Below are 57671 nucleotides of genomic sequence, written 5' to 3'. Positions count from 1 at the left end.
ATTGCTTCCCCGCTATTTTCAAATATTTTCATAAAAATTGATTGCTGATCGTCAATTTTTTTCATTTCTGCACTAGATATTCCTAGACATAGACTATTTTCTTGAATAAAAAAGATGATAAATTCAACAATAAATATTGATAATAATTCTCCAGTTTGCCCTACACCTTGAATAGCAATTTTACCAAAATGTTTTTTATTCATATCAATATTTTTTTCATAATAAAAGTGCTTTGAATCAATTGTATTTTCTTCTTCGATTAATACTATTCTTTGAGAAGGATCAATTATTTCAAACCGATCAACTTTCATTTTTTCGGTAGAATCAATTATAAGACCTTGATCATCCCAAATAACAATGAAATATCCAGTAATATCATATATCAACTTAATTATTTTACGGATTATATCTCTACGCAGTTGAAAAGCCAAAACGATTCACCTATCCTTATATTTCGTACCATAAAAAGTTTAATTGTGACTACTTATAAAAATTCATCAATTTTTGATAGGTTTTCTATCTTATTATTTTATTCTACCATTTATTGAATAAATATGTACATTTTTAGACAAAATAATAATTTCATCTAAAAAGCAATAAATAATCAATCAAATTTCCTTCTACAACTTATCTTTTATCCATCAGTCTCCATTCTCTTGATCAGAGGTACATGCTTTATATCTTGTGCTCGTTTGCCCATAATACTAAAGGCCCATTGAATGGAAGGTCCTAATGTCAAAGCAATAATCACAGTACCAATTCCTACAGGCCCTCCTAAAAGATATCCAATAATAGCTACACTCGTTTCTATGACAGTCCTCACCTTCCATACCGGCCAACCTGTTTTGTCAATCGATCCCACCATAAAACTATCCCTAGGACCAGCACCAAATGCAGCAGAAAGATAAAAAAAACTAGCCCAGCCAATAACCACAACGCCTCCTAATAACATGGCTAATTGGGAGAACCAATGACTAGGAACCGTTAACCAACTACAGGTCATAAAAAAATCAATAAATAAACCAATAAAATACATGTTAGCAAGTGTACCCCATCCTGGTTTTACTCCTAAAAACCAGCTGGCAATAATAACAAGGACCCCTGTTAATTGAGATACTTGTCCTAAAGTCAAAGGAAGATAATTAATTAACCCTAAATGAAGGGCATCCCATGGACCAGTTCCTAAATTACTTTTGATTGTCATTACAATTCCAAAACCAAAAAGTAAAAGCCCCCAAAATAAAAAAATAATTTTTTTCATCTTTATATCTCCTCCTACCTAGCAATATCATCGACATCAAGAGACTCATTGGATACTAAATTAATTACAATACGATAAGGTAAATTTACCACTTGTTGAGGTGGTTTACTGATCCAACCCGTCTGCACGCCAATTTGGCGTGGTGAGTCATCTTGCCGTATTCGTATACGTCCATCTTGTACTTCAATCACTGCATATTCTTTTTGACCACCAATACGAAATTCCTCACTATAACCCTTTCGAAGAGTAACGGCCTTAACTAGCTTACTATCAACCCTAATTTCCGCAATGGTATCTCCTTGAGTAGGAAAAAGGAAAATGCTAAGACCAATACCAATGATCGAAAATAAAATAACGACACCAATTAACCATTTATCTGCAAGCGTCAGTCCAAAATTTTTCATAATACATCTCCTGCCTATTATATAACTAGCATTTCGTTATCCAATCACACATATCCTGCGCTTCCCTACGAATAAACAAGTATAAATAATATTTTCCAAACTTTTTAAAAAATAACAGGATTTTTAAAACTTTTTTTAATCCATACTATAATTAATCTGCTGATAAAGGTGGCTATATTATGACACATAAATATCGTCACAAACAAATCCAACGTTTTAAACAAAAATATAAAAACCTTGCTGCAGTAGTCGCTGCTGCAACTATATTATCAACCGCCATGTTACCAGGAATGCCCACTGCAACAGCCCATGCATCAGCCAGTGTAAATTCTGGAAATCCATCAGCTACCACTTCACAAGGGCTTGGAAAAGCAAGTCAATCAGCAGCTCAATTGAACTTTAATTCATCGGTGAAAGAAACAAAAAACGAAAGCAAAAACCAACAGCCAGCTCCAACTATTAATAAAAATTCTGAAGCTAATCAAAAAATAACTGAAAAAACTAATTCAGAAAGTAAGGCACCAGAACCAGTTAAGGAAATTAAGCCTGAACCAACTAAAGAAGTTAAACCTGGAAACAATCCAACAGAGCCAACTACAGAAGTTAAGCCGGAACCAACTAAAGAAGTTAAACCTGGAAACAATCCAACAGAGCCAACTACAGAAGTTAAGCCGGAACCAACTAAAGAAGTTAAACCTGAAAACAATCCAACAGAGCCAACTACAGAAGTTAAGCCGGAACCAACTGAAGAAGTTAAACCTGAAAACAATCCAACAGAGCCAACTACAGAAGTTAAGCCGGAACCAACTGAAGAAGTTAAACCTGAAAACAATCCAACAGAGCCAACTACAGAAGTTAAGCCGGAACCAACTGAAGAAGTTAAACCTGAAAACAATCCAACAGAGCCAACTACAGAAGTTAAGCCGGAACCAACTGAAGAAGCTAAACCTGAAAACAATCCAACAGAGCCAACTACGGAAGTTAAGCCTGAACCAACGGAAGAAGTTAAACCTTCCCCTCCTAGTGAATCTCCTATTGCAACAAAACCATCATCAGGTACTCCACCAACACAATATAAACAAGTACTCGATATCTCCGCAACTGCTTATGCTCCAGGTCCTCATGACAATGATCAATGGGGCAACAAGACTTATATCGGCAGCCAAGTTCGTCCTGGTATTATTGCCGTTGATCCTAAAGTCATTCCTCTCGGTTCACGTGTATATATCGAATATCCTGACGGTCATGGCGAGTATGCAATCGCAGAAGATACAGGCGGAGCCATTAAAGGTAATCGCGTTGATATTGCGAAATGGACTGTTAATGAAGCAAAAGACTTTGGTATTCAAAAAGTTAAAGTCTATGTTGTAAATACACCCGAAAAAGTCTAATAAAAATAAGCCGAAATCCTTATATTATACAAGGATTTCGGCTTACTGAATTACTTTTTAAAAGCATCATAAACTTGTTTATACTCTGGAGTTGGTAAGATTGCTTTATAAATATAAACGTGGATACCATTAGGATCATTAATCACAAAACTTCTTTCTCCCCATGGCTTATCTTGCATTTCTTGATAAATATGCAATCCTTCTGCTTTTAAACGGTCATATTCAGCATCAACATCATCAACTTCAAATGAAATAATTAAACCTTTACCATTAAAAAATTCCCCTTCTTCTCGTTGTGGTAAGGTAAAGCTGATACCGCTTGCTAAATCCCTTGCAATTAGCTCTATATACCAGTCACTTTCATACAATAATTGAAAATCAAAATGTTCCATATAAAAATTTTTAGACTCTTGCAGCTTATTGGTACTAATGGTTGCATCAACTCGTTTTATTTTCATAAAAACCCTCTCCTCTAACTAAATAGAAAAATTAATTCTTGTAAAATAATTAAAACCTTTTACAAGCATTATAAAAACGAAAAATCATTCTATATAAATTATATTACTTATTCAACGTTTTATACTAAAATCCTCCAAGAAATATAAGAAAAGACTTGGCTTGTGCTAAGTCCTCAGACGCAGGCAGAAGCCTTAGTCGTTCTTACTTGGAATCAAGAAAGTGTTATACTTTCTGATTCCGTTAGAAAAGACTTAGCTTACATCAAACCTAAGCTCTATCAGCGAGATCTAAAAGACGTTGACTCACTCGACGAAGTCCTTCTACCATCTGAGCAATACTTTGTGTTGACTTTGCCTGTTCTTGTAAAATACTGCTATTTTCTTTGGCACCATCGATAACCTTATTCACAGAACCTTTCAGTTTTTTTAATTGATTTTCGATGGCTGTAGCCGATTGGTTACTTTCACCAGAAAGTTTTCTCACTTCTTCGGCTACAACAGAAAATCCTCTGCCTTGTTCGCCTGCGCGGGCAGCCTCAATCGCTGCATTAAGACCAAGAAGGTTTGTTTGACTTGCAATTTTCCGAATCACTCCAAGTATTTCTGAAGTACTATTAATTCCATCAGCAGCTTCTTTCGTCATGGTCGCTGATTCAATATCAGCTGAAGCCAATTTTTGTGATGCGATGGTTAATTCTCCAGTAGCAATCGAAGTTTGTTCTATCGCATTAGACATTTCATTCACACAAATCCGTACTTCCCTTGCCGTTTCCTGCTCATGAAGTCTTCCAACAATCCAACCAGCAGCAAGTTGTGCGATCGGTTCAACAATTCTAATTTCTCCCGCAATACCGAAAGTACCAACAGTCATTTTTCCATCCTGAATAGCAAGGTTAACTCCTGCTTTCATTTTATTACCTGATCGAATGACTTCTTCATCAGTAACTACAATACGATGAATCCCTTCTTCTTGTATTTTTTTTGAGCCTGCATGTATAACTCCCAACCTACTCCGAGCAGAATCAGCAATGATGACTGCAGCAGTATCACAAACAATCGTATGGTAATTGGTCCTTTCATATATAAAGTCAACGATATCAGTAGCGATTTTCCCATCAATAATCATAAAAATCTCTCCTATATAAAACATTTCTTTATTCGATGACCAAGCCTTCTTTAACCCTATATTGAATTATTTCCTGTCTCAGCCAATAATTCCTGCACAAAGCGTCTTATGTTATAATTTTTTATTCATTTTCGATATCAAAAGACGCTCTTTATCCGAGTTGATAAACAGCGTCTTTTGCTTTATGCAATGACTAAATTTGAAATTTGCCTACGATCTCTTGAAGTTTTTGTGCCATTTCGGCAAGATGTTGGCTAGAAGAAGCAATCTCTTCCATAGAGGCTGCTTGCTCCTCCGTGGCGGCAGATACAGTCTCAGCTTCATCTGCGACTCTTTTACTCAAATCATTGATTACATCTACAGCTGAAACAATTTGTTGTCCGCCCTGATTCATCTGCTGCATCGAATTCGAAATATCAATCACTTGCTTTGAGACTTGTTCTACCATTTGCGCAATTTCACGAAATGCAATACCAGCAGTATTAACAGTCTCAGTTCCAAGGCTTACTTCACGGGTACCATCATTCATAGAAACAACAGCCTTTTCCGTATCCCCTTGTATTTCACCAATAAGATTAGCAATTTGTTTTGTAGCTTCCTGTGATTGCTCAGCTAATTTACGAACTTCTTCTGCAACTACCGCAAAACCACGTCCTTGTTCTCCTGCGCGCGCTGCTTCAATCGCCGCATTCAAAGCTAATAAATTAGTTTGACCTGCTATCCCTGAGATTGTATCTATAATCTGTCCAATTTCTTTTGACCTTTCACCTAAATTAGCAATAACCTTAGCAGAAGTATTAACAGTTTGTTCAATAAGGCCCATCTGATGAATGGCGCGTTCAATAGAAATCCCACTGTCTTTAGCTTTATCAACAACTTGTGAGGCCTTTGTGACAGCATGATTAGCACCATCAGACACCTGCTGTATTCCTGTTAACATTTTTTGTACTACATTCCCTGTATTTTCTACTCCATTCAGTTGGTCTTTAGCCCCGTGATGAATATGCATAATAGATCCAGCCACTTGATTTGTAGCTTGAGATGATTCCTGAGAACTCGCAGTCAACTCTTCTGAAGAAGCTGCTAACTGCTCCGAACTCGTATGAACTTGCATAATAAGCTCGCGTAAATTGTGTACCATTTTATTAAACCCTTGGGCGAGTATAGCAATTTCATCCTTCCCATTTACATTAGCCTGTACTGTAAGGTCTCCAGCAGCAACCATTTGAACTTCACGAGCCAATACTTCTAAAGGATTGGTAATTCGCTTCACAGTCGCAAAGGTAATTCCAATCACAATGAAAATTGCCACTACTGCAATAATAGAAAATAGCCATCTTAAATGAACAAGAGGTGTATACACAATATCTTCAGGTACACTAATTGCTAAAATCCATCCTGTCGACGGTACTTTTTTATAAACCATCAATAAATCTTTACCATCATAAGTGTATGTATTAAAACCTTCATTTTTTTGAAGCATTTCTTTAAATAGAGGAGATAAACTTTTTATTTTTTCTACTTCTAGAACATTTTTAGACACCATCTCCGCATCTGGATGAGCGAGTACAACACCTTTGGCATCCAGTAAATATGCATATCCAGCGCCCTGCAAATTAATTTTTTTTACATTCTCAACCAGTGTTTGTAACAACATATCTGCAGCGATAACTCCTCGAATTTGCCCTGAAGTTGTTTTAATCGGCAGTGCAACAGATACCGCCATTTGTTTCGTGACTAAATCTAAATAGGGTTCTGTAAAAATCAACTTACCTTGTTGTGTTGCATCTTTATACCATTCACGCACCCTAGGATCATAATCTGCAGGAGGTGTCCATCCACTTCCATCTACCATTTTACCTTGTACAGAACCAAAATAGACATCGGAGAATTCTTTATCCACAGTCCTATATCCAGCTACCATGGGTACTGTTATTTCCCCTTCACTAAATGTACTCTGTATTGTACCCGCCGTTATTTCAATCATTTTTCCTTTACTGAGCAACCATCCATCAAGTTTATTTACATGAGAGTCGATATTCGCCTTCATTTCTTGCTGAATGCCTTTAGTAACTTGTTCTTTCGTAAAAATATATCCAGCAAGTGATGACACCAAGAGAATCACTGCAGATAATAATGAAAAAATCAATGTTAATTTGACCTTTAAATTCATTTCCTTGTTCCCCTTTCAAAAATAGATCTCGATTGATTCATCTGCCACAATTCGACAAATAAATTCCTAATACCTCCTTCTGACAAGTATAGAATATAAAAATATGATTGACGATAACAAGCAGGGATAAGATAGATCTGCTATCTTATCCCTGCTCAATGAACAATCTCAATATCGTTTTCTTACTCTATTTGATTACTCTCTGACATTTTTATCTTGCTTCAAAGCACCTGGACCATCTTGTGCAACAGCAACTTCAGCTTCACCAAAAGTTTTCATATCATTGATTACATGTAAAGATGCATTGATTAAAGACATACCAAGAGCTGCTCCTGTTCCTTCACCTAAATGCATATCAAGATGTAAATATCCTGGTATCTCCATAAGATCTAAAGCCACTTTATGTGCTGGTTCTACTGCAAAATGGGATGCTACTAGATAGTCTTTCACTTGAGGAGCAATTTTCATAGCAATCAGAGCTGCTGCGCTCGTTGCAAGACCATCAAGTACAACAGCTACACCACCTGAAGCTGCGCCCAATATAACACCTACCAAACCGGCAATCTCAAAACCACCTATTTTACTCACTACATCAAGAGCATCTTGTGGATCTGGTTGATTAATCGCAAGAGCTGTGTTAAGAATATCAATCCTCTTACTAAGAAGTTCTGGAGTGATACCTGTACCAAGTCCTATAAGCTCATTTATCTTCTTCGAACTATAGCATGCAATGATTCCTACACTTGGAAGGGTATTACCAATTCCGATAGCACCTAATCCTAAAATTTGGCATCCTTTGTTTATTTGTTCTTGGGCAATGCGGATACCAGCAGAAATGGCAGCACTCCCTTCGTCTCGGGTCATCGCTGATCCTTGAGTGATGTTTTTTGTACCATAGGCAATTTTTTCATGACATAAATTCGGACAAACAGATAAATTCGCCTCTACTCCCATATCAACTAAAACAAGCTGTGCACCAACGTGTTCAGCAAATACATTGATCGCAGCCCCTCCATGACAAGAATTGATCATCATCTCTGCTGTCACCGTTTTAGAGTAAGTGCTTACTCCCTCATCATTGATACCATGATCTCCTGCCATGAGAATGATGCCTTTTTTTAACATTTTAGGTTTATGTTGACCAGTAATACCTGCCATTTGACGCGCAATATGCTCAAAAGAATGTAGACTACCAAGGGGTTTAGTCAGGTTATCTAATCGGAGTTGACATTTTGCCATTGCAGTTTCATCTAATGGTTTTATCAGAGATATTATATTTTCGAACATGAGTCTATCCTCCTACGATCATTATTATTGTTGAGACATCATCCTTGATACTCCAGCGTCTTCAAAATTTTTCATTTTTTTCAGCATTTTACTCCCTACTGTAAGCATATCCATCACCATGGATGCACCAATTGCTTCTCCTAAACAGACCCCCATATTAAGACATGCCTCTAGCTTCAAAACACCTAAGGCAATTACATGTGCTGGTTCACCCGACAAATGAGATGCAAACATATATTCTTTGCACATCGGTTCAATAGCATTGGCAATGAGTGCGGCTGCCGTAGTGTTAAGGCCATCAATCACGACCCCGCATCGATTTGCTGCACAACCAAGAACGACACCTGCTAACCCACCAATTTCAAAACCACCAACTTTTGCTAATACATCAATTCCATCTTTAGGGTTTGGTTGATTCATTTCTAGACCGCGACGAACAACATTAATTTTTACTTCCAGCCGACTATCTGATATTCCTGTCCCTCTTCCTGTCACTTGTTCTGGGGTCAGTCCTGTAAAAGCAGCCACAATGGCAGCACTTGAGGTGGTATTACCAATTCCCATTTCCCCAAGACTAAAACATGTATAACCTTGCTTAACTTTCTCATTTACAATTTCAATGCCTGCTTCAATAGCTTGTATAGCCTGAGCACGGGTCATAGCTGGACCTTGAGTAAAGTCTTGAGTACCATAGGCAACTTTCCGATGTAAAAGTCCTGGGACATGAGATAGATCACCAGCGATTCCCATATCTGCGACTACCATATCAGCACCACAAAAATTGGCAAAAGCATTTGCACTACCACCTTTTGAGATCAGATAATTCGCTGTCATTTGCAGTGTTGTCTCTATTGGATAGGCACTGATGCCTAGTGTAGCCACACCATGGTCTGCTGATGTGATTACCATACAATGCTTTGGCACATCAGGTTGAGTTTTCCCAATAATCCCTGCATATTGTCTTACCATATTTTCTAATCGTCCAAGACTTCCTTTGGGTTTTGTTAGATTATCTAATCTAGTTTGCACCTTGGACATGATATCTTTGTCTAGATCACTAATTTTCAGCAATGTTTCTTCTAATAAACTCATCTTAACCCTCCACTTTTCAAAGTAAACTTAATATTTCCCGGGAAAATGTTAAAAAGAAGGTTTTTAGGGATTATCAATCCAAAAAAACCTTCTTTTCCATGAAGATCATAAAACAGTATAAAGGTAGGTCTCCTGGCTCCCGAATCATCGACAACTTACACCTTCCCCTTAATGAGTGGTTTTGTAAGGTCTCTTCAGTACAGTGGCGGGCCCGCGCTTATGCATGTTTTACCATGCTCAGACTTCCCTATTATCCCCCAACTGGGGGCACCTTAACCGTATTGTATGCAATTGCAATTATTATATCAACCACTCATAGCATCGTCAAGCCAATAATGTGAAAAAAATAGCGATATCAATTCAATCAAACTTTATAAATAGCAATCATCAGCAAATTTTTCTCTTATTGCTAATATATCATCAAAGTTAGCAAAAAATAAGTCTACCAATACAGGGTCAAATTGCCCCCCTTTATTTTCTTGAAAATATTCGGTAATATCCTCTAAACTCCAAGCTTTTTTATAAACTCGATCACAAGCTAACGCATCAAATACATCTGCAATGGCTGTTATTCTTGCAAAAATATGAATCTCATCCCCTCGTAAACCATCGGGATATCCTGTTCCATCATAGCGTTCATGATGTTCTTTGGCAATAATAGCAGCAGCTCTTAACATTGTGAGTTCTGAGCCTTTCAACATATCGTGCCCAATCATTGAATGCATCTTTATAATATCAAACTCAGTCGCTGTCAATTTAGCCGGTTTATTTAAAATTCCATCGGATATACCTAGTTTTCCAAGATCATGCATGGGTGCTGCTAGGTGAAGCATATCCAATTCTTTTTCTGATAACCCATATTTTTCTCCTAATAATTTAGCGTATTCAGCTACCCGTCGTACGTGATTACCCGTTTCTTTTGATCGAGTTTCAGCTACCTCTGCTAATCGGAAAAACACTTCCCGTTGGGTATCATACATTTCTAAATGTAATTTCAAATTTTCGAAAGCTGAAGATACATTTAGACAAAAAATATCTAAAAGACGCCGATCAAGTTCACTGATTTTTTGATCGCCTTCCATATAAATTAAATAATCATGTTTATCCGCACTATTCCAATAGAGTATAAAATAATCATCAAAAAACATGCTTGCTTTTTCATGCAGTACATCATCGATTTTATTTTGTACATCCGCAGATAATTTTTCTTCAATATTGGTTTCAAAATCACCTGTAGCAGCTAAAATATTGAGTGATCCATCTTTCTTGCAAGTGGCAGCAAAGCTCGATACTCTTAAATATAAGCTACTTTTATTTAACTTCAACATAGCAATTAACTGCATCAATACACCTGTGGCAAAATTTTGCATCGATTGCATGCGGAAAATTTCAGGTGTAGATTCAATAATTCGCTCTAATCCACTTTTATTGCGCTCAATTGTAACTAAATCCCGATATGAACGCAAGGAAGAAATCAATGTTGTTAATAATTTCTGAGCTGTTAATTCTGTTTTTTCCTTATAGTCGTTAATATCATATTCTACAATAACCCGTGATTCTGGTGCCTCTCCTGGTTGTCCAGTACGTAATACAATCCGCACAACCTTATTATTCATCTCTTCACGAATATATTTTACTAGTTGCAGCCCAGCATCAGCTCTTTCCATGACTACATCTAAGATAATGAGCGCAATATCCGTATATTTGTGCAATTCCACCTTAGCTTCAGCAGCAGAATAAACGCTGATAAATTCTACTCTTTTCCCTTCAAAGATAAAACCATCTAGAACAAGTTTCGTAACAACATGTACCTCTGCCTCATCATCAACAATGAGTACTTTCCAAGTATCTTGCATACTATTTTCACTATGAACTACATCACTTTCTTCCATAAATAATAAAGTATCATCCATGAATATTCCCTCCTTGTTTCTGCATGACATCAGGAAGCTTTACTGTGAATACAGTACCTACGCCGAGCTTACTCATACACTCAATACTACCACCCATTTTAAAGACCACTAAATTATATACAATATGCATACCAAGTCCTGAGCCGCCTGTACCACGGCGAGTTGTAAAAAATGGTTCAAATACTTTTTTTTGAACTTCTGGTGGCATACCTTTTCCATCATCACTATATTGCAATAAAATACTTCCATCATCATGGGAAATATCAATTGTGATTGTCCCTATTTCATCTTCATCATATGCATGTACCAATGAGTTATTAAGCAAATTGGATATGATTTGCCATAAGGTGCCTGGATGCCAATACACTTTAATATCCGCAGGACAATTCAATATAACCTTATGTTTTGTTTTTTTTAATTGAGGTTTTAAACTTACTAACACGTCATTCATATATTCGCCTAACTCAAACTGTCGCCGTTCTTCAACCGATTGATCTACTGCTATTTTTTTAAAACTATGAACTAATTGTGCTGCTCGTTCTAAATTCGTAAAAATAATCTTAACGACTTTATTACTTGCATCCAAATAATTTTCTAAATCAGATTTTTTCATTTGCCCATTAGAAAATTTTTCATTTATTTGAGATGTTTTTACTTCCAAATGAGAAGTAGCTGTAATACTATTACCAATTGGTGTATTAATTTCATGAGCTACCCCTGCCACCAATTCACCTAAAGAAGCCATTTTTTCAAATTCGACTAGATGATTACGTGTTTGTTGTAAGTCAACTAATGTATTCGTTAATGCATCATTTGTGCTTTGCAATTCCTTGGTCCGCTCTAAGACCCGTGTCTCTAACTCTGCATTTAACTGAAGAATTTCTTTTTCTCCACGCTTACGACGGCGTATATTAATGGCCAATACGATAATCAAGGCTAATAAGGTAATAAATATAAGGATCAAAAACCATACTAAATTCTTATATGTATCATAAAAACTAGCAGGTTTATTCATAATCATACTGCCTCGTGGTATTTTACTTTCGTCAAGACCGACCTTTATCATATCATTATAATCAAACATATATTGATTAATACTTTCCGTAATTACAGGAATATTCGCTGAGGGTTCACCACCAACAATAATTCGATATACCAAATCAGCTGCCCTTTGTCCTTGCAGGTATCCACTTGTCATCATACCGCCAACAACACCGTGCCCAAGATAAAAATCCCATGTACCATAAATCGGTATATTAGTGTGAGCAGAAATTAAATCACTACTTTCTTCATAACTAAAAACAGCTTGTTCCTTATCAACATTAAAAGTCATCAGCAAAATTAATGTATCCTGATCAAGAATAGCAACTTGTTCCAAGACTTCCTTCATGCTCATATTTTGAAATAAGCTAAATTGTATATTGGGAGAAAAGTTAGGTATTATTTTTTCCAATAATAGTCTATTAGTTTCTCCTACTGCACTTTCATCATTAACAACCACAATGCGTTTGACTTGTGGATGTAACTGTAATGCAAGTTCTATGGTCTTTTTCATATCAACAACTTCAACTACACCTGTCACCCATGGATTCCCTTGAATTTGATCCTCTGAAAAAAAATTAACTCCACAAAAAACGATGGGCGTAGACGGAAATAATTCTTCTTGATGTTGCAGCGCAAACTGATACGCTACATCATCTGTCACAATAACTGCATCAAATTTCTTATGCTTATATTTATATGTATATAAATTATATAAATTTTCTAGGTATTCGTTGCCAATATTACGTTTGGTATCCATATAATCAAAATATAATATGATTTGTGGATATGGATCAAATACAGTTTTAATTCCTCTTTCCAGCATTTGCACCCAAGGCATATCTGCATGATAGGAGTTGAGGACTAAAATATTTTTTTTATCTTCTTCATGTAGGTAAGTCTGTTTACTCGAAGTGTAAGCAGAGTTGGAACGAACAGTATTGTTGAATGGAATAATGAGGATCAAGAATACAAACAAGCTTACAATAACGCGATATTTCATATCTATCTCTCCTACACAATACAAGATACGACTCATAACTTCCTACCATTTGTTTCTACACTCTTGCTCCTTAGTCCTGCCTTTCAAGATTCTTCAATTTCTTACTAAAAATTCAATTGCTTCGTCTTCAGGAATAGCTGGACTAAAAATATATCCTTGAATTCGATCACATTGAAATTGCTCTAAAAGACTAAGCTGTTCTTTCGTTTCCACCCCTTCGGCCACAATTGTCAATCCCAGTGTATGCCCCAAATTAATGATGGTCCCAAACACTTGTAGCTGAGTTTTATCTGTAATAATTTGATCAATAAAAGACTTATCAATTTTTAATACTCCTACTGGCAAACTTCTCAAATAAGTCAATGAAGAATAACCAGTACCAAAATCATCTAATGAAATTGTTATGCCAAGATCACGCAATTGATTGAGTTTAAGAATACTTTCTTCTAATGATTCAATCAGAACACTTTCAGTCATTTCAATCTCAATTTGTTCTGGCCCTATACCTGCTTCTTGGATATTTCTATAAATACTCTCAACAAAATCTTCGGCGAGCAGTTGTTTCGGTGATATATTCACAGCGACATGAATTCGATCTTTTCCCATATTTGCAAGTCTCCTAGCAAATTGACAAGCCTCACGAACTACCCACTGCCCAATTGGCAAAATCAATCCACTTTGTTCTGCCAATGGAATAAAACGAACGGGCGATACGAAGCCATGTTCCGAACTATTCCATCGAAGTAATGCCTCAAATCCAATAACATCATCGCCTGTAATATTCAGTTGTGGTTGATAAGCTAAAGATAGTTCCCCACGCTCTAGCCCACGACGTAATCCATTTGTGAGCATCATCTTTTCATAGGTTTCTTGAAAAAAGACTGGCTCATAAAACCGCCAACAGCTTCTACCAGCTCTTTTTGCCGCATACATAGCACTATCCGCTTTTTTGATAAGTTCTTCAACATTATCACTATCACCGGGATAAAGAGCAACTCCAATACTGACTGACATATGAAGGTGTTCCATAGCCACTTCATATTCTTGGCAAAGTACCTCAAGAATGTTATCGGCAATTTTAGCAATATTTTCTCGGTTCTCTTCACCGGACAAGACAATACTAAATTCATCACCACCACTCCGAGCGACAAATACATCGCGACCAACTGCAGTCATAATATGCTTGGCAACTGTATTAATAATACCATCACCACAAGAATGTCCAAAGCTATCGTTCACTGATTTAAGATCATCAATATCAACGAATAAAATTGCACCTGCGATTTCGCTGCCATGAGTCATCTTTAATTCTTTTGTCATATAGGACTGTAAACTCTCTCGATTAGGCAAACCCGTTAACGCATCATAAAAAGCCATCTGATGAATCTTCTTGTGGATATTTGTGCGTTCTATAGCCACAGAACCTAGATCGCAAAACTGTCGTAAAACCTTTACGTCTTCCGTCGTTATAAAATGTATCTCATTCCTCCAACTTGCGCAAAGAATCCCCTTTACCTGATCCTCGTGTTTTAAGGGAAGCATAATGACACTAGCAACATTCTCCAATCTCTGATCATCTAAGCGATTAGGATATTCTTTATAGTCATCCACTGCGACAATCTCACCAGTATGATAAACTCGTCTTACAATCTCGCTCTCAGCTAACACTAAGGACTTAATCCAATGTTCACAAATTCCACTCCCATAGTAAGTACAAAAACCCTTTCCAAGATCATCATACAAGGCAATGTAACCATCAGGTGCATTAACCAATTGAAGAGCTCCTTGTAGAATTGACTCTAAAAGGCCTTCAAACTCTTCAACCGGACGTGTCAATAAACTTGTCGTAGCTCGATATTGTCGTTCTCTTAATAAAAGATTTTCTTCTATTTTTTGTCTGAGTTTATTTTCATTACACAATTGTTCATTTGTATCTTCTAGGGTTTCATTCATTGCGATAATTTCTTCGTTCATGGCTGTCAATTCTTGATTGGCAGCTCCTAGTTCTCCTGTGCGTTCTTCAACTAACTCTTGTAAACGATCCCGATGTTGCTGCAATTCAGACACCATTTGGTTAAAATTAATCGCAAGTATACCAATTTCATTTAGTGAATCAACAGTCAAACGTATCGTTAAATCTCCTTCTTTTATTTTATTGGTAGCATTGACAATCTCAATCAATGGATTAGTCAATCGACGAGAAAAAAGCAAAGTGACTAGTCCCGCCAAAAAGGTAATCACGATTCCAATGACACCATTTTTAATCGTCGTATGATACAAAAAGACTAAAGCTGCACTTTTTTTCTGCACCACAATCAAGCTCCATGGGTCAGAATGCCCTGGTAATAAAATCGTACGATACGCACAGATGTATGTATCCCCATTAAGATCAGTATATTCTCCTACCCCAGTCTCGCCTTCCGTCACTTTATTAACGATCACCTGTAAAGAAGGAGGTACTGAAAAATCAATGTCTTGAGTTCGTTCATTATTTCGTTCATTGTGGACAATGTTACCATTTTCATCACGCAGTAATACACTAGCCTTCATATTTTTATAATTATAAAGATTCGCCACCTGTTGCCGATCAGGATGAGCAATCACGACCCCTTCACTATCTAGAAGATAAGCATAGCTACCCGCCCCCGAGCTATAATTTTCCACCATTTGTTGTATTTTTGATGTTTCAATATCAGCCATAAGAAGACCAACTAACTGACCATCTTTGTACACTCCATGATTGATAGTTGTAATCGGCGACTCAGAAAATAAAGAATAATAAGTTTTACTGATATAATCTTTTCTTTCTCGCATAAATTTTTTGAACCACCAACGTTCAGAGCGATTAGCTAACGTACCACTTGAACGAGCACTTTGATCACCATTGAGATGATGAATCGCCAAAAGTTGAAAAAAGGGATATTGACTAGCAATATTAACTAGTAATTGCCCTTGCTTCTCTTCATCAAAATTTTTTATATCAGGCGATTGGGCAATCATTGCGTTAATATTGTAGGCATTTTGCATAAACTGAGCAATATTATTTCCCAGACTCTCAGCCATCACTAAATTAGTTTGTTGCATTTTTTCTTCATAATCTTTGGCAACAAAATAATAACTCATCACCAGAGCTACGGTGAGAACAAGCACAATTAACGAGCAAATAATCAATGTCAGTTGGTGACGAATTGAGCGAGCCATATAATATCTCCTTTATCCACATGTTACTTTGAAAATTTCGATATTTCTACATCAATATCCTGCTATCGACATTGAATTAAATATTATAAATAACACCCCCTGTTTAGCTTCATAGTTGAAACTAAACAGGGGGTGTTGATCATTTAATTTACTTCTTAATTTTGTTTGCTTTCATGTTGTTGATGATGTTTCATCATGGGATGATCAATCATTTTTTTAACTTTCTCAGCAGCATGTTGCTTCATTTCATTAGCTTGTTCATTAGTCAATTTTCCTTCAGCTAATTCTTTGTCAATATGTTGACTCATCTGTTTGACCATGAGATTGACGATATCTTGTTGTGAAACATGATGTGCTGTTGCAATTTGTCCCAATGACTTACCACTGTCTATTTCTTGCTTAAAAGTTGGCTCATCAATTTTGAGCAACTTTAAAAGTTCTTGTTGATCTTGTTTGTTATGCATAGGTTCTCTATGACATCCATTTTTATCACCATGTTTTTTATCAAATCCCATATGTTTTCCATCAACCATCTCTTGGGCTTTTTCTGCAGCATGGTTTTTCATCTCTTTAGCCTGGTCTTCAGTCAATCGACCTTCTGCCACGCCTTTATCCAAATGCTGATTCATATGTTTTAAAACCAAGTCAACAATTTCTTGTCGCGAAACATTATGCTCTGCTCCAATTTCCGCCAGTGACTTACCACTTTCTTTTTCTTGTCTAAAAGTTTGTTCATCAATTTGTAACAGTGCTAATAACTCTTCTTGGTGTTCTTTATTAAACATAGGTCTTACATGTTTGTCTGGTCGACCCTCTTCTTGTTCCATACCTGCTGGTCTTTGATTTGCTTGAACCATCGTATTGGTCCCCATGACCAAACTTCCCACTGCTAAACTTACACCAAGAGTCAGAGCTAATAGTGATTTCTTATTCATTATGACTCACCTATCCTTTTATTATTTGCCTACACCCCTATTATGCATTTGTTTTCTTAAAAATTTCTTAAAATGTAAAAAGAAGAAGGTCATATATCATACATTCATATCTTTTTTTCTAATGGTAATTGCAGTTGAAATTGGGCACCTTCTCCTTTGATGCTCTCAACGCGTATTTTCCCACCATGTTTCTCCACAATCCATTTTGCAATGGCAAGTCCTAAACCACTTCCCCCATCGTCCCTTGATCGTGCTTTATCACCGCGATAGAAACGTTCAAATACAAAAGGTAGTTCCTCTGTTGAAATGCCAATACCAGTATCTTTGATGAAGAGTTGGGCAAATCCATTCTTACTATATCCAGTGACTGTAATCAAACCGCCTTGAGGCGTATATTTAACTGCATTATCAAGTAAAATAACCAATAGTTGATGTAAGCGTTCCTTGTCCCCTATCACTTCCATATGAGGATCAAGTTTTATCTCAATGCCAATTTCTTTCATCTCTGCAATCGGCTCAAATCGTTGAATGATATCAGAAATGAGTTCTGGAAGTAAAACAGTATGAAATTCCATTTCGATTTGATTCGAATCGGCTCGCGCTAAAGTTAACAAGGTGGCAACCAATTTCCCCATTCGAGTGCTTTCTTTCAGGATTCCAGCAATCCTGATACTTTCTTCTTCAATCGTATGATCTGGATTATGAAGCAGCAGTTCCGTATTCAATTTGATAACAGCAATAGGAGTTCGTAATTCATGGGAAGCATCAGTTACAAACTGTTGCTGTTTATCCCAAGAAGCTTTAATTGGTACAAGAGCACGCCTTGCTAAATAATAAGCAACTCCGATAATAACAAAAAAGCCAATCACTGTTCCAAACATAATAATAACCACTAGACGCTTGAGCATACTCACTTCAGGATCAACAACAGTAATCGCACTGATCTTTTTTACAGCAATCATTTTTTCCTTACCTACACGTACCATCGGATAAGAATCGACTGCATAAGAAATACTGAGCATACGGTAATCATGTTCATTGATTGTTTTACTTTGAGGAATATCATTAACAGTATTCTCTAATAACATCGCCACGTCTTCAATATCAATTTTCTCGTTAGGCTGGGGAAGTAGTATACGACCATCCACGTCTTCGGCTACAACTAATATTCTCAAATCAACTAATGGTGGAGGTTTACGATGTTCGTCTTCAGGATGAGGTAATTTCATTTTTCCATTTTGATTTTGAAATTGACGATAAGGAAAGCCTTGGGTATTATAACCACTAAAATCTGTTATTGCTTGTATCATGGAAGAATCGATCGTATCAAATAATTTTTGATTAATATACGTATAAATGACAGTACTATAAATGATAAATACTAACAGCAGAACCGTTGAGTTGAGTATCGTTAACTTTACCATTACTTTTTTAAACATCGCAGAAACTGTTTGTAACATAAAACGCTCCTATCCTCTAGAAATGAATGATCATACGTGACGATCATCTTTTAACATATACCCCACACCACGTACGGTACGAATAAAATGATCACAACCAAGGTTTAACATTTTTTTTCGAAGATGATGAACATATACATCAACAATTCCATAACTACTCTCTGATTCATAACCCCAAAGCCGATCAAAGATTTGTTCCCGAGTTAAAATTCGCTCGCGATTTAAGATCAAATACTCAATCAGTTCATATTCCTTTGCTGTAAGTCCCATAGGCATTGATTCATAATATGCCTCTTGTAATTTATGATGAAGAGAAATATTTTTATATACAACTAATTCTTCTGAGCTGCCAGCTTTACGCCGTAACAATGCCTTTACCCGAGCCAAAAGTTCAGCTACAGCAAATGGTTTTACCAAATAATCGTCCCCTCCAATGTTTAAGCCAGCTACACGATCCTCAATACTATCTTTTGCTGTCAGAAATAGTACAGGAACTTGAATGTTTTTTTCGCGCAATTCTTGTACAATCCCAAGTCCGTTTAACCCAGGAAGCATAATATCTAATACTAATAAATCATAAATTTCTTGCGCAGCTAAAAATAAACCTTCATCACCATTGTCAGTCTCTTCAACATTATATCCTTCACCTTTGAGTACAGAATTAATAGCATCTCGCAGCATTCCATCATCTTCAACAACTAAAATTTTCATTTGTCTTTCTCCACCTCTCACATATACATTTGATTCTCCAAATAACAAATAAGACTTGGCTTATTCCAAGTCTTATAGATTATCATTGAAATCTTACTACAGATTTTTTGTATAAGGTTGTTTTACTTCTTTACCACTAGGCATTTTCGAATCAGGTAACATGGTTGATATTGAGACACAGATACCAAGAGCGATTAACCCAGTTAGAACCGTTGCAATGAGTTTTTTCTTGCTGCTCAACATGTTTTTTGTCATGGATTTTATCCAATCAGAATGCATCACTACATGCCAGATCATTAAAATGGTAAGTATATATCCTGTCCATTCATGAAGAGATTTAAACTTGATGGAGATTAGAATTGGCATAAGAAATGCTGGCTTAATTGATAAACCAATTCCCGTAAGGACACATACTAAACTAATACTGACTAACATAATATTAATTAAATAATTTTTTTCGACTTTAGAAAACATTAATAATTTCCCCTTTTTCCTTTGACTACGATCGTCATATCCTTAATCTTATAATTAAGTGATACCTATATTATTATATAATATTCTTAAATTTTTCTTAATAGAAAAACTATAATCCCACTTTCATAAAAAAATCCTAGATAAATTCTCATTGAATTTTCCTAGGATTTTTTCTAAATAATCTTTTTAAATATTTGAACCAATTCTGCATCAAATTGTATACTGCTCAATCTCTGTAATTCAGCTAAAGCATCATCCTGTGTCATTGCTTTTCGATAAGGACGGTCGCTCGTCATTTCATCATAGGCATCAACAATCGATAGAATACGGTCTTCAATCGGTATTTCCAATCCTTGTAGACCAATAGGATACCCTTGACCATTCCACCATTCATGATGCTTAAGAATAAAATCAGCAATAGGGATTAGCTCTGGGATCATTTGGGCAATCCGATACCCAATCTCAGAATGCCGCTCCATTTCAATTTTTTCATCAACAGTCAGCATCCCATATTTAACTATAATCTCATCGGCAATACCAACTTTACCCACATCATGAAACTTACCTAAAATTCTTAAATGATCTAGTTTTGATTCATCAAGACCAATAGCCTCGCCAACGCGCCTTGCCATGTCTGCTACCCTGTCACCATGTCCTTCATTAAGATAATCACGGCGATTTAACATCTCCATAATTTCTTGCATCATTAAACGACGTTTTTCAAAACTATTGGCTAATTTCTGACGATACATTCCATCATCAGCTTTTCGGATCATATTTAAAATGAGTTCCCTATCAATGGGCTGGATATCATCATATTCCCAACCCATTGATAATTGTAAATTAAAATTATTCCTTCGTACATTGATTTGCTGTAACGCTTCTTTAATCTTTCCACAGATGATCTTAATGTATTCCTCATCAACATTAAAAAGTAATATAATAAATTCATCTCCACCCATACGAATGGCTTTTCCTTGGTTTCCTAATACCTGTGTAATAATATGTGATGTTTGCACTAGCATTTCATCACCGACAGAATGACCTAAGGTATCATTAGCAAATTTTAGTCCATCCACATCACATGAAATAACCCCAATACTCCGTGTATCTTCACCAATCATTTGATTAATTTCTTGTTCAAAAAAATTTCGGTTATACAAACCTGTAAGTCCATCGTATAAACTTAACTTTCTAAGTTTCTCTTGAGTTTGCTGTACTTGATCAAGCATTCGGTTCATCGTGGCTGCAGTTCGTGAAAATTCATCATTACCTGATAACTGCAACCGTTCAATAATATTCCCACCATCCCCAATATTTTTCATAAACCCATCTAACTTTCGTAATCGTTTAAAAACCAAATTTTCAAATAAAATAAGAGTCATTGTTGTAATTCCCACGCCAAATAATAGAGTTAATATGGCGTAAGACTTCATTTGTTGTTGACCTTGTTGATAAATATCACGAGGTATGGTCGTTTCTAATAAATATTTTTCATGGCCATAAATATCTGTAATGATTTGATACCCTTTGACTTGTCTTTCATCATTAATTGTTTGCCAATAGTTTGGCTGCAGAACAGATGGTTCTTGCTGATACTTACTAAAAGACATTTCAACTTGCACGCGCTTAGCGACTTTTTTCATATGTTCATCATCTATATTTCGGATAAAAATCAATACACCAGGACTTGGTCCTTCAAATTCACTGGTTGCAATCCGTTGCGCTGCCACTAATGCTGGACCATCGGATAACATGATAAATCCCTTTATATTATTTTCCCTGGTAATCGGTGATGGTAACTGATCATTGATTCTTTTCACCTGAACACTCAACTCATCTGAGATTATTTTTTCTTTAACATTTCCCATCTTTACTTTTTTTGCATAGATGATATGACCATAGGGGTCAGCTAAAATGACCATGTCTACATTAATATTCTCCATTGCAGCATCATCTAGATTCTTCTTTTCAAATTCACTATCCCAAGGCTGCTTAGCAAAATAATAAGTTTCATCCCATGGAGCCCAATCACCTACAAAAGAACTGAGAACATCGATTTCCTCTTTCCAAGCTTCATAAGCTCTATTGGTATTATCACGCACATCATGTTTTTCTAAAGCAAGATAACTTGTATTCCAAATCTGATGCCCCACAATAAACACTAAAAGAACTGAGACCATAGCTAATGTTATATTTAATACAAGAACTTTCCGACCAATTCCCATATAGTGCCTCTCATTTTTTCATATTCATTTTAATTTCCATTCAACAAAAATAAGTAAATACCTCTAACAAATAATAGATTTTCTCCGAAAAATCACACTATTTCTTTTCATATTTTTACACACCCCTGTACATCAAGTATTGCTGAAAGTTCTTTCTGCTCATATACTATAGATAGACTTGATCATATGAAAATTTATCTATAAATGGAGTGTTGAGCAATGAAATTCATATCATGGAATGTAAATGGACTCCGTGCATGCCTTACAAAAGGTTTTGAAGACTTCTTTAACGATATCGATGCTGATATTTTCTGCATTCAGGAAACTAAAATGCAACCAGATCAAGCTGAATTGAACCTTGTAGGCTATGAGAAGTATTGGAATAGTGCTATAAAAAAAGGTTACTCTGGAACTGCTGTCTTCAGCCGTATCAAGCCATTGTCCGTTAGCTATGGCATGAACATGGACGAACATGATCAAGAAGGACGTATCATCACATTAGAGTTCGAAAATTTCTTTCTCGTAACAGTCTACACGCCAAACTCAAAACGAGAACTCTTACGCTTAGAATACCGTATGAAATGGGAAGACGATTTTAAAGCTTATCTGACTCAACTTGATATAAAAAAGCCTGTGATTATATGTGGTGATATTAACGTCGCTCATGAAGAAATTGATATTAAAAATCCAAAAACCAACCGCCGTAATGCTGGCTTTACTGATGAAGAACGAGGCAAGATGACTGCACTCTTACAATCTGGTTTTACCGATACCTTCCGTTATCTCTACCCTGATGAGAAAGATGCTTATACATGGTGGTCGTATATGATGAACGCCAGAACCCGCAATATTGGTTGGAGAATTGATTATTTTCTAATCTCAAATCGGCTTCAAACCTCTTTAAAAACTGCTACGATTTATCCTGAAGTATTAGGTAGCGATCATTGTCCTATCGGAATAGAAATTTTTTAAATGGATATTTCTTTACATTTATCTACATTTTATCTTTATAAAGTTCTATCAATCTAGATTTTCAAATAAAATTCAAAGATTCGATTACGATATCAAGATAAATAAGATATATGAATGGAGGCGTTTATCGTGTCTATATCAGCAGTCAGTAACCAATCAACACAATCATCGCAATCTAGCCTAAGCGATACTACCACTTTAGAAGCCAGTAAAACAAAAATAGAAGCAGAAATAAAGAAATTACAAAAAGAAGATGCAACTAAAAATGCAAAAGAAATTCAAACTCTTCAGCAACAATTACAACAAGTTGAACAACAGATCGCACAACAACAATCTCAAAGTTCTTCTGGAAGCACCAGTACTTCCAAAGCACCAAAGGTTGGTCCTGCTTATTCCGTACAGTTAGGAAATCAGCCTGTCCAAGCATCTTCAAAAATGCTTAGTGAATCATCATCGACATCATCAGAAACAACTCAGACAGTTGACATATCCATATAAACAAAGAGACCCCTACCAACGCGTGGCAGAGGTCTCTTTTCCTTTTTAAAGAACATTAAGGTTGTACACCAATATTTTGTGCGGAAAACCCTTCAATGAGTACACTACTCAACAACTTATCTACATCAAGCATTACAATGAAACGATCATCAACTTTACCAATTCCGGTTATATAATGATGATTTGCCTGTTGGATAAATAAAGGTGCAGGTTCTATTTCTTCCGTATGAAATAGCACAATATCCGTTACTTCATCCACTAAGCAACCTACAATCAATTCATTTGCATGAACCATAATAATTTTACTCTCTTCATGTCCTATTTTGCTTGTTAACCTTAATTTTTTACTTAAATTAAAGACGTACCGCACCTTTTCTCGCCAGTCGATCATTCCTTCAACATCATCTGATGAAACTGGGACACTTTGAATACTGACTTTATTAGTCCTAATAATACCATGTACTAAATTAGCTTCAATGCCAAATTCATTACCACCAATTTCAAAAACTACAACTTGAACACGAGCCATGCAATCCCCTCCCAGTCTCCATAATAAGTGTAATCAGCTGACATTATGCTTCATTTGCCAGGGCATACAGGTTTTCTGCCATACTCGTTACTTCTTCAATGCTCGCTGTCACTTCTTCAATAGCGGCTGCTTGCTGTTCAACCGTCATAGAAGTCGCATTTCCCATTGTGACTGTTTTATTCACAGAGTCTTGAATAATCATGGTAAATTCTTTAATTTTTCCTACTGTCTGCTTCGAATCGCCAGATAGCTTACGAATTTCCTGAGCTACCACACCAAAACCAAGGCCTGCATCGCCGGCCCTTGCGGCCTCAATGGCTGCATTTAACCCCAGTAATCGAGTCTCATCTGCAATTTCTTTAATAAAATCCATGACGTCATTAATTTTTCCAGATACGATGCTTACATTTTTAATTTCTCCATTCAAAGAACTTTGATTATTACTCACATCACTTGCAGAGGCTGCCAATTCTTGCATCGTTGCAGAGATCTGAACCATACTATCATTTATTGCGCCAGCCATATTTTTCAATTTATGTTGCTGATACCAGACTTTAGACAGGGTATTGGCAACTAAATATAAAACATTTGCAGCAGATTCTAAACTCTGACGTGGCAACTGTCGAATTTCACGTAAGGCTACAATGTATTCATCAGGATCAACTCCAATTTCTTGCGCTACTTTACGATAATAAACCTCATCAGGTGGTGAAGTTAATACCTGACCGCCTAAAATCGACCCTATCTGCTTGCCTTCAAGCATGATGGGAGCTCCGAAATCGACTAATCCAGCGTGGCATTCATAAATAGCTGGTTTACCCGTTCGAGCCGATTCTTCGCCCCCTTTACGATCACACTCCATGCAACGTTTATTACCAACATCTGATCCTCGGGTGTACTTCATACAAAAGTCTGTAAAATTACTAGGTTTCGTGACAGGCTTACCACTCATATCGACTGCAATACTTGCTACACCTACAGCTTCCGCAAAGTTATCTTGGAACGTCTGCAAGAACTCAATATCAATGATGTCTTCTAAGTTGATGGTTTTCAAGTCTTCTTGAATCTGTTTGTTTGAAATTACCACCTTCTACACCCCCTTATTCAAATTTTTTTGAATTTTTAGTCATCATACTAATTCGTGTTCAATCGACAATAAACCCTTGAAATTTCTAGCTTTTTTATAATATTTTTTTGCTATTTTATAGCTATAATCTTAAAGACTATATTTTTATTTTAAAAAAGTATTTTAAAGAAAATAGTGGTATAATTTAGTTAATAAATTTTTTTTAAATGGGGTGTAGATATGTCAAAAGATTTTTGTATTGCGATCCAAGAACGTCGTTCAATTTATGGAATTAGTAAAGAAAGCGTTATATCAGATGAAAGAATTCAAGAAATCATTGAAACTGCTGTTAAACATGCTCCTTCCTCATTTAATTCACAAAGTGCTAGAGTCCTCGTCTTATTAGGAGATCATCAGAATAAACTATGGGACATCACAAAAGAATCACTACGAAAAATCGTTCCTGCGGATAAATTTGCTCCCACTGAGGAAAAAATTAATTCTTTCCAAAACGGATATGGTACTGTATTGTTTTTTGAAGACGAAAATGTCATCCAGCAACTGCAAACTAATTTTGCATTATATAAAGATAATTTTCCCATTTGGTCCCATCATTCCTCTGGAATGCTGCAATTTATTGTGTGGACTGCATTGGAAGCAGAAGGCTTAGGTGCATCTTTGCAACATTACGGTTCTTTGATTGCCAGTGAAGTGAGTAAGGAATGGAATATTCCCACTACATGGACACTCATTGCCCAACTTCCTTTTGGCAAGCCAACCGTTAAGCCTGGCGACAAAGAATTTAGCCCTATTGAAGATCGGGTCAAAATTTTCAAATAATAGATATAGGAAGATATTCTAGATGAGCATTACATCAATTAATAAAACAAAGAGCTATTGGCTGATTGCCAATAGCTCTTTGTCGTATTACTAATCGTTATCACGATCATCTTAGTTAATTGGTTCTTCAACAACTTTTTCGATCAATAAATTTTCAAAATCCTCAATTTGGTGACGCCAAAAAAATAAAGAAGCTTGCATGATAGGTCCTACTAAAAAAACGACAATAAAAGTTCCTATGGAGATTGGTCCACCAACAAGCCAACCACAAAATAAAGCAGTTACTTCTAGGCCTGTACGCACAAGGCGCACCGACTTTCCAGACATCTTTGCCAATATTAATGTCATACCATCACGCGGCCCTGCCCCAAGAGCAGTCGCCACATACATACCAGACCCCAATCCCATCAATCCGACACCACATGCCAATAATAAAATACTTTTCCATAAAGTATCAACAATAGGAAATATATTCGAATCTAAGATCCAATTTAGAAAAAAACCGATTAAGATAATATTAATTGCACTCCCAATCTGAGGTTGTTTGCGTTCTAATGCACTGGCAAGAAGAATCATAAAAATTCCTATAATTTGTACCCAAGCCCCAATGGATAAAAAACTTCGTTTAGCTAAACCAATATGTAGCACATCCCATGATGCCACACCCAAATTTGCTTTAATTAAAGCGGCTGCTCCAAATGCCAATATGAATAAACCTAACACAAATATGATAATTTTAACTACGGATAATCGTATATTTGATAACATATTATTTTTTTCTTGATTCTCTAATTTCATTTTTATTCCCTATCCTTATATTCTTACTTTTTGTATGAGATGATTTTCTCAAATTATCCATCATTTGCTGCAGTACAGATGTAAATACTTCTAAATCCGCCTCAGGGATATTTGCAAGAGCTTCCATTTCTAAGGAATCTGAATTTTTCTGCCATGCAAAAAAATTCTCATAAGCCTCTGGTGATAAATGAACCTTGCGCTCTCGGCGATCTGCACCCTCCTCTTTGATAACCCAGCCAGCCTCCTCCATACGAACTAAAGTCCTAGTAACTGTAGGAGGTTCAATTGACAGATATTCACTTAATTCTTTTTGTGTACAGAATCCCTGCTCATACAGATGCAAAATAAACCCCCACTGCGAACTATAAAGACCAGATAATGCAAATTCTTCATTGAAGCGTTTCATAAACAATCGCGCTAATTGATTGACTTTATGGCCATATATAAACATAAAAGTTCACTACCTTCAAAAAAATTAGTTACCTAGGCAAGTATTTTTTTATTATACTGGGATATGCGTCCTGCGTCAATCAATATAATAAAATAGTGTATCCTTACATTGTATAAAAACTGATCTCAATGTATAAGCTTTATCTTTCTATTTGTTATATATTGAATTATTAGGTATAATTTAATATATACTGTGTTGTTAGTAGAGAGGAAGATAAGATGAATTTTGTAAAAGAGGATTTTCTAAAAGCATACCATATCAATGAAGACGATCTTAAAAAAAATCAAATCAATTGGGAAACTCTAACAGATTTATATCTTGATTTTAATAACTATAAAGATACCTATCATACACAAGCCGAATTTATTGCAAGCACCCTACGCGCACATAAAAAGATACATTTTGTAAAGTCTCGAGTAAAAGAATCTGAACGTTTGATTGAAAAGGTAATCCGCAAAACACCTGAACGAAAAGAAGTTAACGGCCAAGATTTTCAATTTACAGTGGATAATTATAAAGAAGAAATTACTGATTTAATTGGAATCAGAGCCATACATATTTTCAAAGAAGATTGGGAAGATATCCATAATTTCATTTCTAATACATGGAAAATAATAGAAATTACAGCCAATGTCCGAGATGGTGATGACACACAAGGCTTTGAAGAATTAAATATTAAAATCAATTCTAGAAAATCTGGCTATCGTTCTGTCCATTATTTAATTGAATTTTTTCCTACAAATCAAAAAGTAATTGCAGAAATCCAAGTTAGAACAATTTTTGAAGAAGGGTATGGCGAAATCGATCACCAACTTCGTTATTCTCATAAGCAAATTCCAGCAATCCTTGCTTCAAATCTTCTATTATTTAATCGTATTGCTGGTAGTTCAGACGAAATGGCCTCTTTCATCAATTTACTCAATAAAAATTTAACTGAGATAAAAGATGAATATGAAAAAATAATTAGTTCAAAAGATGAGCAAATAAAAGAATTACATGCAAAAAATCTTAAATAAAAATGACTCAACAAAAGGCTACCAAATGGTAGCCTTTTTCTAATATTAATATTACAATGGTTATTTTATGCTGACTTCAGCAGTGGTCTTTACATTGCCCTACTCTATATCATCATCTATTCTTCTCCGCTTGCTATTAGTTTTGCCGCTGCTGCCGCCATTCCTCCGTCACTGTGCCCAACTCCAGGTACAGTAATCAACTTCCAATTAAAAGGCACTCCTAGTGCTTCAGCCTTATCTTTCGCCATAGCAAAAAAATTGTTCCCACGTTCAAAACGATTAATACCTTGCCCATCGGCTAACTCAGTATGCCGAAGGACTCCACCTGTTTTAACATCATTCTCTCCTAATAAAATAGTCACTGGTTTAGCAAAGGCTTTTGCTAAATCTTCATTTGTTATTGCTATATTTTTTAGTCCATAAGGAAAAGGTGCTTCTCTGTCTGGCATTGTATACCAACCAGCATTTGCTGAGATGATTTTTTTTGCTTTTGATTCTAGAGAAAAAAGAAAATATCGATGGACAAATTGTGCTCCTGCTGAATGTCCAAATAGAGTGTAAGTATCCGTTGTTGCACTGACTCGTGCATGTACTTCATCAAATACACGATCAATGACTGGAAATATCCATTTTTCACGCGATTGCACGATTCCATTTTCATTGTCAGTATTCATCATATTGCCTACATTATAATAACCCACTCCAGGATATTTATCTGCTGAAAAATCAGGGCAAATCACAAGTAAATTATAAGTATCTGCATATTTTTCCCATTGATTGCGATATTCTTCAGCATTACGTTGTACACCATGTAATACGATAACAATTTCTTTTTCTGGTGTCCAAGTTGATGGGCGATAATAAAAAACCCGGAGGTTATCATTGTTTACGCCTGTTGTTTCAGACATAGTAAACATTCCCGCCCCACTACTCAATTGATTGGACTCCTGTGGATTTGCCCATCCAACTGTTGTATTAAATATAACTAAACTGAAAAATAAAAGCATGTACCAATTAAAATATATTTTTTTCATATTTTACTCCCTTCAGATTATTTTTTATCCATATCTGAATTATGAGTATTTAAATTAGAGCGAGAATTAACTCTAAGCATACGAACAACTTTTAGCTGTAGATAAAAAGGAACAACCTCATGTCAAAGGCTGTTCCTTCTTGCAGAATTAGAAAGTTTACTACTTACTTTCTAATTTTAATTGAGAGAAACTACGGCTCGTACAAGCCAAGTTCTTAGATCTTAATATCAATGATTGCTGAGACACCCACTCCATTTATACGAGAGAAATTAGTAGGATTCTTACTATCAATTGGAACAAGTGCCTTGACACGGAATTGATTACCGCTAAAATTGCTTTCAATTTGAATAACGGCTTCAGTTTTATCAACTAAATCTTGCGGCCCCATCACTTGCGCAGCTCCTACGTAGCCGCCATTTCCAAATGAAAGAATCGGTACAACCTTCGTTGCATAATCACTGCCAGCACCATTTTTGAAAGTCAATTGATTGATAAAGTTATTGAGCGGTGTAGCAAATTTGCTGATGAGTATTGATATACCCCCCACCTTAAAAATATCACCAAGCCCAAAAGCTTGGGTCACTGCTGGAGCTTTCGTAACGAATAATAAACTTACCAGCAACATACCAACGATCAATTTTTTTTTCATTTCTCATCTCTCCTCTCTAATAAAGCCAACTCTACTTCTTATAGTAAGATTATATCGTAATTAGGCCAATAGTCCAATGCTAAAATCTGATTAATAAGAAAAGACTTGGCTTGTGCCAAGTCCTCAAATTATTTAACATAATTGATGATATTTTCTTTTCGTTTCGGAGCATTCATTGTTGCAGCAGTCTTATACCCTAAGGCAACAGAATAGTAAGGTGTGTATCCTGCAGGTATTTGTAATTGTTGCTTGTAATATTCAGCTTTAGGACCATTGAAAACAAACATTCCAAAATTAATCCAACATGATCCAAGCCCAATGGATTGAGCAGCAATCAACATATTTTGAGTTGCAGCAGCACAATCAGCCTCAGATAAAAGGGCATTTTCTTCACCAGAAATAACGACCACTGTTGGAGCACCATAAAATACGTTAAATTTTTCATTATTGGCTAACGTTTGTAAATGTTCGTTGTCAAATTCTTTTGCAATCTCTTTTGAATGAGTGCCGATTTCTTCAAGAAGATTTTTATTTTGCACGACGGTAAAATTCCAACACTGCTGGTTCATTGCACTCGGCGCATAAAATCCAGCTTCTAGTACTGTTTGTAATTCAGAGTCCTTAATCTGTTCATTCTTAAAACTTCTTACACTTCTTCGCTCTTTAATATTCTTTAACGTCTCATTCATTGTCATTATTTCCCCCTAGTTTATTTTCCCCTTAGACTCTTTCATATACTCAACTAAAGCTCCTTAATGCCAATCGTCAAAGATAAAGTCTAGGTTTTCAATGTTCCAAGACCAGAGATCCTTATCTTATCTAATAAAATGAGTGTAAACCTTAGCTTCCCGTTCAGGTTCTTTAATCTCTCCTCTGCCAAACTCAACTAACTTCATAAGCCATGCCATATTTTTACCAAGCAATCTCATGATCTGTTTGCCTTCTTCGTCTTGCTCAACCTCACCTGGTGTTGTACCATGTATTACACCCCAATAGTTTGAAGTCGGCATTAGCATTTCAGAATAGTTAATGTAGTTGTTCAATTGATCAAATGTAGTTACACCACCTGAACGTCTAACAGCAACAACAGAAGCACCAACCTTATGCCTAAGCATTGATTTATTTACACTTGTAACATAAAAAGCCCGATCAAGAAAAGCTTTCATCGTAGCAGCAATAGAGGAATAATGAACTGGAGAACCTAGTAGAATACCATCGGCCTCTTTCATTTTTTGAATCCAATCATTGACTTCATCACCAGGAAGTACGCATTTTTCATTTTGATTTCTCGCACAGCCTCCACAGGCAGTACAGCCTCTGATCGCTTTATTTCCAACTTGGACAACTTCCACTTCAATTCCTTCTGCTCTTAGTTCCTCAGTGACCATCTTTAGAGCATGGTATGTATTTCCCTCTTGGTGAGGACTTCCATTAAAAGCAACAACTTTCATATTATCTATCTCCTTTTAACATTTTTTATAAAGATTAACTTCTATTTCTTTTTCCTGAAGCGCTTTCAGTTTTGGAAAAATCTCCCGAAAATGTTCTGAGTTCATATGCTGATCAAGAGCTTCTTTATCCTGCCATTCTTCAATAAAAGTAATAATTTGCGGATTCGCTATATCTTCATAAAGCGCATAAGAAATATTACCTGCTTCTTTTCTAGTTTCCTCTATCAGCTTAATAGTATACTGTTTAAAAGTTTGAATTTCTTCTGCTTTCACTAAACACTTTGCAATCACTTTAAGCATCTTATTATTTACCTCCCAAATCTACTTTTATACTTTATAACTCTTTGATTGTATCTCAGTACAAAGTTTCCAACAAGTACGCACTTATTAGTGAGAGGGTTACTAAAAAGTGACTAGATGCCTTTATGAATGACAGAAATAGACACTCATAGTAGAAATAAAAACCACTTTGAAGTCAACGACTTTAAAGTGGTTTTCCTTTTATTTATATTGCCAGTGACAGAAATGCCTCTCCAGATAATCAATCACACCAAATATAATGAGTCCGATGCAACTTAATACAACAATCCCTGAATACATTTCTAAATAATTGACTCTCATCCAGGCATCCATAATAAAATATCCCATCCCATATTGAGTCCCGAAAGTTTCCGTAAAAAAGAGTACAGATATGGCTGTGGCCATGGCAATTCGAAGAGAAGTCAAAAATTTAGGCAAAGAAGCAGGAATTAGGATTTCCCAAAGAATATTAATAAATGTAGCACCGAGAGAATATAAAGGATAGTAAGTTTCCCGGGGAATACTTTTCACCCCATCCCTGACTGCTACAATGATCTGAAAAACAATAATCAAGGCAATCATCAAGATCTTTGAAAATTCGTCTAAGCCAAAAAGCAACATGATAATGGGTAACAAAGCAATTTTGGGAATGGGATAGGTCAAGTAAACAAGAGGCGCTAACATACGATTCCACTTTACAAAATACCCCATCAAAAGACCAAGGGGCACACCAACAACTACAGAAAGAAGAACTCCTGCAACGATGCGCCATAGACTGTAAAAACTATGAATGGCAATTTTGGCAAGAAATATCGTATATAAATTAATGAGTACTACCCTTGGAGAAGGAATGATTGGCAAATCCATACAAAGAGAAATGCCATACCAAAGAAATAAAAAGGTGACCATCCCATATAGATAAGAAAATTTTTGTGCCTTTTCTGTCATTTTCGCCAGTCCTCTTTTATCATTTTTCGTAGTGCAAGGCATAGTTCAAAAAATTCCTGTTGGCTGCGTACTCCCTCTGCCCCGAATAATGGATTGTCGATAACTTGACTTACCACTCCAGGGCAACCAGTCAGAATCAGAATTTTTTGCCCCAAATACACAGCCTCTTCCACATGATGGGTAACGAGGATCGTAGATATGGGATGCTTTTTCCAAGAAGCAAGGTATACATCTTGGATTTCTTCGCGTGTCATAGCATCTAAAGCAGAAAAAGGCTCGTCCATTAATAGTAAATCTGGTTTTAAAAGAAAGGATCGTGCTAAAGCAACCCGCTGTTGCTGACCTCCGCTCAGTTCCCCTGGATAGCGATTTTCCAGCCCTATAAGCCCTAATTGCTGCAATAAAAGGTTGAGAGATTCTTTGACATCAGCTGCTTTTTGATTTTTTATCTTAATCCCAAGTAAGATATTATCACAAACATTTTTCCACGGTAATAATCCATAGTTTTGGGGGATAAAACCAATTTTTTGTTTATGGGGCATCACAGCCTGTCCATTCATTTCAACAGATCCATCATAGGTTTTGATAATGCCAGCTAATACTTTCAAAAGCGTCGACTTACCACAACCTGAAGGACCAATGATGGCGCATGTTTCTCCTGGGGCAAGTTCAAAATTGATCTGCTCCAATGCTGTATATTGAATTCCTTCTGACACATAGGTCACAACTAAATCTTTAATCTGAATCATCTTATTATGGCCTTACAAACCGGCTATCAACCAGTTCTTCATAGGAATAAGTCTTTTGAATTAATCCTCTTTCTTTTAGCCACGCAAGAACATCAGCAACATCTTTCGGATTAGGAGCTATCGCTTTTTTATATTCAGGTAGAACTAAGGCTCCCTTCACACTTTCAGGAAAGCCTCCTTTTTCAATCAATAGATCAATGTAATTCTCCATAGGTTCTCGTGATAAATAATCAATGGCTTTATTATAAGCTTTATACATGGCTTTCATTTCTTGTTCTTTGTGATTGACTGTTTTAGCAGTAAATAAGATCACTCCAGGATTTATGCCTAATTGATCAGAACCATTTATTATCTTACCACCATTTTTTACGGCAATCGTTGCGAGAGGTTCAGGTAAGGTGGCTGCTGCAATTTTTCCATTCTTCAACATTTCCAATCGCGTCGGAATTTGCGGAATGATTGTTTTATGAATATCATCGCTGGATAAACCATTTTTCATCATTATTTTATCTGTCACATACTCAATAATTGTATTTTTAGAAATTGCAACGTCCTTACCTTTCAGATCTTCGACTCGCATTGCAGTTTCATCTTTACCAACAACCAATTTATAACTGCCACTGCTTAAAGAAGTGATTACGACATCAAAACCGCCTTCCTTCCCAAAGGTTTCAGCCAACATGTCAGAGATAACACCATCTAATTTGCCACTTTGCAGAGCGCTATCCCGATCGACAGCACTTTTAAAAGATTCTAGTTTTACGGTTACGCCCTCTTCTTTAAAGTATCCTTTTTCCTGGGCAATAATAAAAGGAATAGAATCTACATCAGGCATAAGACCAATGGTAAGAGTCTGCCCTTTGCTAGTCTCTTGTACTGCACTATCTTTTTTAGTATTGGTGCACCCACCTAAAGCAAATATCAGAGAAATAATCATGAATATACGGATATATTTTTTCATTTTAACCCTCCACTCGATCCTACTATATACCTTGAATTAACAATTATAGGTGGCAATCACCAAATTTTTTTCTATATCGATAAAGAAATAGCTAAATTTTATTATATCATATCACCATCTGACTATACGAGTACTCTTCTCCTTAAGTTTTTTGCAACGCAAGAAAAGACGTGACTAGAACCACATCCACACGGATCAATGGTTATAGTACACGTCTATTTTAATAAAGTTTTAAAGATGATCAATTTGCCAGTCAATCGGACTGACATTTCGCGAGCATAGAAATTGATTTGTTTGTGAAAAAGGTTTACTTTTAAAGAAACCTCGGCTTGCTGATAAAGGGCTTGGATGAACTGATTTAATGATATTATGATTTTTGTTTGTAATCAAAGCAGTCTTGGATTGAGCATTATTTCCCCACAGAATAAAAACAATAGGCTCTGGTCTTGCATTGAGTAAACTGATCACTTTATCTGTAAACTGTTCCCATCCCATATTTTTATGAGAGTTAGCTTCTCCTTGGACAACAGTGAGTACGGTGTTAAGAAGAAGAACGCCTTGATCTGCCCATTTTTTCAGATAACCATGATTTGGAATATAACACTGCATATCATCCTGTAATTCTTTATAAATATTCAGTAAAGATGGTGGTGGTTTAACACCTGGTTTTACTGAGAAACTTAGGCCATGAGCTTGATTGGGTCCATGATATGGATCTTGGCCTAAGATCACAACCTTTACCTTACCATATGCCGTATAATGCAAGGCATTAAAAATGTCATACTTATCAGGATAAACGGTCTTAGTTTTATATTCTTGAATCAAAAATTTTCTTAAGTTTAAATAATATTCTTTTTCAAATTCTTCTTTCAGTAAATCTTGCCAATCATTTTTAAATATTATCATTTTCATCACCACGATAAATTATATCATACATCAACGGCTAATAACACTAAATGACAATTGCCAAGGACGATGATTTATTCATTTAGCATTTTATCAATACGATATGAGTAAAATAGAAACCCTGCAAGTAATAGGATATAGAACATATTCGATAACAAATGTCCAGACATGCTATATCACCTCCTTATTCATACCTCAATGCATCAATAGGATCTAATAATGCGGCCTTGCGTGCAGGATAGATTCCAAAAAATAAGCCAATCATGACAGAAAAACCAAAGGCTGCTGTAATGGCAAGAGACGAAATGATTGTCTTCCAGCCTGCAATGGCTGAAATTGCGTAGGATGAACCGACTCCTAACGCAATCCCTAGCAAGCCCCCCGCTACACTAATCACGACTGCTTCAATCAAAAATTGTAACAAAATATTGTAGTGCCTGGCTCCTAAGGCTTTGCGTATGCCAATTTCCCTAGTTCGCTCCGTAACAGATACCAGCATAATATTCATGATCCCAATACCGCCTACCAAAAGAGATAGACCAGCAACAATGCCGAGTAACAAAGTAATCATCCCTGTTGTCGCATCAGCAGTTGCCATGACTGCTACCATGTTGCGTACAGTAAAATCATCTGGTGTAGTCGATGCTAATTTATGACGGCTTCGTAGCAAAGCTGTAATATCTTCCTGAGCCTGATTAATCACATCAGTGCCTGTAGCCTGAACATTAATATTTTGAACATAGGTAATCCCCATCAACCTTTCCTGTGCTGTAGTTAAAGGTATGATCACCGTATCGTCCTGATCTCCACCACCAGCTGATTGTCCCTTCCCCTCTAATACGCCAACGACGCGAAAGGGTGATTTATTAATTCGAATGGTTTGCCCAATGGGTGCTACACCACCAAATAGATTATCCACTACTGTTTTTCCAATAACTGCTACCCTTGCCCGTGTTTCGATATCTTGATTGGTAAAAAAAGCACCTTCTTGTATCGTAAAGCTACGTATCCCTAGAATTTCAGGAGTTGTGCCTTGTATACTAGTTGTCCAATTCTGGTTACCGAAGACCACTTGATATTGACGGCTTACTGCCGGTGCCACTAAATTGATACCAGATATTTCACGTGCAATGGCAACTGCATCTTTTTCATTCAATGTAATTCCAGATCCAGCAGCTTGCCTCGCCCCTCCTACCGAAGGAGCACCAGGGGTAACGACAAGTAAATTACTACCAAGACCCGCAATTGAACTTTCTACTTTGTCACGAACTCCCATACCGATGGATACCATGGCGATCACTGCACCAACACCAATAATAATCCCTAACATGGTAAGCATCGCCCTGAGTTTATTGGCCCTAAGTCCATCTAAGGCAATGATAATGCTCTCGCCAAACATAGACTCACCTCACTTTCCAATCATCCCGCTCAATAAGTCCATCCCGAACATGGACAACCCGTTTAGCATACTCTGCAATCTCTGGTTCATGAGTTACTAGGATAATCGTCCGGCCCTCAGTATTAAGCTGAGAAAAAATAGCCATTACTTCATCACCTGACTTAGTGTCCAGATTACCTGTTGGTTCATCAGCCATAATAATAGTCGGATCATTAACCAATGAGCGAGCAATCGCTACACGCTGGCGCTGACCACCAGAAAGTTCATTGGGCCTATGATTCATTCGTTCTGCCAATCCTACCATTGTCAATACCTGGGCTGCTCGCTCCATACGTTCTTTTTTCTCCACCCCAGCATACACCATGGGAAGTGCTACGTTCTGTAATGTCGACATTCGTGGCAGCAGATTAAAACTTTGAAAAACAAAACCTATTTTTTGATTACGAGTCACTGCTAGTTCATCATCATTAAGCGTCGCTACTTCTTGGTTATCTAGCATATAAGAACCACTTGTCGGTCGATCCAAACAACCAAGTATATTCATCAAGGTGGATTTTCCTGATCCAGAGGGCCCCATAATTGCTGTAAATTCACCAGGGCTAATGTTTAATGTGAGACCAGCTAGTGCATTAACTTGTTCTCCACCTAAATGATACACCTTAGTCACATTAGAAAGTAAAATTGACATAATAAACGCCCTCCTCTAACGACCCATACCAGGAATCATAGGACCACCCTTGTTGCCACTTTGCCCACTACTTGCTGTTTGCACTTTAACCTGGGACGCCAAAATTTCATCCGTGTCCGTCACTCCGCTTAGAATCTCAATTTTATCATCACCAACGATTCCAGTTGTAACAGGTGTATTTTTTGTTTTTCCATTTTGAACCACCATCACATATTGCTGGCCATTATTCGTTTTAACAGCAGCTAATGGTACAACTAAGGAATTTTTACTTTCAGCCACACTAATTGAAACTCGCGCTGTCATTGTTGGTTTTAACAAATTATCCGCAGCATCTACATCAACGAGTACACTATAGTAAACCACATTGGATTGGACATTTGCTTTCTGAGAAACATTCGACACAACTCCACTGAAAGTTTTCCCTGGATAGGCATCGACTGTAAAAGTAACCTTTTGGCCTGTTTGTATTTTTCCAATATCTGATTCATCGACTTGTGTTTGAATTTGCATTTTTGACATATCAGCGACTGTTAATAATACCATGGGTGTGGATACACCAGGTGCTACCGCCTGACCGGCTGGTATAGGTTTTCCGATGACTTGTCCATTGATCGGAGCACGGATTACGGTTTCATTTAACTGAGATATGGCATCATCATAAGTGGCTTTAGCTACGCTATAATCCGTACGACTAGCATCTAGCTGCTGATCAGATACCGCCCCAATATCATGTAACTGTTGATTTCGTTCATAGCTACTAGATGCATTATTGAGACGAGCCTTAGCCTGATCAACTAATGCTTGCAAATGAGTATCATCAAGCACTAGCAAAACTTGCCCTGCTGTAACCAAATCATTTTCATGAACCTTCACTTCTTCAATCAAACCCGAAATCTTAGAACTTACATCAACGATATTAACAGGTGATATGGTACCTGTCGCTGAAACCATGGAAAAAATATCGCCTCTCTCTACTTTTATCGTTGGGCCCAGTGTAACTTGTGTCGGTTTACCTTTATATAGATAAATCCCACCTGCAACTGCTACGATGATAACCACTGTCACAATCAACCATTTTTTGTACTGTAAAACTTTTTTCCACATAAGCAGCATGGAATTCCCCCCTATCATTTCACTCCCAAACCAGCAGCTTTTTCTAATTTTGCTTTATTCACATTATAGTCATAAGACGCTTGCGTCGCGTTGGTATTTGCTTGGGTAAGAGCCATTTGTGCATCAATTACATCAATGTTTGTACCTACACCAGCATAATATTTTGCTTGAGAAGCTTTTAAATCTTCTGCAGCTTTACTGACTGCCACTTTAGATGTCTCAATTCGCGCTTCAGCTTCTTTCATACTCAAATAAGCTTGGCGAACTTCTAGTTCAATGCCTTGACGAATTTGTTGATCTCCTGCCTTGACTTTATCTTCATTGGCTTTGGCTTCCTTCACTTTGGAATTTGTAACTCCAGCATCAAAAATATTCCAACTTGCAGAAACGCCTATTGACCAATTATTATTTTGTCCTGGAAAATCTGAACCACTTAAGCCATCATTAGCGCTAACAGCCACCGTCGGCAATCGTCCGCTATCAGCAATTTTTATGCCTGTCGTAGCAATAGCAAGATTATCTTTAGATTGTGCAATTTCTGGGCGTTTTTCCTGAGCCATTTTAATGCTATCTTCCAATGACATATCATATTTCACATACGTTAAATCATCTTTCATGATATTTTGACTATCCATAGGCATACCTGTCATATTATTAAAACTGGCAACAGCGACATCATAGTTATTCTGCGCTTTAGTCAAATTTTGCTCAGCATTCGCTAATTCTACTTCTGACCGTAATAGATCGGACTTAGCAATTGTTCCTACTTGGTATTGAGCCTTAACATTCTTCAAATGCTGCGTCAAATTATCCACTGTTTCTTGATTGACTTTTACCACATTATGACCTTGTAATACATTGTAATATGCAGTCGTAGTATCTAACTTTAATTGTTCTTGCGCTTTGGTTACACCTAAACTAGCTACATCAGCATTGAGTTTTGCTTGATTGATCTGTCCTTCAACACGGCCACCAGTATATAAAGACCAGTTCAACTTTAATGAGTTGTTGAAGCTATCAGTTGGCGAAGATGAACCTGGAGATCGATTATAGCCACTCATCAAAGATAAGGTTGGCAGTTTACCCGCTTCATTTTCCTTGATACCCCAAGCAGCCTTTTCTTTATCAGCAATGGCCATTTGAATGGATGGATTATTTTTCAGAGCCATCGCAATACTATCATCTAAGGACAATTCTGGAATCTCAGCCATTGATATGCTTGTATTCAAAAGGAATAGACCTGTTGCTAAGGCAGATACTAAGGGCAATCGACGACATTTTTTTCTTGACATTCATTTTGTCCTCCTCACATTTTTACTATAAGTAATAGGCTAAGGCACATATACTATATGGTTTATTTCATTCTACAGTCCCATTTTTTGATTTCCTTTAGATTTTTAATGAAAAATAAAAGGCACCTTTGCAGGTGCTTCATAAGGTAGATATAAACATCACTTTACTTATGGATTTAATGAAACTATAATTGAATCTATCGTTAAAAATATAATAAAGTGGTGAATAGTGATGACAAAAATGACTTCAAACTTAGATCAATTGTTAATCTATCGAAATATTATAGAAGATGAACTTATTCAAAAGACTTGTGCTTTTTTGGCGACTACAAAAGAAAATCTACCTTTTGACTTATTTTATAAATTAATACAAAAATCTGAGCAATTAGGATTAACTGACAATGTTCTAAAATCTTATCTTGTTTATTTAATATCCTTGGATGAAAATACATTGAGTGTCATGGCAGAACAAACAGGCGGATACATTGGCAAAAGTCTCCGCCTTGCTGCATTACACGATCTTGCTATCTTAAAAAATTTTATTAATCAGGATCTTAGTTTCTTCGATACCCAAGATCTGCTCATCAATCATTACTTGCCTACAAACAATACAAGAAAACAGTATTTGGAGGAATTGACCCCTTACTTCCTCGATGAATCCAAAAGCGACTCACAAGAAAAAATCTTGGATAAACTCCTTCAGCATTATGTGAGCTATGGCTATGGAGAACTTGTAAATCACACGGCCTTTCGCTGGAATCGAGATAAAGGACTCGAAGGGATTGTCCACTGTGATCCAATTCAATTGAATGATTTAATTGGGTATGACCGGCAAAAAAAGGTCTTAGTCCAAAATACCGAGGCCTTTATCACTGGCAAACCGGCTTGCAATGTATTATTGACAGGGGATCGCGGCACTGGCAAATCCTCTTCCGTAAAAGCACTTGTCAATCATTATTCTTCTCATGGCCTGCGCCTTGTAGAAGTAGCGAAACATGATCTTCCCGATCTACATGGGATTTTAAAACAGTTAGGAAAATTAGGTAAAAAATTCATTATTTTCTTAGATGATCTTTCTTTTGAAGAATTTGAAATTGAATATAAACATTTGAAATCTGTTATGGAGGGTGGCATTGAATCTAAACCAAGCAATGTTCTCATTTATGCTACTTCGAATCGAATGCACTTAATCCGAGAAAGTTGGAATGATCGCACTGAAAAAAGTAACGATATTCAACATTTTGATACGGTCAATGAAAAGCTTTCTCTTTCTGATCGTTTTGGAATTACAGTAAGCTTCTTCTCCCCCACCCAAGATGAATACCTACGCATTGTAGAAGAATTAGCAAGAAAAAATAATATTACAATGCCCTTGGATCTATTGCGCTCAGAATCTTTAAAGTGGGAACGCTCTCACGCTGGTCGTTCAGGTCGAAAAGCACAACAGTTTATTACCCATGTGTTAGGGGAGGACAAGGCAGAGTAATGTGAAATTGGGTACCAACGCTTACCTGACTATCCACCCAGATTTTTCCTCGATGTTTTGCAACAATCCAATATGCGATTGCCAGACCAAGACCTGCCCCACCAGCCTCTCGGGAACGGACTTTGTCACCACGAAAAAAGCGATCAAAGATCTTCGGTAAATCGGTTGCTTCAATGCCGCATCCTGTATCACTCACCTCAATAAAAGCCATATTCGATTTCTTGTAACAAAGTAAGGAGATAGAACCACCGCTTCCAGTATATTTCAGAGAATTATCCAATAAGATAACGAATAATTGATGTAATCGTTCCTTATCACCTATTAATTCAATCTCCTCTTGCAAATCAAGCTGTAATCTAATATTTTTCATCTCTGCTAGGGGTTCAAACTGCTGGGCAACATGGATAATCACTTCACTGAGCATTAGAGGTTCTACTTGTATTTCAATTTGATTGGCATCTGCCCTCGCTAAAGTAAAGAGGGTTGAAACCAATTTACTCATTCGTATGGTTTCTCTGACCACATTAGTAATGCGAATCGTTTCTTCCTCAACTGTATGCTGGGGATGACGTAATAATAATTCTGCATTACTTTTGATTACCGCCAATGGAGTGCGTAATTCATGGGAAGCATCCGCTACAAACTGTTGCTGCTTTTCCCACGCTTCCCTGATTGGTACCAGAGCACGTTGGGCTAGGTAATAACCTGCAGGAATAATGACCATCATCCCTACCGCCTGCCCTATGAGAATAATAATCATAAAACGTCTCAAGATGGCTACTTCAGAATCAACAATACTAACAGCAATGATCTCTTCAATCTGACTCGGTTGAGAATTTCCTCGTTGCAAAATATTGTCACTATATTGATAAGGTAAACTCAGTATACGATAAACATGATTTTCAATTCTCCGTGTCTGCCACTGGCTGATTTGGCTCTTCTCAAAAAATGCGATAATCTCACTAATGCCTTCGATCGGAAAAGGATAAAGATTAACCATCCTTCCTTCTGTATCCCGTAACAAAATCAAAATACGCGGATCAAAAAAGACAGGCGGAATGAGCCCGCTAGTAGGACGACCATTATTAATATGAAAAGCCTCTACTTTGTGCTCCATCGCTCGATCAATATCATCAAATAGTTGGCGAGCGACATAGGTATACAGCATCACACCAAAAGCAATAAAAATGAATAAGAACACCATGGAATTAATGATCGTTAATCGCCGTAATGTTTTTTTGAACATGCTACTTGTCCTTGAGCATAAAACCAGCCCCACGCACAGTCTGAATGAAGTGGTCACGCCCATAAGGAGACATTTTTTTGCGCAAATAATGAATATATAAATCAACAATGCCGATTCCAGTCTCCGATTCTAAGCCCCATATACGATCAAAAACCTGCTCTCTGCTCAAAATTCGTTCCTGATTAAGAATTAGATATTCCAAGAGTTCATACTCTTTACTTGTCAACTGCAAGGGATGATCTCCGACAAAACCATCTTTTAGCTTAGGATGAACAGACACATCACCATAACAATGTTCCCCTTCTTTACCACCTATTCCTGTACGTCTAAGTAAGGCTTTAACTCTTACCAATAGTTCTGCTACAGCGAAAGGTTTCACCAAATAATCATCTGCTCCACTGTTAAATCCTATGACTTTATCTTCAATACTATCTTTGGCGGTCAAAAGTAAAATAGGTACAAAATTTCCTTGTGCCCGCACACGTCTGACAATGTCTAGACCATTCACCTCTGGCAGCATAATATCTAAGATCAATAAATCATGGATACCTTGCTCTGCCAAATATAATCCTTCATCACCAGTACCAGTATCCTCAATTAAATAATCACCTTCCCGTAATACAGCCACAACAGCCTCTCGTAACATCTGATCATCTTCTACAACTAAAATTTTCACTACTGTGCCTCCTTTCATCCCATGAATAGTTTATCCAAGTATTGATCTACTCATTTATGATGCCAAAAGAAAAACATTGAAAAATAGCCCTACAAACCTTTTTTCATAAAGGTTGTAGGGCTATTTTTCATGACTTCTCTCTGCTCTTATTTTAAACGATGATTTTTCAAAAAGGCATTGATAGAACCTGCCATAATTTTCTTCCCTGAGATATCAGGATGAAGTCCATCTTCAGCATATTCCACAGGAAGAATTCCATTTTGATCGACTAGTAATGAATAAGTTTCAATCGCGTTGGGTTGATTACGAATAAAATTATTCACTTTCTCTAATTCAACCTGCCAATTCTCAGCGGTGGGTTGACCAAATACTCGCTGTATTCTCTCTGGATTGATCGGAGGTAATGTCAAAAAGATCGGCGTTATCTGGTTGTCTTCACATTTTTCTTTGATGGTCTGTAAAGATTCAATAACACTTTCCCCTGATACACCACCACGAATGCTGTTACTTCCTCCCAGAACAAACAGATATTTGGGTTTAAACGGAAGGACCTCCGTATCAAAGCGTTCCACTAGCATTTCTGCTGTATCTCCGCTCTTACCCAAATTTTTTACTGGAAAAGGTAAGTAAGACACATATTCAAAGCGTTCATCCGAGGGCGGGTTTGAAATGGCTCCACCACCATGAGTGATACTATCACCAAAAACTGCCCACTTATAGTTACCTGTTTTAACAGTAAAAGAGATAGCATCGGAATAGGTTCCAATTGGTTCATTATCCCCATCTAATGCTCGAACTCGCCAATAATAAGTACCAGGTTCTACATACGGATGAGTATCATAACAATCAAATCCGCCTTCAACCATATAGGAACGTATGCGATACCGAGAAGCTTGTACGCCATTAGGGTTTTCTGGCGCACGACTCATAATTTCTACTTCATAACGCGTTGCTTCCAAAACAGGTATCCATCCATATACAGGATATAAGGGTGCAAGATGATTTTTCTTCAGAAAAACCGTTGGTGTTGGCTTTTGAGGATTGATCACGCCTTTTGATAAAGGGACTGGCGCAGAGAATTCGCCGACAGGATTTTTATCTAAATCTAAAGGGCGCGCCCGGTAGTATATTTTTTTAAGATTTTTATTCTCTAACAAGGATAGAGGAAGTTCCACCCCTGCCGTAGAAAGACCTGTTGTTCGATAAATAAGCTGTTCATTTGAAGCGCTTTTTTTACTTTTAATCGGTGTCGTAGCAATTTCTAATTCATAAGTAACAGCATCTACCCCATTTTCCCACAGAAGCTGTATTTTTCCATCTTGAGCATATCCAGTCACAGTCACAATACAATACATTGCAACTAATAACATTATTTTAACTATATTCACTGCCATTCATTCCTTTATCTTTTTTACCAAGTATACCATAATACGGGCTTCAATGGTAATGTCCATTTTTTTGAAATCTATAACTTGAATTAAACATTGTTAGCAAGAATTGTCGATACTCTATATTCCTATCAACGACAGACCCACAATATAGGGATTAAATTCTTTAAGTTAGCAGATGTAGGATCTTAAATAAAAAAGTGTACAGATGAGTTTAAAAATAAACTCATCTGTACACGTAACCTGCCCTTTGCCCTACTAAGTATATCTAGAGTCGATTAAAGCACTTCATATGAGCAGCAATAATCAGCTACGGCTTTTACCTGCAACTTAAAACGAGAATTAGCAGGAACATTAAAAGAATCTCCAGCACTGTAGGTCTGCCACTCTGTTTGACCAGGCAATAATACTTCCATTTCACCAGCCAAAATTTCCATCACTTCAGCAGCATCCGTGCCAAAATCATACCTGCTTTTCCCGGAATGCCTATGCGTGGTGGAGCAGCACGATTGATCTCCTACCCAGTAATAACAGGCCTTCAGAGTAAAATTACTGGTTTTACGTGACAAAATATTGTAAAACTATTTATTGCCTATCAATTGACAAAAAATCAGGTCATTCATGGGCTAGTAAATTGACAAAAAACACTGCCGTCTAGAATAATCCGTTCACTTGCGTGCTGGTAATCAAAAAAAGGCACTTCATTATCTGGTGTCTTCACTATCTAGTATAGATAGTAAGATTCCGCATAGAGCTTAATTTTATTATACTACCTACTAGCTTTCGTGATATTGGTGAAAACCGAGAATAACAAGTCTATTAATGGCTTCACGAGCTATAGCTTGAGTCTCAGTAGAATATTCTTTTGCCACTAAAAGAATAGCATTAATATTTTCGAGGCTAATGTACATTTTTTCTGAATTTGTAAGACTATTTAATATGGTTCTAAGGAATTTTATTGTATCTATCGGATGTTTTGCGGCTACACTTGCTAAAAATTCAAAACAAGAGAACAGAGGTTCTATAACAACCCCTCTAGAGATCAATTCATTTAGTTGGCAAAATACCCAGTCAGGCGGAAACTTATTTGATAAAACATACCAACTAAATGCTGTCAACTCATTTTTATGATTCTCTACTTCGCTCCCAATATCAGTACGTCTCTGCTCCCAATGTTCTTTTAATCTTTGTATTACTTCATCTCTAATATTATCTTCATGCTTTAATATTCTACCAATATGTGAAATCATAAAAGCATTTATACTATCCGATGATAAATTATAGAACTGACTTATAGGATTGTTCTCTTCTGCTAAGGGAAAAGCACCTAACGCATAAAGTTCTATTAGATGGCGACTTAGATTTTTAGATAGATCTTCCTCCGTTGCAAGGTCAAGCATATTTATCCAGCTTTCGTAACAAGGTTTAAGAATCTCGTACATCGTTAAATCAGGACTACAAGAGTTCAGATACCCTTGACACGCTGCATTATACAGAGGAGTTTTTGGGTTATCAATCGCAAATATTTTTGAAGTATTATCTCTAACCCATTCATAATCTATTTCAAGTAGATTCACGAACTTTTGGCCGTAAATTGATCGAATGCAGCAACAAGAATCGACTGTGGAATTGAGATGTTCTTCAAGAACTGCTTTACTTTCAGCGCAATATTCAAATCCCTTAATCTTTCTACCATCCTCATGGAATAATTTTTCATTATCACAAACCCATCGAGCGTAGGCTATCACCGAATATAAAGCAACTCCCCGGACAACATTTATTGATAATTCAGGTCCCATTTTATATCGTTGCTCATACTCCGGCGTAGGCTCTGGATCACTAGATAACTTCTCAATTATTGACCATATTGGTTTTCTAAGATCATATGAAATGCTATTTGTTGAAAGACCATCCTTTATTAAGAACGCTACGGACTTACGCGACCATCCCCAATCAGGGTCAGCATCAAGCATGTACTGGCTTATATCCGTTAGAGCATCCCGCCTTTGACTAACGATCCAGTCGCAAAAATAAACTATTTCTCCCCAGGCAAGTTCTTCGCCCCTTTGCTGTGCCAAATTGAAACCAGATATAACTGCTCGGGCATAAGTTGGGATGATTTGCTCAAAACCATCTAAATCAGAACTAAATTTTGCCGGATTTTTACTTATCACTACCTCTAATACCCTTGCTATACCTTCAGGCGTTGAACTATGCCATTCATTGCTGGGTTTCCAACTCGTCAAAAAGTTTACAATTTCAGTCACAGGCATCTCACTTATTTCCTCTACTGTTACAGGGCTCGTTGGACCTCTCCATGCTGTACTGTGATATGAAACAAAATCGGGGTGCTCAGACTTACTATATTTGTGTGACAAGAACTGGTATTTATCTTTCCATTCTACTGGCAGAAATCCAGCGATTGCTTCGAGTCTATCTAATTGCCAGCTCCCTATATGAAGATTAACTTCCTCTAGGGTTGGCTGACGATTGGATCTTTCGTTGTAATATTGTTTTATATTCTCAACATCTGGCCCTTCGTCGATCAATCCTAGTATTATTTCTTGTTTTGCCGAAGATAAGAGATTGAATTTTTTTGCCAAAAGATGAAAATATTCATATCGCATATCAATCGAAAAAAAATAATTATTATTTGTAAGTCTATTTTCAAGATCCTGAGGTGTGCATTCAAAGTGTTGTAGAAGATATAATGAAATACGCCTAAAAATGGGCCAATTAAATCCATCTAGAAACGTAATAAGATCAACTACTGTCATGATGCCTTCTTGGGCAATAGTAAAGCATGTATCTCGAAGTGCCTCGATCAGGGTCGCTCTGGCATCCGGATAATTTCCATTTTGTTCATGGTCTTCGATAGCGGGCCTCCAGGAATGGGAATAATCATAGGAGAAGTCTGTCAATTGACCGACCTCGACTAATACAGTTGTATTCAGAAGATGTACTAATAATTCCAGTAGCATTAACGGCTCCACCTTTATTAGTTCGGGAACCAGCCGTTTTATTCCCTCAATATATTCCCATTCGCCGTATTGAGGAGAGGCGTGTTGAGTTGGAGTTACTCCCAATTCTTTCGCCTTTTTCGGGTTCAAATCCGGGACTTCTTTTAAACACCATAATATCCCAGCTATATCAATCGCCCTTTTTGTTTTCCCATCTCGAATAAATCTTAATATTACGTCCTGTAGCTTCACCGGAATATTCAAATAAAAATGATCCTGTTCTTTCAGCCACTTTAATTCCCTTTTAATAACAGCTAAAGCATGGAAAATGTCAAGGTTTATTATAGCATCAAGAACATCTTCATGAACTCTTGGATTGTCCGTATCTTTCATCTCTAATAGCGCCTTAGCAACACTCGCGCTATCAAGATTCGCCATACGCGCCAAATATCTGGATTCCGGCCACGACCTGAATGCTAAATATTCACCTTTTTTTTCTATATCTGGAGCATCTCTAAAAAAACCCTTGGAAAGAAGCGGTTCTATCCAAACCGGAGAGCTTAGCTTTTCAAAAAAATATCGATGGTGCTCTGGTGTTTTTCTAATTTGGTCTATAGCTTTGTCAACCAGTACATTATCCAACCTTCTCGCCCTCCTGAATAATACTATCAATTATTGCAAAATCTTCAACTGAGCAAGGAGCTAGTCTATTGAGAAGGAATTGCTCCAACTCATATAACTTTTTATTAAAATCATCCTCTTTAACTTGGCCATGATGAGCTACGTTTTGAAAATATATATTTAGGTTATGCCATTCTTTCCAATTAATATCGTTTAATACCTGCGGCAATGGATATTCAACACCACACAGTTTCGTTAACAAAGGACCAATCTCATCAGCCTTTTTATTTTTTTTATCATCTAGCCAATTGATTGTGAAATTGTCTACTTTAATCAGCGCCTCGCCAAGTTTATTATCGATAGTACCGCTCCACTTACCGTCTTTATAGCATGCACTAGAATATGCAGTTTTTGCCCAATTTCTGCAAAGTGGCGTTATTATTTCAGCTACCTTTATGCCATGCTTGACCACTGCCACCTCAAGAAAGGAAGATGCTTTTTCCATTAACTCGCGCAGACTATGCGCAACTTGAGCCAATCTTTCTGGGTTATCATGGTGTTGCAACGTCATAATTGCGCCAAGATACATCTGCGCTAATTTCGACTGTTTTTCTTTTAACCGCTGATAGATCGCTAACTGATGAGACAAGGGGAATGTCGACTCTTTCATAAATCTTAACCTCATTTCAATCACATATACCGCATAAAGCCTGTTATGCTACTCTCCGGCTTATTGGAATGTCCAATCTATTTTACTCATTAATCACTAATTGTTGTTTTCTGTTAAATATTCCAATATCCTTCTATATAGGAACGGTTGCATTAAGTAAATGTACATAAAGAACGACACCAGGAAAATTACCTGGTGTCTTAGATATTATGGTATAGATAAAAAAGAAAGATCGGCAGTAATTATATACTACCGATTTGATTGTCCTTTCACCTTTTTTTGTGATCCAACACACCAAGTGAAAGGACTATCTCCTAGAATCGTTTTTGTTTTATTAGCAATAAGTATGCATCTACTTGTACATCTACTTATCTTCGTATGAGCAACAGTAATCGGCTACTATATGTACTTTAAGGCTAAAGCGAGAATTAGATGGAACCCAGAAGTTGTCTCCACCCTTATAAGTGCACCATTCGCTTTGCCCTGGCAGCAACACATCCAGCTCACCTGCCAGAATCTCCATTGTCTCGGCATTGTCTGTGCCAAATTCGTAATCACCGGGCAACATGATTCCAAGCGTTTTCTTGCTTCCGTCAGCAAATAGTACAGTACGACTGGTCACCTTGCCATCAAAATATACATTAGCTTTTGTTACTACGGATACATTATCAAATTGTTCCATCAGATATCCCTCCATACTATTACTAAGAAACCTTAAATTCATCTAAGTTTGACGACCCAATATGAATAGCGTTGTTGAACAATGTGTACATCTCCCATTTTATCATCCTGACATTAAACTGCAATAGCAAAGCAGTGCAAAATGATAAGAATAGCATAACATATGTAAGAATATTTTTTTAAAGTCGTCTGTTGCCTCAAATCCAATAGCTGCCCTAATGCATTAAAATGTTTGTGATGCACTCAATCTTTGCATTTTTTGTCGAGCGTAGTGCTTCAATTTTTGATAGAAAATTCCACATATTTTCTAGATTTCCTCTTCTGTATTCATATAAAACTCTTGATAATTTACTCATAAATGTAATTTCAAGGAAGAATTTACCATATTTTTCGCGAATCCTCATTTAATCGGTACAAATAACGTATATTTGAAAGCTTTATTTTTCTCTAACGTTTCTCATACATATAATTAATTTATTCTATATTAAATGGAGGCGATCTTCGATTTATGAGTATCGATCATTATATATCAGGTCCTCTAACAAGCCGCTTAGCGAGGTACAAACTTCCCAAGCATGTAATGACCAAGGTTACACAGGATATCTGGTGGCGGCTAACGTCACTAGCATCCATTTGGTCAGACGAACTAAACCGCGCCACTATATTATTCCCCAGTTTAGAAGAAGCAATTTTTTACGAACCGCTAACTGCATCAGTATCCATCCGTTGCCTCGTAAACTTTTGCGTCCGTAACAGCTTTTTAGAAGATTTATCAAGTGATAATCTTGCTCGAAAGTATGGACTTAACTGTCAGAGCCAGATCATTCCGGATACAGATATCCGTGTCTTTACTGAGGAAGCCATAAACTATTTCACTGATAATGATTTTAGCGCCGCCAGCGGTCACCGCATACCTAAAGATTACTCAATGAATGAATTAAAAAAAATTACCCATACGCGTATCGTGCCTTCCAGTCTTTGGCGACGAGTACGAGCCAAGAAATAAACTATGAGAAATACAACTCCACGCTAGATGTTATCACATTGCCGCCGAATATCTTACCGCATACCGGTCCTGATATTGGCAAAGATTGTATCGTTGCTAGTGGTATCTCTCCTTCGTTTGATGCTATGCTTATCGACGCACTTAGGAATAGAGCATCGACCAAACTTCCATTTTTACCGACTATTTTAAGATGGTCTCGCGGAATCCCCATAAACTCATGAAAGTAGTCGACTATCTTCTTCGAAACGGAAGCTCTTTCGTTACCGCTAACTATTACATACGCGACGGTTATGTCGCATCCCGCTATCCGCTGCTCCGACCAGCACACTACACAGATGAGACTCTCCCTAAGATGAAGGACCGTACCGGAGCACCCGATAGATTGGCAGAAATCCTTAACTCATTAGCTCAGTAACTCAATATTAATGAAGCGCTCGCATTGAAGCCTCATACGGTTAAATTCATTTCTTTTTTTAATTGAAATGGATTGCTTTTACCATATCACAAGTCTCACTAAATTATAATCAGAATTACTGCTGCCGTTATGGTCATCCATATTGGTACTTTAAATAGGTAATTGCCAGCGGATCTATTGGATCTTGAGATTTTACATCGCTGTACGATATCTTGAACCCTTCCTTGATTTTGTTCACTATCATCATCTCCGTAATTTGCCTACCCTTATCACATACATCTGATAAAGTGCTTTATAACGGCTTTGCAAAATTATCGGTACACTAAACCTAATAATTAACTGAATTGTGGTATAATTCTTCTTAATAGCATTAAGGAGATGATACTCATGCATAAAGAGTGGCTTGCTGCTTCCGGCCTCAGATTCAATAACGTCTATGAAGATGCGATCCGTCAACTTCGTTCAGACATTGGGCAAGCAATAAATGAATACGGTAACCGTGGTACTTTACATAGCTCTATGTTCTTAGGTCATCGTCATCGGACTGTTGCTGCTACTGCCAAGCAATTATCCCAAACGCGCCTCGATCTAGACCTGAATGCCCTTAAACAGAAGAATTTTACTGTAAAAGATCACACTGAACAGCTAATATCTAATCAGCGCACTCTTTTACAAGAGAAGTTGTGGAAGGATTACGTTTTATCGGATTATAAGCGCAATGGTCTTCAAAAATTTGCAACAGAGTGGGAGAATAGAATGTGGGAGGAGCTGAGCCATATTCTACATCAGGCGGAACGTCTGATTGGAGCCTCAGCCTTAGAGCACGAACCTGTATCTGAGCCAAAGGATGAACCTACAACCTTTATTAACTATGGAATATATGCCATTGCGAATGATAATGGCACCGTCAATGCTACACTCATTAACAATAATGCAGAGATAAAACAACTAGCAGTCAAGCTTGTAGAACTGTTAAAGCCATCGCAATTACCAGCAGAATTAAAAGAAGAAGCTATTGATCTAGCTGAGACTATTGCAGATCAAGCCTCATCTGGTCAGCCTAAGAAGAGCATTCTTAAAGCTTTTGGTGAGAAGATTAAGCTCATTAAGGATACATTTACTGGGACTGACGCGATGTTACACGCCTCTCAGGACTTGTACAACACCGCAAGCCAATTAGGTGAATTGATAGGCCGTTCTATGAGTTAGCATCTTCTTATAATTCAGGCCACTCTTTGCCTAATCTATCTTCATTCAAGTTACGTCTTTTTGTCATTATCCTGCGTCCAGAGATTCTGTCATCACAAACAAATATGAGTTTATCAGGTTGAGTAGAAGGTTAAAAGGCATGGTATAATTACTGTTAATTAGTAAACATATCAAATTAATGACAAAAACGCACCAAAATTGTGCGTTTTTTTAGTTTATTAACAGAACGGGTGTCATCGCTACACCCTAGTCCTTGTCCCTCCATAACCCCGAGCCGCCTTGGGAAAAGGATTATTAGGGTGTTTGCTCCCTTGCGGACTATAGTAATTGAACTGATGAATCATCAACTAATCACTACGAGATCGCAATTCCTTCACTGCTCTACTCGCATTTTCCAACTCCAAATAAAGTGACGCATAGTTTCTTCCTAGAAGACTTACCGGCAGTAACCAGTCCCACTTTTCTTGCTGTTTATTCTCAACAAGGTCCGCTAAGCGCTCTTCCGACGGCAATACTCCTTCGGAAAACTCAAGCAATAAGTCGTAAATTAATTCGACTGAATCGGCCTCAACTGAAATATAGAGCCCTTCATTAGTAGCACGGTGTCCTCGCTCTTTAAATATAAGCGCTAAAGTATCTTGTACATTGTCACCTTTCCAAGTAAATAGCAGCACATCTTTACCCATTTTGATAATAGGTTTAGACTCCAACATAAGTTGTCGGAAATGGAAACGGGCTTCTCTCAGCAAGTCTGCTGAAACAGTATCTAAAAATGGAATTGGCTCCAACGATCCGAGGACTTCCCGCATCTCTTCGCGAACCTTATCGTGTAGTCTCGATCCGCCACCAAAGAATACAGGTGCTTTTCCACCTTTATCCGGTAATACGACGATAACTTTTTGTTCTTCATATACAGCTTCTACTCGCCAACGCCTTCCAGCGAATATTAAGTAGCTATCTAATGTGACAGCACGGCTAATTGGTAATGTTCCCAGTGGCTTCCCTTGATGTACTAATCTATATTCTTCGTCACTCTTGAAAGTTGCATAAAAGGAATAATGGTTTACCAACTTTTCGCCTAGTGCTCCTAATAATAGTAGCCCAGTATGATCCTGGATAATGACCTGTTGTTCTCCAAGTCCTCGCAGTAAAGTAATAAATTCAGATTTAGTAAGACCCGAGAATGGTCCGCTTTCACAGAATAGTTGCCAGGAACGTCCAGCGGTTAAACCTCCATATTGTACAATGACTGAAAGTAGTTGTTGTACCAAGGTAGATAGGTGTAAACCTTTTGCATGTATTGGTTCACACCATCCTTTTGTAAGAAGTTGAGTCATGGCTATGCTTTGTACAAGCTGTTCACGTAGCAGATCAGACAGTCTCGATTGCTGGTCAATTTCATTTTCAATACTAAAGGCCCGTAAGATGGCAGGCTCTCCTTCTTTTCTACCTGATCTACCAATACGCTGCCTTAAACTTGCTACCGAAGGAGGCGGACCTACTTGGGCCACACTTTTAACAGAACCAATATCTATCCCCAGTTCCAAGGTGTTGGTGCATATTCCTGTAGCCGGGTTCTCCTTTTCCTTTAGCGCCCGCTCAGTTTCCTCTCTTATCTCTTTAGATAGGCTACCATGATGAGGCCAGAACTCGTTTGGAACTCCTGCGTCCTCACACATTTTTCTTAATTTATCTGAAAATATCTCGACACTAGCGCGTGAGTTAGGAAAAACAAGATTGTTGTTTCCTCGTAATGAGGGGAATAACTTCCTAGCTACCCAATCATGAGATGTAAGCATCTGTTTCTCATACTGATCATCAGTAACGATATCCCCTGCGGTCAAAGTAACTGCATCAGTTTGTTTCCCAATCTTATACCCATATAATGCGATCTTAAGTTCTTGACTGCTATTTCCACTACATATTATTCGAACCCCTTCTGGGTTTTCTGGTCGCAAATAATTAGCAGCCATTTTCATATCGCCAAGGGTAGCAGAGAGGCCAATACGCGGTATTTTCTTATTTACTGCCACTTCCAATCGGTGTAGTAAACTCTGAAGTTGCTTACCTCTTTCAGTTCCCATAAAAGCGTGGACTTCATCGATAACGCAATATATCAGCCCTGAGAAAATGCTATTAACTTGGTGCCCGTAATTCATAAGCAACGCTTCAAGCGATTCAGGAGTAATGAGTACGCATCCTCCTGGCTTATTTAAAAACCTTTTCTTCCTAGAAGACGATATATCACCGTGCCAAGGAGTAACCATTATTTCTAGCTGCTCACATAAGAGTTCAAGACGATCCCATTGGTCATTAATAAGCGCCTTCAAAGGGCTAATATAGATCACGGTTGCTTGCGAATTTTGCATGCCAAGTAAACGGGTTAACACTGGGAAAAAGGCCGCCTCAGTTTTCCCAGAAGCTGTGGCGGCTGCAATTATCACATCTTGTTCTTCTAGAATTGCCGGTATTGCATATTCTTGTACATCCCTAAGCTCAGTCCATCTTAATTCCCAAATCCAGTGTTGAATCCGTGGATCAAGAAGACTAAATGCTGAGGATGCTTGGCTAGAGCTTGAAACTGGCGAACTCATCAGCATCAACTCCCGTTGATTTATGAACTATAGGATCAGTGAGCGATGGGGTATCAGTAAATACTTCATTTTGAAAACCCATATCTTTTTCTACATCTAAATCCCCTAGCAGGTTCCGCCAATCTGCATCTGCGTTTTGCTCAAGAACTGATAATAGATTAATGAATGCTGTAGTTGTTGTACGCGGAGTCCTAAAATAGCAATCCCCAATACGTTTATTGCAGTGATTCATAAAAGCAATTAATCCTTCGTCCGGCATCAGGTATTTGCTAGAATCACCAAACGCAAAGACATTTCGCAGTTTCCCAAGAAGCACTAAAAATTCTTCCTGACTTAGACTTGAGAGCCTAAGTACAGGATGGTTATAGTCCATAAAACCGTTTTTCGCGAAAGCATTTTCAGTTAAACGCGATTGTAATGCAGTATAGCTATATAAACCTCTGCGAACATCCATTAAAAACTCAGGAGTGCCCCCAAATATGAATCCCAACCCGTCCGAGTTACCCTGTAGTGAATCATTTAAGATACGAAGTATCTGTTCATAATTAGCATTACGGGCCTGGGTATTAGCAAGTTTATAGAGATTTACCATCTCATCTAGGCATACTACAACTCCTGCGTACCCGGCGAGTCTCACAAACTTGCTTAGTAGTTTTAACTGGTCGTAGACAGAAGCGTCATCGATAATTGTTCGAACGCCAAGAGATTTTCTCGCATCGGTTTTTGTAGTGAATTCACCACGAAGCCATCGGATTGCATCTACTTTTAGCTGTTCTTGTCCACTTTCGAACCCCTTCCAATAAGCCGCTATTACCGTTGCAAAGTCGTAGCCGTTCACCATCTCTGACAAATGAGCCAGTTTTTCATGAATTACTTGCTCGGGGCTTATACCTTTTGTAGTAGCCTCCATACGGGCATTAGAGATGAATCGTTCGATGATTCCCGCTAAAGCACCACCATCTGGCTTTGTTCTAGTCGAGAGATTTTTCATCAATTCAGCGAATAATGAACGGGCTTGCCCACCAGTCGAGTGTAGTCTTCTATCAGGATTTAGGTCAGCGTGTACGGTCACCAGTTTCTTCTCAAGAGAAACTGCCCTGATAAGATTAAGGAAGAAAGTTTTCCCCGAGCCGTATTCACCTATAACTAAGCGGAACATAGTGCCGCCATCAGCTACGCGCTCTATATCTTTCAGCATGGCCTCAATTTCACGTACCCGACCAACCTGGATAAGATGCTGACCGACACGAGGCACTACCCCGGCTCGAAGGGACTGCAGGACAGCATCGCGCTCTTTAGATCGTATCATACTCACTCTTTCATCACCTTCACAATCTCTTGGTTTATCTCAATTATGTCGTTGCCCTCGGCAAAAGGCTGATCAAACTTATCAAAGGCAGCCTCGTTGATTTGCTCAAGTACACCTTCTAACATAAGTCCCCTATCGTTAGCAATTTCATCTAACTCTGCTTTATTCCAGGTTTGTTTCCCTAAAAGTGTTTGTACTAATTCGGATAAAGCAGGTGACAATCCCCACAAGCATTCTATTGTCGATCCCATTTGTTGAGATTCGTCATTCAATAATTGCTCTGGAAGCAAGGCATCTTGGCAGGCTCCTTCTTCGCTAAAAATTGTGCTCAGAATTGAAGTAACCTTCTCGGAATCTGCCTGTAAAGCTGCAACCTTGCTCATATCAAGTTTTATCGTTCCAGCAATAGAAGTCTGGCTTGTAGCTGACGGAGTGGGTAAGGCAAATCCTCCTCCATTAGAAGAGGGCGACACTACGGTAATAGGCTCAATTGCTGCCTGATGCATTTTGCTATACAAATTAGTTGAATCAATTCCTAATAGCTTATAGATACGTTCTATGAGCTTCATCTCCTCAAACGGAACGCTTCCATCTACCTGGGAAACTTGGATAATTAGGTTACCAATCATTTCTTTCTGTGCTGCATCTAGGCTTTCAATACGTTTTTTCATACCAGACATATTTAAGTTTTGTGTACTCAACCATAATATGTGCGCCTTGAGGCGCTGTTGCTCCGCTGGTTTAAGATACATCCACTTATCGGCTTGGTTTACCAGCATAGTGATCTCCTCTTCTGAAACTTTCCCATCCACTTGTGAGACTAAGACAGATAAGTGCATAGCCAAAGATGCGACGGCATAGTGCGGGTCGAGAACAGCGTTCTGAGAATCCTTTCCTATATCAAAGATAACCACTTTTGAATCTGCCTCTGGCAGCGCCCCTCCAAATCTACAATCTGGTTCAATTCCTAAATTATAGTGATGGCTAAGCGCATCCAGAAATAATCCCATGCGTTTTTTAGACCTATCTTTCCATTCAGGGAATTGTGCTAAAAATGAAGATAGTTTCATCTCAATTGGACGCGGGTTCTTGGCTATGTCCAATTTAACTTGGTTTATTGCTTGCTTGACCGTATTAGGCCAAAGGGAGGCAGGTAACTCCAGCAAGGCATCAAGAGTACCTACTTTCTCTGGGCTTCGTCCAAGAAAACGGCTGTAACTGTCTAGCCTATCGTGGCAGGTTTGCACTAAAGGAGCAAATTTCTTAATATAGCTCGTTAAAACGGTAACGTCAGGTAAGTCTAACGATTTTGTATATGCTTTGGAACTAAGCAATGATTTGCTTGCTGGCTGATGGCTAAGAGCCAGTTTTGTCTTGTTGGATGTCAATTTTAATCCACCGTTGAATGCTCTTTCATATTCTTCAGCAAACATCATTTGAAACTCATCTTTACAACGCTGAGCTGCAGTTCTTGTAAACATTGGAGGGTTAGGTGTTGATAAATACCAAGCCAACGCCCAGTCAGGCGGGATAATCACTCCATCCCTCGCAATCTGTCCAAGCCCCACTCTCAATTCTAGAGGATACCCCGA

General features: G+C 37.5%; 51 protein-coding genes and 1 riboswitch (2 of these 52 only partly in view). Of the genes, 8 read left to right on the top strand and 43 right to left on the bottom strand.

The annotated features are described in order from the left end of the window. From ACAN52_RS10260 to ACAN52_RS10250, 3 genes are all read right to left on the bottom strand, one after another. Positions 1–431, bottom strand: partial view of a putative bifunctional diguanylate cyclase/phosphodiesterase gene (locus ACAN52_RS10260; protein ID WP_378954656.1) — the start only. It extends 1627 nt beyond the left edge of the window; 431 of the gene's 2058 nt are visible here — the first part of the coding sequence; its start codon is at positions 429–431; its stop codon lies off the left edge, out of view. A 203-nt stretch (positions 432–634) separates the two neighbouring features. After that, entirely contained in the window at positions 635–1261 is a 627-nt protein-coding gene (locus ACAN52_RS10255) for a YitT family protein (RefSeq protein WP_378954655.1), read from the bottom strand. Positions 1262–1275: 14 nt separating this feature from the next. After that, positions 1276–1665: a NusG domain II-containing protein gene (locus ACAN52_RS10250; protein WP_378954654.1), complete on the bottom strand. Its 390-nt coding sequence runs from the start codon at positions 1663–1665 to the stop codon at positions 1276–1278. Between the two features lie 179 nt (positions 1666–1844). On the opposite strand from ACAN52_RS10250, the gene ACAN52_RS10245 reads away from it, so the two are divergent. Beyond that, a complete protein-coding gene (locus ACAN52_RS10245) occupies positions 1845–3056 on the top strand; it encodes a 3D domain-containing protein (RefSeq protein WP_378954653.1) in 1212 nt (403 codons plus the stop codon). Positions 3057–3106: 50 nt separating this feature from the next. Here the strand turns inward: ACAN52_RS10245 and ACAN52_RS10240 are convergent, their stop codons facing one another. The 13 genes from ACAN52_RS10240 to ACAN52_RS10180 form a co-directional block, all read right to left on the bottom strand. Further along, positions 3107–3514, bottom strand: a complete 408-nt coding sequence (locus ACAN52_RS10240; RefSeq protein ID WP_378954652.1) for a VOC family protein — start codon at positions 3512–3514, stop codon at positions 3107–3109. Positions 3515–3782: 268 nt separating this feature from the next. After that, a complete protein-coding gene (locus ACAN52_RS10235) occupies positions 3783–4640 on the bottom strand; it encodes a methyl-accepting chemotaxis protein (RefSeq protein ID WP_378954651.1) in 858 nt (285 codons plus the stop codon). Positions 4641–4833: 193 nt separating this feature from the next. Continuing rightward, positions 4834–6813, bottom strand: a complete 1980-nt coding sequence (locus ACAN52_RS10230) for a methyl-accepting chemotaxis protein (protein ID WP_378954650.1) — start codon at positions 6811–6813, stop codon at positions 4834–4836. A 195-nt stretch (positions 6814–7008) separates the two neighbouring features. Next, the gene (cobT, locus tag ACAN52_RS10225; RefSeq protein WP_378954649.1) at positions 7009–8100 is read right to left on the bottom strand and encodes a nicotinate-nucleotide--dimethylbenzimidazole phosphoribosyltransferase; all 1092 of its coding nucleotides are present in this window, start codon (positions 8098–8100) and stop codon (positions 7009–7011) included. 24 nt (positions 8101–8124) lie between these two features. After that, complete coding sequence (gene cobT / locus ACAN52_RS10220; protein WP_378954647.1) at positions 8125–9192, bottom strand: nicotinate-nucleotide--dimethylbenzimidazole phosphoribosyltransferase; 1068 nt, start codon at positions 9190–9192, stop codon at positions 8125–8127. A gap of 104 nt (positions 9193–9296) precedes the next feature. After that, positions 9297–9482, bottom strand: a riboswitch (cobalamin riboswitch). Positions 9483–9563: 81 nt separating this feature from the next. Further along, positions 9564–11105 (bottom strand): DUF3369 domain-containing protein, encoded by a 1542-nt coding sequence (locus ACAN52_RS10215; RefSeq protein WP_378954646.1) that lies wholly within the window; start codon positions 11103–11105, stop codon positions 9564–9566. Continuing rightward, the gene (locus ACAN52_RS10210; RefSeq protein WP_378954644.1) at positions 11098–13149 is read right to left on the bottom strand and encodes an ABC transporter substrate binding protein; all 2052 of its coding nucleotides are present in this window, start codon (positions 13147–13149) and stop codon (positions 11098–11100) included. Before ACAN52_RS10210 ends, ACAN52_RS10215 begins: the two co-directional genes overlap by 8 nt. Positions 13150–13242: 93 nt before the next feature. Then, positions 13243–16350, bottom strand: coding sequence for an EAL domain-containing protein (locus tag ACAN52_RS10205; protein ID WP_378954642.1), 3108 nt, complete (start codon positions 16348–16350; stop codon positions 13243–13245). A 155-nt stretch (positions 16351–16505) separates the two neighbouring features. Then, entirely contained in the window at positions 16506–17285 is a 780-nt protein-coding gene (locus ACAN52_RS10200; protein ID WP_378954641.1) for a hypothetical protein, read from the bottom strand. A 104-nt stretch (positions 17286–17389) separates the two neighbouring features. Then, positions 17390–18745: a sensor histidine kinase gene (locus ACAN52_RS10195; RefSeq protein ID WP_378954640.1), complete on the bottom strand. Its 1356-nt coding sequence runs from the start codon at positions 18743–18745 to the stop codon at positions 17390–17392. A 30-nt stretch (positions 18746–18775) separates the two neighbouring features. Then, the gene (locus tag ACAN52_RS10190; protein ID WP_378954639.1) at positions 18776–19456 is read right to left on the bottom strand and encodes a response regulator transcription factor; all 681 of its coding nucleotides are present in this window, start codon (positions 19454–19456) and stop codon (positions 18776–18778) included. A gap of 96 nt (positions 19457–19552) precedes the next feature. After that, positions 19553–19930, bottom strand: coding sequence for a DUF4405 domain-containing protein (locus ACAN52_RS10185; protein ID WP_378954638.1), 378 nt, complete (start codon positions 19928–19930; stop codon positions 19553–19555). Positions 19931–20103: 173 nt separating this feature from the next. Beyond that, on the bottom strand, positions 20104–22158 hold the full coding sequence (locus ACAN52_RS10180; protein WP_378954637.1) for an HD domain-containing phosphohydrolase: 2055 nt from the start codon (positions 22156–22158) through the stop codon (positions 20104–20106). 219 nt (positions 22159–22377) lie between these two features. On the opposite strand from ACAN52_RS10180, the gene ACAN52_RS10175 reads away from it, so the two are divergent. Both ACAN52_RS10175 and ACAN52_RS10170 read left to right on the top strand, forming a co-directional pair. Then, a complete protein-coding gene (locus tag ACAN52_RS10175) occupies positions 22378–23130 on the top strand; it encodes an exodeoxyribonuclease III (protein WP_378954636.1) in 753 nt (250 codons plus the stop codon). 129 nt (positions 23131–23259) lie between these two features. Further along, a complete protein-coding gene (locus tag ACAN52_RS10170; RefSeq protein ID WP_378954635.1) occupies positions 23260–23628 on the top strand; it encodes a hypothetical protein in 369 nt (122 codons plus the stop codon). A 55-nt stretch (positions 23629–23683) separates the two neighbouring features. On the opposite strand, the gene ACAN52_RS10165 is transcribed toward ACAN52_RS10170, so the two are convergent. Both ACAN52_RS10165 and ACAN52_RS10160 read right to left on the bottom strand, forming a co-directional pair. Next, positions 23684–24157: a chemotaxis protein CheW gene (locus ACAN52_RS10165; protein ID WP_378954633.1), complete on the bottom strand. Its 474-nt coding sequence runs from the start codon at positions 24155–24157 to the stop codon at positions 23684–23686. A gap of 43 nt (positions 24158–24200) precedes the next feature. Then, on the bottom strand, positions 24201–25244 hold the full coding sequence (locus ACAN52_RS10160; RefSeq protein ID WP_378954632.1) for a PocR ligand-binding domain-containing protein: 1044 nt from the start codon (positions 25242–25244) through the stop codon (positions 24201–24203). 219 nt (positions 25245–25463) lie between these two features. Between ACAN52_RS10160 and ACAN52_RS10155 the strand changes: the two genes are divergently transcribed. Continuing rightward, positions 25464–26063, top strand: coding sequence for a nitroreductase family protein (locus tag ACAN52_RS10155; RefSeq protein ID WP_378954631.1), 600 nt, complete (start codon positions 25464–25466; stop codon positions 26061–26063). A gap of 111 nt (positions 26064–26174) precedes the next feature. Here ACAN52_RS10155 and ACAN52_RS10150 read toward each other — a convergent pair whose 3' ends face one another. Both ACAN52_RS10150 and ACAN52_RS10145 read right to left on the bottom strand, forming a co-directional pair. Beyond that, positions 26175–26861 (bottom strand): YitT family protein, encoded by a 687-nt coding sequence (locus ACAN52_RS10150; protein ID WP_378954629.1) that lies wholly within the window; start codon positions 26859–26861, stop codon positions 26175–26177. After that, positions 26833–27312, bottom strand: a complete 480-nt coding sequence (locus ACAN52_RS10145) for a MarR family winged helix-turn-helix transcriptional regulator (protein WP_378954627.1) — start codon at positions 27310–27312, stop codon at positions 26833–26835. Before ACAN52_RS10145 ends, ACAN52_RS10150 begins: the two co-directional genes overlap by 29 nt. A 218-nt stretch (positions 27313–27530) precedes the next feature. On the opposite strand from ACAN52_RS10145, the gene ACAN52_RS10140 reads away from it, so the two are divergent. Further along, entirely contained in the window at positions 27531–28328 is a 798-nt protein-coding gene (locus tag ACAN52_RS10140) for a RelA/SpoT domain-containing protein (RefSeq protein WP_378954625.1), read from the top strand. Positions 28329–28444: 116 nt separating this feature from the next. On the opposite strand, the gene ACAN52_RS10135 is transcribed toward ACAN52_RS10140, so the two are convergent. From ACAN52_RS10135 to ACAN52_RS10075, 13 genes are all read right to left on the bottom strand, one after another. Further along, complete coding sequence (locus tag ACAN52_RS10135; RefSeq protein ID WP_378954624.1) at positions 28445–29362, bottom strand: alpha/beta hydrolase; 918 nt, start codon at positions 29360–29362, stop codon at positions 28445–28447. 214 nt (positions 29363–29576) lie between these two features. Next, on the bottom strand, positions 29577–30011 hold the full coding sequence (locus ACAN52_RS10130; protein WP_378954622.1) for a hypothetical protein: 435 nt from the start codon (positions 30009–30011) through the stop codon (positions 29577–29579). 128 nt (positions 30012–30139) lie between these two features. Next, complete coding sequence (locus ACAN52_RS10125; protein WP_378954620.1) at positions 30140–30706, bottom strand: nitroreductase family protein; 567 nt, start codon at positions 30704–30706, stop codon at positions 30140–30142. A gap of 120 nt (positions 30707–30826) precedes the next feature. Further along, entirely contained in the window at positions 30827–31462 is a 636-nt protein-coding gene (locus ACAN52_RS10120) for a flavodoxin family protein (RefSeq protein ID WP_378954618.1), read from the bottom strand. 15 nt (positions 31463–31477) lie between these two features. Next, positions 31478–31762 carry a putative quinol monooxygenase gene (locus ACAN52_RS10115; protein WP_378954616.1) on the bottom strand — a complete coding sequence of 95 codons (285 nt, stop codon included), beginning with the start codon at positions 31760–31762 and terminating at the stop codon, positions 31478–31480. Between the two features lie 201 nt (positions 31763–31963). Continuing rightward, positions 31964–32710: an ABC transporter permease gene (locus ACAN52_RS10110; RefSeq protein ID WP_378954614.1), complete on the bottom strand. Its 747-nt coding sequence runs from the start codon at positions 32708–32710 to the stop codon at positions 31964–31966. Next, positions 32707–33459, bottom strand: coding sequence for an ABC transporter ATP-binding protein (locus tag ACAN52_RS10105; RefSeq protein WP_378954612.1), 753 nt, complete (start codon positions 33457–33459; stop codon positions 32707–32709). The genes ACAN52_RS10110 and ACAN52_RS10105 overlap by 4 nt, the downstream gene beginning before the upstream one ends. Positions 33460–33463: 4 nt before the next feature. Continuing rightward, on the bottom strand, positions 33464–34420 hold the full coding sequence (locus ACAN52_RS10100; RefSeq protein WP_378954610.1) for an ABC transporter substrate-binding protein: 957 nt from the start codon (positions 34418–34420) through the stop codon (positions 33464–33466). Between the two features lie 231 nt (positions 34421–34651). Continuing rightward, complete coding sequence (locus ACAN52_RS10095) at positions 34652–35326, bottom strand: uracil-DNA glycosylase (RefSeq protein WP_378954608.1); 675 nt, start codon at positions 35324–35326, stop codon at positions 34652–34654. Between the two features lie 184 nt (positions 35327–35510). Next, positions 35511–36725 (bottom strand): ABC transporter permease, encoded by a 1215-nt coding sequence (locus ACAN52_RS10090; RefSeq protein ID WP_378954606.1) that lies wholly within the window; start codon positions 36723–36725, stop codon positions 35511–35513. Between the two features lie 4 nt (positions 36726–36729). Next, positions 36730–37413, bottom strand: a complete 684-nt coding sequence (locus ACAN52_RS10085; RefSeq protein ID WP_378954604.1) for an ABC transporter ATP-binding protein — start codon at positions 37411–37413, stop codon at positions 36730–36732. A gap of 15 nt (positions 37414–37428) precedes the next feature. After that, the gene (locus ACAN52_RS10080) at positions 37429–38526 is read right to left on the bottom strand and encodes an efflux RND transporter periplasmic adaptor subunit (protein ID WP_378954602.1); all 1098 of its coding nucleotides are present in this window, start codon (positions 38524–38526) and stop codon (positions 37429–37431) included. A gap of 14 nt (positions 38527–38540) precedes the next feature. Further along, positions 38541–39818, bottom strand: coding sequence for a TolC family protein (locus tag ACAN52_RS10075; RefSeq protein WP_378954600.1), 1278 nt, complete (start codon positions 39816–39818; stop codon positions 38541–38543). Positions 39819–40050: 232 nt separating this feature from the next. On the opposite strand from ACAN52_RS10075, the gene ACAN52_RS10070 reads away from it, so the two are divergent. Then, complete coding sequence (locus ACAN52_RS10070; protein ID WP_378954599.1) at positions 40051–41304, top strand: ATP-binding protein; 1254 nt, start codon at positions 40051–40053, stop codon at positions 41302–41304. Here the strand turns inward: ACAN52_RS10070 and ACAN52_RS10065 are convergent. From ACAN52_RS10065 to ACAN52_RS10035, 7 genes are all read right to left on the bottom strand, one after another. Further along, a complete protein-coding gene (locus ACAN52_RS10065; protein WP_378954598.1) occupies positions 41270–42550 on the bottom strand; it encodes a sensor histidine kinase in 1281 nt (426 codons plus the stop codon). The two genes, ACAN52_RS10070 and ACAN52_RS10065, sit on opposite strands and share 35 nt — an antisense overlap. A 1-nt stretch (position 42551) precedes the next feature. Continuing rightward, a complete protein-coding gene (locus ACAN52_RS10060; RefSeq protein WP_378954597.1) occupies positions 42552–43226 on the bottom strand; it encodes a response regulator transcription factor in 675 nt (224 codons plus the stop codon). Between the two features lie 146 nt (positions 43227–43372). Beyond that, complete coding sequence (locus ACAN52_RS10055; RefSeq protein WP_378954595.1) at positions 43373–44614, bottom strand: GDSL-type esterase/lipase family protein; 1242 nt, start codon at positions 44612–44614, stop codon at positions 43373–43375. 278 nt (positions 44615–44892) lie between these two features. Beyond that, positions 44893–45183: a pyrimidine/purine nucleoside phosphorylase gene (locus ACAN52_RS10050; protein WP_378954593.1), complete on the bottom strand. Its 291-nt coding sequence runs from the start codon at positions 45181–45183 to the stop codon at positions 44893–44895. Positions 45184–45390: 207 nt separating this feature from the next. Then, complete coding sequence (locus ACAN52_RS10045) at positions 45391–48216, bottom strand: hypothetical protein (RefSeq protein ID WP_378954592.1); 2826 nt, start codon at positions 48214–48216, stop codon at positions 45391–45393. Next, positions 48209–48865 carry a hypothetical protein gene (locus ACAN52_RS10040; RefSeq protein ID WP_378954591.1) on the bottom strand — a complete coding sequence of 219 codons (657 nt, stop codon included), beginning with the start codon at positions 48863–48865 and terminating at the stop codon, positions 48209–48211. The genes ACAN52_RS10045 and ACAN52_RS10040 overlap by 8 nt, the downstream gene beginning before the upstream one ends. Before the next feature lie 364 nt (positions 48866–49229). Beyond that, positions 49230–49547, bottom strand: coding sequence for a pyrimidine/purine nucleoside phosphorylase (locus ACAN52_RS10035; RefSeq protein ID WP_378954589.1), 318 nt, complete (start codon positions 49545–49547; stop codon positions 49230–49232). 507 nt (positions 49548–50054) lie between these two features. On the opposite strand from ACAN52_RS10035, the gene ACAN52_RS10030 reads away from it, so the two are divergent. Beyond that, positions 50055–50552, top strand: a complete 498-nt coding sequence (locus ACAN52_RS10030) for a hypothetical protein (RefSeq protein WP_378954588.1) — start codon at positions 50055–50057, stop codon at positions 50550–50552. Between the two features lie 802 nt (positions 50553–51354). Continuing rightward, positions 51355–52176 (top strand): hypothetical protein, encoded by an 822-nt coding sequence (locus ACAN52_RS10025; protein ID WP_378954587.1) that lies wholly within the window; start codon positions 51355–51357, stop codon positions 52174–52176. A gap of 347 nt (positions 52177–52523) precedes the next feature. Here ACAN52_RS10025 and ACAN52_RS10020 read toward each other — a convergent pair whose 3' ends face one another. The 3 genes in view from ACAN52_RS10020 to ACAN52_RS10010 are tightly spaced (at most 2 nt apart) and all read right to left on the bottom strand, a layout consistent with a single transcriptional unit that may run on beyond the window. Further along, the gene (locus tag ACAN52_RS10020; protein WP_378954586.1) at positions 52524–54770 is read right to left on the bottom strand and encodes a DEAD/DEAH box helicase; all 2247 of its coding nucleotides are present in this window, start codon (positions 54768–54770) and stop codon (positions 52524–52526) included. Then, entirely contained in the window at positions 54745–56079 is a 1335-nt protein-coding gene (locus ACAN52_RS10015) for an ATP-binding protein (protein ID WP_378954732.1), read from the bottom strand. Before ACAN52_RS10015 ends, ACAN52_RS10020 begins: the two co-directional genes overlap by 26 nt. Positions 56080–56081: 2 nt before the next feature. Beyond that, positions 56082–57671, bottom strand: partial view of a TerB N-terminal domain-containing protein gene (locus ACAN52_RS10010; RefSeq protein WP_378954585.1) — the 3' portion only. 747 nt of this gene lie beyond the right edge of the window; only the last 1590 of its 2337 coding nucleotides appear in the window; its start codon lies beyond the right edge, outside the window — the gene reads right to left on this strand; its stop codon occupies positions 56082–56084.

Origin of the sequence: Pelosinus sp. sgz500959 (genome assembly GCF_042610375.1) — a bacterium.
In the GTDB taxonomy this organism is placed as follows: domain Bacteria; phylum Bacillota; class Negativicutes; order DSM-13327; family DSM-13327; genus CTSoil-075.
This window is presented reverse-complemented; position numbering and strand designations above follow the sequence as displayed.

Coding starts and splice junctions, on each gene's coding strand:
- ACAN52_RS10255 (WP_378954655.1), bottom strand. CDS start 1,261: ATGAAAAAAATTATTTTTTTATTTTGGGGGCTTTTACTTTTTGGTTTT.
- ACAN52_RS10250 (WP_378954654.1), bottom strand. CDS start 1,665: ATGAAAAATTTTGGACTGACGCTTGCAGATAAATGGTTAATTGGTGTC.
- ACAN52_RS10245 (WP_378954653.1), top strand. CDS start 1,845: ATGACACATAAATATCGTCACAAACAAATCCAACGTTTTAAACAAAAA.
- ACAN52_RS10240 (WP_378954652.1), bottom strand. CDS start 3,514: ATGAAAATAAAACGAGTTGATGCAACCATTAGTACCAATAAGCTGCAA.
- ACAN52_RS10235 (WP_378954651.1), bottom strand. CDS start 4,640: ATGATTATTGATGGGAAAATCGCTACTGATATCGTTGACTTTATATAT.
- ACAN52_RS10230 (WP_378954650.1), bottom strand. CDS start 6,813: ATGAATTTAAAGGTCAAATTAACATTGATTTTTTCATTATTATCTGCA.
- cobT (WP_378954649.1), bottom strand. CDS start 8,100: ATGTTCGAAAATATAATATCTCTGATAAAACCATTAGATGAAACTGCA.
- cobT (WP_378954647.1), bottom strand. CDS start 9,192: ATGAGTTTATTAGAAGAAACATTGCTGAAAATTAGTGATCTAGACAAA.
- ACAN52_RS10215 (WP_378954646.1), bottom strand. CDS start 11,105: ATGGATGATACTTTATTATTTATGGAAGAAAGTGATGTAGTTCATAGT.
- ACAN52_RS10210 (WP_378954644.1), bottom strand. CDS start 13,149: ATGAAATATCGCGTTATTGTAAGCTTGTTTGTATTCTTGATCCTCATT.
- ACAN52_RS10205 (WP_378954642.1), bottom strand. CDS start 16,350: ATGGCTCGCTCAATTCGTCACCAACTGACATTGATTATTTGCTCGTTA.
- ACAN52_RS10200 (WP_378954641.1), bottom strand. CDS start 17,285: ATGAATAAGAAATCACTATTAGCTCTGACTCTTGGTGTAAGTTTAGCA.
- ACAN52_RS10195 (WP_378954640.1), bottom strand. CDS start 18,745: ATGTTACAAACAGTTTCTGCGATGTTTAAAAAAGTAATGGTAAAGTTA.
- ACAN52_RS10190 (WP_378954639.1), bottom strand. CDS start 19,456: ATGAAAATTTTAGTTGTTGAAGATGATGGAATGCTGCGAGATGCTATT.
- ACAN52_RS10185 (WP_378954638.1), bottom strand. CDS start 19,930: ATGTTTTCTAAAGTCGAAAAAAATTATTTAATTAATATTATGTTAGTC.
- ACAN52_RS10180 (WP_378954637.1), bottom strand. CDS start 22,158: ATGGGAATTGGTCGGAAAGTTCTTGTATTAAATATAACATTAGCTATG.
- ACAN52_RS10175 (WP_378954636.1), top strand. CDS start 22,378: ATGAAATTCATATCATGGAATGTAAATGGACTCCGTGCATGCCTTACA.
- ACAN52_RS10165 (WP_378954633.1), bottom strand. CDS start 24,157: ATGGCTCGTGTTCAAGTTGTAGTTTTTGAAATTGGTGGTAATGAATTT.
- ACAN52_RS10155 (WP_378954631.1), top strand. CDS start 25,464: ATGTCAAAAGATTTTTGTATTGCGATCCAAGAACGTCGTTCAATTTAT.
- ACAN52_RS10150 (WP_378954629.1), bottom strand. CDS start 26,861: ATGAAATTAGAGAATCAAGAAAAAAATAATATGTTATCAAATATACGA.
- ACAN52_RS10145 (WP_378954627.1), bottom strand. CDS start 27,312: ATGTTTATATATGGCCATAAAGTCAATCAATTAGCGCGATTGTTTATG.
- ACAN52_RS10140 (WP_378954625.1), top strand. CDS start 27,531: ATGAATTTTGTAAAAGAGGATTTTCTAAAAGCATACCATATCAATGAA.
- ACAN52_RS10135 (WP_378954624.1), bottom strand. CDS start 29,362: ATGAAAAAAATATATTTTAATTGGTACATGCTTTTATTTTTCAGTTTA.
- ACAN52_RS10130 (WP_378954622.1), bottom strand. CDS start 30,011: ATGAAAAAAAAATTGATCGTTGGTATGTTGCTGGTAAGTTTATTATTC.
- ACAN52_RS10125 (WP_378954620.1), bottom strand. CDS start 30,706: ATGACAATGAATGAGACGTTAAAGAATATTAAAGAGCGAAGAAGTGTA.
- ACAN52_RS10120 (WP_378954618.1), bottom strand. CDS start 31,462: ATGAAAGTTGTTGCTTTTAATGGAAGTCCTCACCAAGAGGGAAATACA.
- ACAN52_RS10115 (WP_378954616.1), bottom strand. CDS start 31,762: ATGCTTAAAGTGATTGCAAAGTGTTTAGTGAAAGCAGAAGAAATTCAA.
- ACAN52_RS10110 (WP_378954614.1), bottom strand. CDS start 32,710: ATGACAGAAAAGGCACAAAAATTTTCTTATCTATATGGGATGGTCACC.
- ACAN52_RS10105 (WP_378954612.1), bottom strand. CDS start 33,459: ATGATTCAGATTAAAGATTTAGTTGTGACCTATGTGTCAGAAGGAATT.
- ACAN52_RS10100 (WP_378954610.1), bottom strand. CDS start 34,420: ATGAAAAAATATATCCGTATATTCATGATTATTTCTCTGATATTTGCT.
- ACAN52_RS10095 (WP_378954608.1), bottom strand. CDS start 35,326: ATGATAATATTTAAAAATGATTGGCAAGATTTACTGAAAGAAGAATTT.
- ACAN52_RS10090 (WP_378954606.1), bottom strand. CDS start 36,725: ATGTTTGGCGAGAGCATTATCATTGCCTTAGATGGACTTAGGGCCAAT.
- ACAN52_RS10085 (WP_378954604.1), bottom strand. CDS start 37,413: ATGTCAATTTTACTTTCTAATGTGACTAAGGTGTATCATTTAGGTGGA.
- ACAN52_RS10080 (WP_378954602.1), bottom strand. CDS start 38,526: ATGCTGCTTATGTGGAAAAAAGTTTTACAGTACAAAAAATGGTTGATT.
- ACAN52_RS10075 (WP_378954600.1), bottom strand. CDS start 39,818: ATGTCAAGAAAAAAATGTCGTCGATTGCCCTTAGTATCTGCCTTAGCA.
- ACAN52_RS10070 (WP_378954599.1), top strand. CDS start 40,051: ATGACAAAAATGACTTCAAACTTAGATCAATTGTTAATCTATCGAAAT.
- ACAN52_RS10065 (WP_378954598.1), bottom strand. CDS start 42,550: ATGTTCAAAAAAACATTACGGCGATTAACGATCATTAATTCCATGGTG.
- ACAN52_RS10040 (WP_378954591.1), bottom strand. CDS start 48,865: ATGAAAGAGTCGACATTCCCCTTGTCTCATCAGTTAGCGATCTATCAG.
- ACAN52_RS10035 (WP_378954589.1), bottom strand. CDS start 49,547: ATGGAACAATTTGATAATGTATCCGTAGTAACAAAAGCTAATGTATAT.
- ACAN52_RS10030 (WP_378954588.1), top strand. CDS start 50,055: ATGAGTATCGATCATTATATATCAGGTCCTCTAACAAGCCGCTTAGCG.
- ACAN52_RS10025 (WP_378954587.1), top strand. CDS start 51,355: ATGCATAAAGAGTGGCTTGCTGCTTCCGGCCTCAGATTCAATAACGTC.
- ACAN52_RS10020 (WP_378954586.1), bottom strand. CDS start 54,770: ATGAGTTCGCCAGTTTCAAGCTCTAGCCAAGCATCCTCAGCATTTAGT.
- ACAN52_RS10015 (WP_378954732.1), bottom strand. CDS start 56,079: ATGATACGATCTAAAGAGCGCGATGCTGTCCTGCAGTCCCTTCGAGCC.